The 57,671-nt window shown below is 67.2% G+C and carries 42 protein-coding genes (2 of these 42 cut by a window edge); 18 read left to right on the top strand and 24 right to left on the bottom strand.

Annotation, left to right across the window (positions count from 1 at the left end):
- The 9 genes from AC3ARF_RS11345 to AC3ARF_RS11305 all read right to left on the bottom strand — a co-directional run.
- A protein-coding gene (locus tag AC3ARF_RS11345) for a GNAT family N-acetyltransferase (RefSeq protein WP_498927990.1) crosses the window boundary here: on the bottom strand, positions 1-375 show its 5' portion. It extends 249 nt beyond the left edge of the window; 375 of the gene's 624 nt are visible here — the first part of the coding sequence; it begins with the start codon at positions 373-375; the stop codon falls past the left edge of the window.
- Between the two features lie 58 nt (positions 376-433).
- A complete protein-coding gene (locus AC3ARF_RS11340) occupies positions 434-1,723 on the bottom strand; it encodes a cysteine desulfurase (RefSeq protein ID WP_498927988.1) in 1,290 nt (429 codons plus the stop codon).
- Positions 1,724-1,725: 2 nt separating this feature from the next.
- Positions 1,726-3,090: a Fe-S cluster assembly protein SufD gene (sufD, locus tag AC3ARF_RS11335; protein ID WP_498927987.1), complete on the bottom strand. Its 1,365-nt coding sequence runs from the start codon at positions 3,088-3,090 to the stop codon at positions 1,726-1,728.
- Between the two features lies 1 nt (position 3,091).
- Positions 3,092-3,856, bottom strand: a complete 765-nt coding sequence (sufC, locus tag AC3ARF_RS11330) for a Fe-S cluster assembly ATPase SufC (RefSeq protein WP_498927985.1) — start codon at positions 3,854-3,856, stop codon at positions 3,092-3,094.
- An 8-nt stretch (positions 3,857-3,864) separates the two neighbouring features.
- Positions 3,865-4,059: a tautomerase family protein gene (locus AC3ARF_RS11325; RefSeq protein WP_036136879.1), complete on the bottom strand. Its 195-nt coding sequence runs from the start codon at positions 4,057-4,059 to the stop codon at positions 3,865-3,867.
- 2 nt (positions 4,060-4,061) lie between these two features.
- Entirely contained in the window at positions 4,062-5,528 is a 1,467-nt protein-coding gene (gene sufB / locus AC3ARF_RS11320; RefSeq protein ID WP_498927983.1) for a Fe-S cluster assembly protein SufB, read from the bottom strand.
- Positions 5,529-5,544: 16 nt separating this feature from the next.
- The gene (locus AC3ARF_RS11315) at positions 5,545-6,003 is read right to left on the bottom strand and encodes an SUF system Fe-S cluster assembly regulator (protein WP_498927981.1); all 459 of its coding nucleotides are present in this window, start codon (positions 6,001-6,003) and stop codon (positions 5,545-5,547) included.
- 121 nt (positions 6,004-6,124) lie between these two features.
- Positions 6,125-6,739: a cytochrome C gene (locus tag AC3ARF_RS11310; RefSeq protein WP_498927980.1), complete on the bottom strand. Its 615-nt coding sequence runs from the start codon at positions 6,737-6,739 to the stop codon at positions 6,125-6,127.
- Positions 6,740-6,816: 77 nt separating this feature from the next.
- Positions 6,817-7,833, bottom strand: a complete 1,017-nt coding sequence (locus AC3ARF_RS11305; protein ID WP_498927978.1) for a VIT1/CCC1 transporter family protein — start codon at positions 7,831-7,833, stop codon at positions 6,817-6,819.
- 88 nt (positions 7,834-7,921) lie between these two features.
- Here AC3ARF_RS11305 and AC3ARF_RS11300 point away from each other — a divergent pair, with 88 nt between their 5' ends.
- From AC3ARF_RS11300 to AC3ARF_RS11285, 4 genes are all read left to right on the top strand, one after another.
- Complete coding sequence (locus tag AC3ARF_RS11300) at positions 7,922-8,458, top strand: SET domain-containing protein (RefSeq protein ID WP_498927976.1); 537 nt, start codon at positions 7,922-7,924, stop codon at positions 8,456-8,458.
- Between the two features lie 219 nt (positions 8,459-8,677).
- On the top strand, positions 8,678-9,478 hold the full coding sequence (locus tag AC3ARF_RS11295; RefSeq protein ID WP_498931849.1) for a 3-hydroxybutyrate dehydrogenase: 801 nt from the start codon (positions 8,678-8,680) through the stop codon (positions 9,476-9,478).
- A gap of 202 nt (positions 9,479-9,680) precedes the next feature.
- Positions 9,681-11,951, top strand: a complete 2,271-nt coding sequence (locus AC3ARF_RS11290; RefSeq protein ID WP_498927974.1) for a DUF5916 domain-containing protein — start codon at positions 9,681-9,683, stop codon at positions 11,949-11,951.
- A 126-nt stretch (positions 11,952-12,077) separates the two neighbouring features.
- Positions 12,078-14,339, top strand: a complete 2,262-nt coding sequence (locus AC3ARF_RS11285) for a DUF5916 domain-containing protein (protein ID WP_498927972.1) — start codon at positions 12,078-12,080, stop codon at positions 14,337-14,339.
- On the opposite strand, the gene AC3ARF_RS11280 is transcribed toward AC3ARF_RS11285, so the two are convergent.
- From AC3ARF_RS11280 to AC3ARF_RS11265, 4 genes are all read right to left on the bottom strand, one after another.
- The gene (locus tag AC3ARF_RS11280) at positions 14,340-14,861 is read right to left on the bottom strand and encodes a PIN domain-containing protein (RefSeq protein ID WP_498927971.1); all 522 of its coding nucleotides are present in this window, start codon (positions 14,859-14,861) and stop codon (positions 14,340-14,342) included.
- Positions 14,862-14,871: 10 nt separating this feature from the next.
- On the bottom strand, positions 14,872-15,570 hold the full coding sequence (locus tag AC3ARF_RS11275) for a hypothetical protein (RefSeq protein WP_498927970.1): 699 nt from the start codon (positions 15,568-15,570) through the stop codon (positions 14,872-14,874).
- A 1-nt stretch (position 15,571) separates the two neighbouring features.
- A complete protein-coding gene (locus AC3ARF_RS11270; protein WP_498927968.1) occupies positions 15,572-16,138 on the bottom strand; it encodes a DUF1439 domain-containing protein in 567 nt (188 codons plus the stop codon).
- A 259-nt stretch (positions 16,139-16,397) separates the two neighbouring features.
- Entirely contained in the window at positions 16,398-16,721 is a 324-nt protein-coding gene (locus AC3ARF_RS11265) for a helix-hairpin-helix domain-containing protein (protein WP_498927966.1), read from the bottom strand.
- 84 nt (positions 16,722-16,805) lie between these two features.
- On the opposite strand from AC3ARF_RS11265, the gene AC3ARF_RS11260 reads away from it, so the two are divergent.
- Positions 16,806-17,765, top strand: a complete 960-nt coding sequence (locus AC3ARF_RS11260; RefSeq protein ID WP_498927965.1) for a hypothetical protein — start codon at positions 16,806-16,808, stop codon at positions 17,763-17,765.
- Between the two features lie 136 nt (positions 17,766-17,901).
- On the opposite strand, the gene AC3ARF_RS11255 is transcribed toward AC3ARF_RS11260, so the two are convergent.
- From AC3ARF_RS11255 to fusA, 6 genes are all read right to left on the bottom strand, one after another.
- The gene (locus AC3ARF_RS11255; protein ID WP_498927963.1) at positions 17,902-19,140 is read right to left on the bottom strand and encodes an ATP-grasp domain-containing protein; all 1,239 of its coding nucleotides are present in this window, start codon (positions 19,138-19,140) and stop codon (positions 17,902-17,904) included.
- A gap of 46 nt (positions 19,141-19,186) precedes the next feature.
- The gene (locus tag AC3ARF_RS11250; protein ID WP_498927961.1) at positions 19,187-20,626 is read right to left on the bottom strand and encodes an FAD/NAD(P)-binding protein; all 1,440 of its coding nucleotides are present in this window, start codon (positions 20,624-20,626) and stop codon (positions 19,187-19,189) included.
- A gap of 47 nt (positions 20,627-20,673) precedes the next feature.
- A complete protein-coding gene (locus AC3ARF_RS11245; RefSeq protein ID WP_498927959.1) occupies positions 20,674-22,287 on the bottom strand; it encodes a DHA2 family efflux MFS transporter permease subunit in 1,614 nt (537 codons plus the stop codon).
- Positions 22,284-23,288, bottom strand: a complete 1,005-nt coding sequence (locus AC3ARF_RS11240; RefSeq protein WP_498927957.1) for an HlyD family secretion protein — start codon at positions 23,286-23,288, stop codon at positions 22,284-22,286. Before AC3ARF_RS11240 ends, AC3ARF_RS11245 begins: the two co-directional genes overlap by 4 nt.
- Positions 23,289-23,416: 128 nt before the next feature.
- Positions 23,417-24,676, bottom strand: a complete 1,260-nt coding sequence (locus AC3ARF_RS11235) for an ATP-grasp domain-containing protein (RefSeq protein WP_498927955.1) — start codon at positions 24,674-24,676, stop codon at positions 23,417-23,419.
- 246 nt (positions 24,677-24,922) lie between these two features.
- Positions 24,923-26,986 (bottom strand): elongation factor G, encoded by a 2,064-nt coding sequence (gene fusA / locus AC3ARF_RS11230; protein ID WP_498927954.1) that lies wholly within the window; start codon positions 26,984-26,986, stop codon positions 24,923-24,925.
- Between the two features lie 335 nt (positions 26,987-27,321).
- Here fusA and AC3ARF_RS11225 point away from each other — a divergent pair, with 335 nt between their 5' ends.
- The 3 genes from AC3ARF_RS11225 (at position 27,322) to AC3ARF_RS11215 (ending at position 29,206) form a co-directional block, all read left to right on the top strand.
- Complete coding sequence (locus AC3ARF_RS11225) at positions 27,322-27,759, top strand: OsmC family protein (RefSeq protein WP_498927952.1); 438 nt, start codon at positions 27,322-27,324, stop codon at positions 27,757-27,759.
- Positions 27,760-27,774: 15 nt separating this feature from the next.
- A complete protein-coding gene (locus AC3ARF_RS11220) occupies positions 27,775-28,449 on the top strand; it encodes an alpha/beta fold hydrolase (RefSeq protein WP_498927950.1) in 675 nt (224 codons plus the stop codon).
- 91 nt (positions 28,450-28,540) lie between these two features.
- Positions 28,541-29,206: a glycine zipper 2TM domain-containing protein gene (locus tag AC3ARF_RS11215; RefSeq protein ID WP_498927948.1), complete on the top strand. Its 666-nt coding sequence runs from the start codon at positions 28,541-28,543 to the stop codon at positions 29,204-29,206.
- Between the two features lie 86 nt (positions 29,207-29,292).
- Here the strand turns inward: AC3ARF_RS11215 and AC3ARF_RS11210 are convergent, their stop codons facing one another.
- Complete coding sequence (locus AC3ARF_RS11210) at positions 29,293-30,174, bottom strand: PhzF family phenazine biosynthesis protein (RefSeq protein ID WP_498927946.1); 882 nt, start codon at positions 30,172-30,174, stop codon at positions 29,293-29,295.
- 171 nt (positions 30,175-30,345) lie between these two features.
- On the opposite strand from AC3ARF_RS11210, the gene AC3ARF_RS11205 reads away from it, so the two are divergent.
- From AC3ARF_RS11205 to AC3ARF_RS11190, 4 genes are all read left to right on the top strand, one after another.
- Positions 30,346-32,940: a bifunctional aspartate kinase/diaminopimelate decarboxylase gene (locus AC3ARF_RS11205; protein WP_498927944.1), complete on the top strand. Its 2,595-nt coding sequence runs from the start codon at positions 30,346-30,348 to the stop codon at positions 32,938-32,940.
- 11 nt (positions 32,941-32,951) lie between these two features.
- On the top strand, positions 32,952-34,313 hold the full coding sequence (murL, locus tag AC3ARF_RS11200; RefSeq protein ID WP_498931847.1) for a UDP-N-acetyl-alpha-D-muramoyl-L-alanyl-L-glutamate epimerase: 1,362 nt from the start codon (positions 32,952-32,954) through the stop codon (positions 34,311-34,313).
- A complete protein-coding gene (murD, locus tag AC3ARF_RS11195) occupies positions 34,294-35,694 on the top strand; it encodes a UDP-N-acetylmuramoyl-L-alanine--D-glutamate ligase (RefSeq protein ID WP_498927942.1) in 1,401 nt (466 codons plus the stop codon). Before murL ends, murD begins: the two co-directional genes overlap by 20 nt.
- A gap of 72 nt (positions 35,695-35,766) precedes the next feature.
- Positions 35,767-36,549 (top strand): dienelactone hydrolase family protein, encoded by a 783-nt coding sequence (locus tag AC3ARF_RS11190; RefSeq protein ID WP_498927940.1) that lies wholly within the window; start codon positions 35,767-35,769, stop codon positions 36,547-36,549.
- 11 nt (positions 36,550-36,560) lie between these two features.
- Here AC3ARF_RS11190 and AC3ARF_RS11185 read toward each other — a convergent pair whose 3' ends face one another.
- Entirely contained in the window at positions 36,561-37,556 is a 996-nt protein-coding gene (locus AC3ARF_RS11185) for a polyprenyl synthetase family protein (RefSeq protein WP_498927938.1), read from the bottom strand.
- Between the two features lie 420 nt (positions 37,557-37,976).
- Between AC3ARF_RS11185 and AC3ARF_RS11180 the strand changes: the two genes are divergently transcribed.
- The 4 genes from AC3ARF_RS11180 to AC3ARF_RS11165 all read left to right on the top strand — a co-directional run bounded on the left by AC3ARF_RS11180 (position 37,977) and on the right by AC3ARF_RS11165 (position 51,601).
- A complete protein-coding gene (locus AC3ARF_RS11180) occupies positions 37,977-44,897 on the top strand; it encodes a CLIPPER-2 domain-containing protein (protein WP_498927937.1) in 6,921 nt (2,306 codons plus the stop codon).
- Positions 44,898-44,907: 10 nt separating this feature from the next.
- A complete protein-coding gene (locus AC3ARF_RS11175; protein ID WP_498927935.1) occupies positions 44,908-48,621 on the top strand; it encodes a TonB-dependent receptor in 3,714 nt (1,237 codons plus the stop codon).
- Between the two features lie 183 nt (positions 48,622-48,804).
- Entirely contained in the window at positions 48,805-49,287 is a 483-nt protein-coding gene (ssb, locus tag AC3ARF_RS11170; RefSeq protein WP_036139205.1) for a single-stranded DNA-binding protein, read from the top strand.
- A gap of 331 nt (positions 49,288-49,618) precedes the next feature.
- A complete protein-coding gene (locus AC3ARF_RS11165; protein WP_498931845.1) occupies positions 49,619-51,601 on the top strand; it encodes an alpha/beta hydrolase family protein in 1,983 nt (660 codons plus the stop codon).
- A gap of 76 nt (positions 51,602-51,677) precedes the next feature.
- Here AC3ARF_RS11165 and AC3ARF_RS11160 read toward each other — a convergent pair whose 3' ends face one another.
- On the bottom strand, positions 51,678-53,210 hold the full coding sequence (locus tag AC3ARF_RS11160) for a peptide MFS transporter (protein WP_498927933.1): 1,533 nt from the start codon (positions 53,208-53,210) through the stop codon (positions 51,678-51,680).
- A 221-nt stretch (positions 53,211-53,431) separates the two neighbouring features.
- Between AC3ARF_RS11160 and AC3ARF_RS11155 the strand changes: the two genes are divergently transcribed.
- Both AC3ARF_RS11155 and AC3ARF_RS11150 read left to right on the top strand, forming a co-directional pair.
- On the top strand, positions 53,432-55,498 hold the full coding sequence (locus AC3ARF_RS11155) for a S9 family peptidase (RefSeq protein ID WP_498927932.1): 2,067 nt from the start codon (positions 53,432-53,434) through the stop codon (positions 55,496-55,498).
- Positions 55,499-55,582: 84 nt separating this feature from the next.
- Positions 55,583-56,839: a DUF819 family protein gene (locus AC3ARF_RS11150; protein ID WP_498927930.1), complete on the top strand. Its 1,257-nt coding sequence runs from the start codon at positions 55,583-55,585 to the stop codon at positions 56,837-56,839.
- Positions 56,840-56,931: 92 nt separating this feature from the next.
- Here the strand turns inward: AC3ARF_RS11150 and AC3ARF_RS11145 are convergent, their stop codons facing one another.
- Together AC3ARF_RS11145 and AC3ARF_RS11140 are read right to left on the bottom strand one after the other, a co-directional pair.
- The gene (locus tag AC3ARF_RS11145; protein WP_498927928.1) at positions 56,932-57,393 is read right to left on the bottom strand and encodes a hypothetical protein; all 462 of its coding nucleotides are present in this window, start codon (positions 57,391-57,393) and stop codon (positions 56,932-56,934) included.
- A 176-nt stretch (positions 57,394-57,569) separates the two neighbouring features.
- On the bottom strand, positions 57,570-57,671 hold the 3' end of the coding sequence (locus AC3ARF_RS11140; protein ID WP_498927926.1) for a YbdD/YjiX family protein. Its footprint extends 120 nt past the window's final position; only the last 102 of its 222 coding nucleotides appear in the window; its start codon lies beyond the right edge, outside the window; the stop codon is at positions 57,570-57,572.

The raw sequence follows: 57,671 nt of genomic DNA, 5'->3' as shown, positions 1-57,671 counted from the left end.
CGAGACCGAGAACATGCCGAAGTAGCCGGCGCCGTCTTCGATGGCGATATGCGCGCAGCCCAGCAACTCGCCATCGCGCTCGGCGATGAGGACGCGGCTGTCGGCGCGTTCGATGCAGGCGCTGACGTCATCGGCGCCGGTGCGGCGCCCGCCCAGCATGTCGGCCTCGGTGGTCCAGCCCTGCTTGCTGCTGTCGCCGCGGTAGGCCGATTCGACCAGGGCGACCAGCGCCTCGACGTCGGCCAGCGTGGCCGCGCGAAACGTCAGTGCACCGGGTACGTCGGCCGCGGTGTGCGCCGCAGGGGAAGTACTTTCGCCCGCAGTATTGGGACCGGAGGGGATGACGTCGATCTGGGCCGGGGAGGGCTCTGGCATTGAACTGGCGGTCATCGTGAGCGTGGCGACAGAGTCGAGGTGAGGGCAGGGGCGTGCGTCAGCCTAGCAGCCGGCGCGACTTGTGGATGGCGGCCACCAGCGCATCCACTTCCTCGTGCGTGTTGTAGAACGCGAACGAGGCGCGGCAGGTCGCGGCAACGCCGAAGAACTGCAGCAGCGGGTGGGCGCAATGCTGGCCGGAGCGCACCGCCACCCCTTCCAGGTCGAGCAGGGTGGCCAGGTCGTGGGAATGCGCCCCGGCGATCTGGAAGCTGATCACCGCTGCCTTCTCCCGCGCCGCGCCGAAGATGCGCAGCCCCTCGATCTTCGACAATTCCTCCGTGGCGTGGGCAAGCAGGGTCTGCTCGCGCGCCTCGATGTTGGCCATGCCGATCGAGGACAGGTAATCCACCGCCGCGCCCAGGCCGATGAAGCCGGCGATGTTGGGCGTGCCCGCCTCGAACTTGTGCGGCGCGTCGTTGAACACGGTGCCGTCGAAGCGCACTTCCTTGATCATCTCGCCGCCGCCGATGAAGGGCGGCATGGCATCCAGGGTTTCCTTGCGCGCCCATAACGCCCCCGTACCCGTGGGGCCGGCCATCTTGTGGCCGGTGAGGGCGTAGAAGTCGCAGCCGATGGCGGCGATGTCCAGCGGGCGGTGCGGCGCGGCCTGCGAACCGTCGACCACGGTGGTGATGCCGCGCTTTCTGGCCTCACGGCAGATCTCGCGCACCGGGTTGACGGTGCCGAGCACGTTGGAGACGTGGGTGATCGCCAGCAGCTTCACCTCCGGGGTGAGCTGGGCATACAGCGCGTCGAGGTCCAGCTCGCCGTTGTCGCGGATCTCGGCGACCTTGATCGTGGCGCCCGTGCGCTGCGCGACGAGCTGCCAGGGCACGATGTTGGCATGGTGCTCCATGCGGCTGACCACGATGGCGTCGCCCGCCTTGAGCCGCGGCAGCGCACACGAATAGGCGACCAGGTTGATCGCGAATGTGGTGCCGCTGCACAGCACCAGCTCGTCGGGCCGCACGTTGAGGAACCTCGCCAGCTTGCGGCGCGAGCCCTCGTAGGCCTCGGTGGCCTCCGAGCCCAGTGCGTGCACGGCGCGGCTGACGTTGGCGTTGTGGCGACGGTAGAAGTCATCGACCGCATCGATCACCGCGGCAGGCTTCTGTCCGGTGTTGGCCGAGTCCAGGTACACCAGCGGCTTGCCATGCACCTCGCGCTGCAATACGGGGAAGTCAGCGCGGATGCGCGCCCAGTCGATGTTGCTGCCGGACACGGCTGGATGCACGGTGGGAATCGCGGCGGGAATTGCCGTGGCGGGGGCAGTTGGCGTGCCCATGCTCAGGCGGCCTCCATCCGGGCCAGCGCGGCGTCGAGCCGGGCGGCAAGAGCGTCGCGCAGTGCGCGATCATCGAACACGGCCAGCGTTTCGCGGCAGAACGCTGCGGTCAGCAGCGCGCGGGCCTGTTCGGCCGGGACGCCGCGCGAACGCAGGTAGAAGAGTGCGTTCTGGTCGAGCTGGCCGACAGTGGCACCGTGCGCGGCCTGCACCTCGTCGGCGTGGATCTCCAGCACGGGCTGGGTGTCTATCTCGGCGCCTTCGTTGAGCAGCAGGTTCTTGTTGGACAGCATGGCCGCGGTGCCGTCCGCGCCTTCGCGGATCAGGATGCCGCCATGGAACACCGCGCGCGAACGGCCCGCGCCCAAGCCGCGCCAGGTCAACTCACAACTGCTGTCGCGGCCGACGTGGTCGATGCCCAGGCGGGTGTCGAGGTGGCGCTTGCCATTGGCCAGCAGCACGCCATTGGCCTGCAGCTTCGCCGATTCGCCCTGGAGGGCAACGTTGAGTTCGTGGCGCGACAGGCCGGCACCCAGTTCGAGATCGAGGCGCTGGTAGTCCGCATCGCGGGCAAGTACCGCGTCGGTGCGGGCCAGCAGGGTGGCCCCGGTGGCCTCGTCTTGCACGCGGGCGTGGCGCAGCGTGGCGCCCCTGGCCAGATGCACGTGGCTCAGGCTGTTGGCGAGGTGGGCGTGGGCGCCGTCACCAAGCACATGCTCGACGACGGTCATCGACGCGCCTTCGCGCAGTTCGATCAGGTGGCGCAGGTGCCAGGCCTGGTCGGCGTGTGCCACCGCCGAGCCAGAGGCTGCGCTGATCGCGGCTGACGCCGCATTGTTCTTGTCGGCAGCGTTGCCGTGGGCGGTGCCGATGAAGACCAGATGGATCGCCGCATCGCTGCGCGCACCGGTCCCGGCGCGCAGCACCACGCCTTCATCGGCGAGCGCGGCGTTGAGGCGGGCGAACACCTCATCCCCCCGCTCGAAGCGGCGGGCGAGGAAACTGGACTCACGCGCTTCGCCACCTGCCAGCACAGCCGAGAGCGGCTGCAAGGTCACCCCGTCGGGCAGGCCGGTGGTGTCACTGTGCGCCGCATCGAAGCGGCCGTTGACGAAGACCACGCGCGGGGCGGGAATGCCGTCCAGCAGGGCCGGGTCGAACGAAGCGACGGCGGCCTCCGGTGCGGCGAACGCACGGCGTTCCAGCGAGCGCAGCGGGGTGTACTTCCACGCTTCCACCCGCGCGTGCGGCAGGCCGTCACGCAGCGCGGCATCGAGCGCGGCCCGGCGGCTGTCGCCGAGGCCGGCGACGTCGCGCGCGGGGAGCGCGTCGAACGCGGTGGCGAAGGAATCGAGCAGGGCGCTCATGTCAGACACTCGCCTCCGGGGCCACGCGGTCCTTGATCCACGCATACCCGTGCGCTTCCAGCTCCAGCGCCAGCTCCGGACCACCGGTCTCGACGATGCGGCCGTCGGCCAGCACGTGCACCACGTCGGGCTTGATGTAGTCCAGCAGGCGCTGGTAGTGGGTGATGACCAGGAACGCGCGGTTGGCGGCGCGCAGCGCGTTGACGCCATCGGCCACCGCCTTCAGCGCGTCGATGTCCAGGCCCGAGTCGGTTTCGTCGAGGATCGCGAGCTTCGGTTCCAGCAATGCGAGCTGGAAGATCTCGTTGCGCTTCTTCTCGCCGCCGCTGAAGCCTTCGTTGACGCCGCGGTGCAGCAGTTCGTCCTTCAGGTGCAGCACGGCCAGCTTCTGCCGCACCAGCTTGAGGAACTGCATCGAGTCCAGTTCGTCCTCGCCGCGCGCCTTGCGCTGGGCGTTGAGCGCCGCGCGCAGGAAGTAGGTGTTGTTAACGCCCGGGATCTCGACGGGGTACTGGAAGGCGAGGAACACGCCAGCCGCGGCGCGCTCCTCCGGCTCCAGCGCCAGCAGGTCGCGGCCCTCGAAGCTCACCGAGCCAGCGGTCACTTCATAGCCGTCACGGCCGGCGAGGATGTTGCCCAGCGTGGACTTGCCCGCGCCGTTGGGGCCCATGATGGCGTGCACCTGGCCGGGCTGAACGTCCAGCGTCAGACCCTTGAGGATCTCCTTGCCGGCAACGGAGACGTGGAGGTTTTCGATCTTGAGCATGGCGTTGTTCAACCCTGGGCCTTGTCGTGGAGCAGCTGGCCGCCGATGGCCCAGTCCTGCTTCTTGATGTCGTCGAATACGATGTGGATGGCGGACTCACTGCAGCCGCAGATGCGCGCCATCTCGCGGGTGAAGACCTCGGCCAGCTCGCGCTTCTGCGCGGTGTCGCGGCCTTCGACCATTTCGATGCGGATGATCGGCATGGTCAGCCCACCGAGCCTTCCAGCGAGACTTCCAGCAGCTTCTTGGCCTCCACCGCGAACTCCATCGGCAGCTCGCGGAACACGCTCTTGCAGAAGCCGTCGACGATCATCGACACCGCGTCTTCCTGGCTGATGCCTCGCGAACGACAATAGAACATCTGGTCGTCGCTGATCTTGGAGGTGGTCGCCTCGTGCTCCACCGTGGCGGTGGGGTGCTTGACCTCGATGTACGGGAAGGTGTGCGCGCCGCACTTCTTGCCGATCAGCAGGCTGTCGCACTGGGTGTGGTTGCGCGCGCCTTCGGCATGCGCCCCGACCTTGACCAGTCCGCGGTAGGTGTTCTGCCCGCGCCCGGCGCTGATGCCCTTGCTGATGATCTTGCTCTTGGTGCGCTTGCCCAGGTGGATCATCTTGGTGCCGGTGTCGGCCTGCTGGCGGTGGTGGGTCAGCGCAACCGAGTAGAACTCGCCGACCGAGTCGTCGCCGACCAGCACGCACGACGGGTACTTCCAGGTGATGGCCGAGCCGGTCTCCACCTGGGTCCAGCTGACCTTGCTGCGCGCGCCACGACACTCGGCGCGCTTGGTCACGAAGTTGTAGATGCCGCCGACGCCATTCTCGTCACCGGGGTACCAGTTCTGCACCGTCGAGTACTTGATCTCGGCGTCTTCAAGCGCGACCAGCTCCACCACCGCCGCGTGCAACTGGTTCTCGTCGCGCTGCGGCGCGGTGCAGCCTTCGAGGTAGGAAACGTAGGCCTTCTCCTCGCAGATGATCAGGGTGCGCTCGAACTGGCCGGTGTGGCCGGCGTTGATGCGGAAGTAGGTGCTCAGCTCCATCGGGCAGCGCACGCCCTTGGGGATGAACACGAACGAGCCGTCGGAGAACACCGCCGAGTTGAGCGCGGCGAAGTAGTTGTCACCCGTGGGCACGACGGTGCCGAGGTACTGCTTCACCAGCTCCGGGTGCTCCTTGATCGCCTCGGACATGGAGCAGAAGATCACGCCCTTCTCGGCCAGCTCTTTACGGAAGGTAGTGCCGACGGACACCGAGTCGAACACCGCGTCCACCGCCACTCCCGCCAGCTTGGCGCGCTCGTGCAGCGGCACGCCCAGCTTGTCGTAGGTGTCGAGCAGTTCCTGCGGCACTTCGTCCAGCGACTTGTACTTCGGGCCCTTGGGCGCGCTGTAGTAGCTCAGCGCCTGCAAGTCGATCGGGGCGATGTTGAGCTTGGCCCAGTGCGGCATCGGCATGGTGAGGAAGTGCCGGTAGGCGGCCAGGCGCCATTCGGTCATCCACTCCGGCTCCTCCTTCTTGGCGGAGAGGGCGCGGATGATGTCCTCGCTCAGGCCGGGCGGCAGCGAATCGGATTCGATGTCGGTGATGAAACCGGCAGCGTATTTGCGGCCCAGCTGCTCGTGGATCTCACGATTCTCGAGCGGGGCGGTGTCGGTGACTTCGGTGGCCATGGGGCTGCCTACTGTTTCAAGCCGAGGCGAGGCGCAGGTCGATGCGCTTCGCAACGTGGGGGTCGGGGGGCGGGGGCGGCTGCAGCATCTGCGCCAGGGTCACGGCACGCAGGGCGTCGGCCACGACATCGTTGATCCGCCGCCAGTTGGCGCGGATGCCGCAGTGCTCTTCGATGCCGCAGTTGCCATCGTGAACGCTGCACTCGGTCATGCCGAGCGGTCCTTCCATGGCTTCGACGATGGCGAACAGGGTAATGGTGTCGGCGGGGTGGGCCAGGCGATATCCGCCGTTGGCGCCGCGGAAGCCCTCCACCAGCCCGGCCTGCGCCAGCGGCTTGAGCAGCTTGCTGACGGTGGGTGGTTCCAGGCCCGCGCGCTCGGCCAACTCCGACGCGCTGAGCACGGCATCGGACTGGGCGGCGAGGACGGTCAGGACGACCGTCGCATAGTCGGTGAGCTTGGTGACGCGAAGCATGGCCGGTAGGGGGAGGAGTAATCCGTACTGGAATTGTACGGATTATCCGGCCCGGGGCCAAGGCCGGGACAGCCCCCGCCGGCAAAGGCCCGGCGTCCCTGCCGGGCGGGGTTCAGCCGGATCAGCCGTGACCCGGGGTACTGGGCGCCGTCGCCGCCGCCGCTGGCCCGGGAGTCGGTACAGCGTCCGCGGCCGGCACGCCCGCTGGCGCGGACGGCATCACCAGCTCGAAATACGGCGCTGGCGCCGTCTGGCCCGGCGGCACGTAGGCGGGGGCCGGTTGGCCGCCAGCGCCCAGCGACCGGACGAAACGGTAGATGGCGCGGCGGTCCTCCGCGGTCATCGCGCGCAACGCGAAGTCCGGCATGATCGGTCGCGTCTTCAGCTTGGCGCTGTAATCCAGCCACTGGGTTTCGTCCATCCTCGCCAGGCTCAGGCGCAGGTTGGTCGGGTAGGTGGTGCCCCACGGTCCCTTGAAGCCCAGTCCCGAACCCACCAGCCATTCCGTCTTGGGAACCTCGCCCTGGCGCGGGCCGTAATCAGGGGTGTGGCAGTCGTTACAGCCCGTAGTGCGGACCAGGTACTCACCGCGCGCCAGCAACTCCGCGTCCGTGGGCGCGTGGGATGGGGCTGGCGACGGGCTGGCGGGACTGGCATTGGCGACGGAGGGCGCCTGCTGGCAGCCACAGAGCGTCAGGGCGGCGGCGAGGCCGCTGAGGAGGGCGTACTTGTTCATGTGCAGCTTGGTTGAGGTGGAGAACCACGGCCAACGCTCCGACCCGCGTAAACCGGCCACACCGGTTGGCCCTTCGTTCAGCCCGACAATCCGCCCACCAGCGAGCCGATGAAATACGTCAGCAGTCCGGCGCCACCGCCGATGGCGAGCATGCGCAGTCCGCCCATAAACGCGCCGCGCCCCGACAGCAGGCTCATCGCCGCGCCCGTCGCGAACAGGCTGACGCCCGCGAGGGCGGCGCCGCTAAAGGCAGCCGACGGCAGTTGCATGCCAAAAAAGAACGGGACCAGTGGCACCAGCGCGCCGCCCGTGAACGCGCCGAACGAGAACAGGGCAGCGCCAACCGGCGACCCCAGCTCATCCGGATTGAGCCCGAGTTCCTCGCGGGCGAGGACGTCGAGCGCGTGCTTGGGATCGGCAACCAGCCGCTTGGCAAAGGCGCGGGCCTCATCCAGCGCCACTCCGCGCGCCTGGTAGATCAGCGCCAGTTCTTCGGCTTCGGCGTCGGGGTACTTCTCCAGTTCGTCGCGTTCCACCGCGATCTGGTGCTCGAACAGCTCGCGCTGCGAGCGTACCGACACGAACTCGCCCGCGGCCATCGACATCGCGCCCGCCAGCAGGCCGGCGATGCCGGTGGTCAGCACGGTGCTGGTGCTGGCCGACGCGCCGACCATGCCCATGATCAGGCTCGCGTTGGAGACAAGGCCGTCGTTCACGCCGAATACCGCCGCGCGCAGGTTGCCGCCGCCGAACTGTCGATGGCCGCGGCCCACGTCGTCCAGGCTCTGCGGCATCGCGTGGCCGGGCGGCGCCATGCCGTAGGCGGACAACCCGCGCACCTTCAGCGATACCAGCAGCGGCTTGATCCGGCGCGGACCGACGCGCCGGGCCAGTGCGGCCGCCAGGCGTGCACGCGCCTCAGGTCGCAGGCTGGAGGGGTCGCCCTCGGGCAGCCATTGCCGTGCCTGGGCTTCGGCCTCGCCCGCCAGTTCGGTGAACAGGGCGGCGACCCGCGCCTCCGGCTCCGCCTTCGCCAGTTGCCGGTACAGCCAGGCCGACTGCATCTCATCGTGCCAGTGCGCGCGTGCGTCCATGGAGCCTCCTTGTGCTGGCTGCAGTGTATGGCTTGGGCAAACGCCGCGGGTAAGCGAGAATCAACCCAACCACCGACCGGACCCGCCCATGCCGAGCAAGATCGCCGCCCGCCGTTCCGCCATCCATGGCAACGGGGTTTTCGCCACCGCCGCCATCAAGAAGGGCGAGCGCGTCGTCGAGTACAAGGGCCGCCGCCGCACCCACGAGGAAGTGGATGCGGGTGACACCGGCGACGTGGACTCCGGGCACACCTTCCTGTTCACGCTCAATGATGAGTACGTGATCGACGCCAACTTCCAGGGCAGCGTGGCCAAGTGGATCAACCACAGCTGCGACCCCAACTGCGAGGCGGTGCTGGAAGAGGCCGAAGGCGACGACCGGCGCAAGGACCGGGTGTTCATCGAAGCGGTCCGCGACATCGCCAAGGGCGAGGAGTTGTCCTACAACTACGGCATCACCCTGGCCGAGAAGCACACCAAACGGCTGAAGGAGATCTGGGCCTGCCGCTGCGGTTCGCCCGCGTGCACGGGCACCATGCTGCAGCCCAAGTCGAAGAAGAAGAAAGAACGCCAGGAAGCCGAGAAGGCCGAGAAGCTACGCCAGCACGCGCAGAACGCTGGCTGAGCCGCGGCTGCGGGTGCGCGGTGCGGGCTGGACGCGCGTCTCGCCCGCCCTTGGACTAAGCCGTGCGTGACCGGGACGCCACGTACGAAAGGGCGATGGCCGGTCCCGTGCGGGGCCACGACAATGACGTAACACGCGCCCGTCAGCATGGGCGCACGGCCATCACCCGGCCCGCCGCGCAGCGGGTCGCACGAGGAGTCCCCCATGGGTTCGGTTGGAATGGGTTCGATTGAAGGCAAGGTCGCGGTCGTCACCGGCGCGGCCAGCGGCATCGGCAAGGCGATTGCGCAGGAGCTGGCGCGCGGCGGGGCCATCGTCGCCATCGCCGACCTCAACCAGGCGGGCGCCGATGCCGTCGCCGCGGAGATCAACGCCGCCGGCGGGCGCGCCATCGGCGTGGCGATGGACGTGACCGACGAGGATGCGGTCAACGCCGGCATCAACGGTGTCGCTGCTCGGTACGGCGGCATCGATATCCTGGTGTCCAATGCCGGCATCCAGATCGTCAACCCGGTCGAGCAGTTCGCCTACGCGGACTGGAAGAAGATGCTGGCGATCCACCTGGACGGCGCGTTCCTGACCACCAAGGCCGCGCTGCCGTACATGTATGCCGAGGGCGCGGACGGCAAGCCGCGCGGCGGTACGGTCATCTACATGGGCTCGGTGCACTCGCACCTGGCCTCGCCGCTGAAGTCGGCTTACGTCACCGCCAAGCATGGCTTGCTGGGCCTGTCGCGCACCCTGGCCAAGGAAGGCGGTAAGCGCGGCGTACGCACCCACGTGGTGTGCCCGGGCTTCGTGCGCACGCCACTGGTGGACAAGCAGATCCCCGAACAGGCGCGCGAGCTGGGCATCAGCGAGGAGGAGGTGGTCAGCCGGGTGATGCTGGGCGGCACGGTGGATGGCATCTTCACCACGGTCGAGGACGTGGCGCAGACCGTGCGCTTCCTGAGCGAATTCCCGAGCGCGGCATTGACCGGGCAGAGCTTCGTGATCAGCCACGGCTGGCACATGCAGTAGTCGGGGTGCGTGGGGCACCGGCTCCGCGCTGAATCAGCGCGGTCGGCGAGCGCGGCCCGAGGGCCCAGAGGCGCCGCGGGGCGCGGGCAACCGGCCGGATGCAGATGAACGGCAAAGGGTTGCCGTGACTTGTGCCAGTCGGCGGGCCGGACGGGGGTGGGTAGGATGCGCGCCACCCCTGCCATTGACGGCCCCCGATTCCATGCGCTCAATCCTTGCCCTCGCCATCCTCTCCGCCCTCGCGTCGCCCGCCCATGCGCTGGAAATCGACGGTCGGATCGACCCGGATGAATGGGCCGATGCCCGCCACGTCAGCGAATTCCGCCTGACCCAGCCGCTGTCGTGGGGCCCGGCCCCTCAGCCGACCGAGGCGTGGGTGAAGTCCACGCCCGAAGGCCTGGCCATCGCCTTCCGCAACCTGCAGTCGGCCGACGTGCCGCGCACCCGCCACCGCACCCGCCGCGACGAGGACGCGCCGATGGACCGCGTCAACGTGGTCGTGGACTTCGATGGCGACGGCAAGACCGGCTACAACTTCATGGTCACCCTTGCCAACGGCATCGCCGACGAGATCGTCACCAACGAGTCCAGCTTCCGCGACGACTGGGACGGCAACTGGCAGCACGCGGTCACCGAGGATGAGGCCGGCTGGTCCGTGGAGATGCTGATCCCGTGGTACATCGCGCCGATGCGCAAGGCCGGGGGCGACACCCGCACCATCGGCCTGTACCTGGACCGGGTGATCGGCGCCACCGGCGAGCGCGTGGCCTCGGTCAACGCCAACTGGGCGCGCCCGCGCTACCTGTCGGACTTCGAGAAGGTCGAGGTGGCCGCGCACACGCAGTCGCTGCTGGCGGTGACCCCGTACGTGGTGGGCGTGCATGACCAGGTCGGCGGCCACCAGCATTTCGATGCCGGCGCCGACATCTTCTGGAAGCCCAATGGCCAGACGCAGCTGACCGCCACCATCAACCCCGATTTCGGCCAGGTGGAGAGCGACGACCTGGTGGTCAACTTCGGCGCCGAGGAGACCTTCTTCAGCGACAAGCGGCCGTTCTTCACCGAGAACCAGGGCGTGTTCGATTTCGGCCTGCTGCTGGACAACAGCCAGCTGATCTACACCCGCCGCGTGGGCGGGCAGGCCGACGACGGTCGCGGCCCCGCGGAGATTGCCGCCGCGGTCAAGCTCAACGGCAGCCTGGGCGCGACCAACTACGGCCTGATGATGGCCGAGGAAAAGGGCGACGCCGGGCGCTCGTTCAGCGCGCTGCGCCTGCAGCGCGAGCTGGGCGCGCACTCGCTGGGCCTGATGGCCACGCACGTGGACCGGCCGTGGCTGCAGCGCGAGGCCAACGTGGTCGGCGTGGACCACCGCTGGAAGGCCGGCGACAAGGTCACGGTGATGGCCAGCGTGGTCGGCAGCGACATCCGCGACGACAACACGGTGGACGTGGGCGGCGTGCCCACCCGCGTGGCCGATGACAGCCATGACACCGGCGCCACGCTGCTGGTCAATTACGAGATGAATCCGCGCTGGCGCCACCAGTGGCTGGCCATGCATTTTGGCGGGGCATTCGAGATCAACGATTTCGGCTACCTCTCGCGCAACGACCTCAACTACGGCCACTGGCAGGTCAGTCGGCGCTTCACCGACCTGCCGGCGGACAGCGTGTATTCCGGCATCGACCTGCGCCTGCGCGCGATCGGCATCGACAACGACGACGGCCTGCGCCTGCAGCGCCAGTTCCGCGCCAACGCGCAGAACCAGCGCCGCGACGGCGGCGAGGAGTTCGCCCAGCTCAACGTCAACAGCGCCTCGTACGACGACCTGCTGACCCGCGGCGGCCACGCGCTGTACCGCCCGCCGAACGCCAGCCTGAGCTGGGAGCGCTTCCGCCCGCGCAAGGGCGACTGGTCGTGGAAGGCCGAAGGCTGGGTGGGCGGCGGCGGCCTGTCGGGCAACCGGCAGGTGGGCGTGGACCTGTACTTCGAGCCCACCTACTACCTCAGCGATGCGCTCAACGTGTTTGCCGGCGTGTCGGCGGAGTTGACGCCGGACTGGCTGGTATGGCGCTACGACAACATCGTCGGCCGCTACGACGAAACCGCGCTGTCATTGTCGGCTGGCCTGAACTGGGCGATGGGCGAGCGCCAGGAGCTGCGCGTGAAGCTGCAGGCGATCGGCCTGGACGCGGAACTGAAGGAGGCGGTGGAAGTGCGGCCCGATGGCCGCGCCCGGACCGTGGTGCCTAGCGGCGAGCCTGTCACCGACTTCAGCCTGCGCAACCTCGGCTTCCAGGTGCGCTACCGCTACGAACTCGCCCCGTTGTCGCACCTGTACGTGGTGTACGGCCGTGGCGGCTACATGCTGGACGAGTTCTCCACCGGGGCCGGCGAGCAGTGGCGCGACAGCTTCAGCCTGCGCGACAGCGAACAGCTGCTGGTCAAGCTGGCGTACCGCTTCGAGCTGTGACCGCCCCGCGATGCGCGGCATAGGCCATTGGTTGGCATGACTGATGCCAGTCGGTGGCTGCCGCGGCGCTGGCTAGGCTGCCGGCATTGATCAACCGCAGGGACGCGGACATTTTCCGGAAGCCCCATGCGTACGCGCCTGCCCCTTGCCATCCTTGCCGCGTTGGCGGCCCCGGCCGCCCATGCCATCACCGTCGACGGCCGCATTGATCCGCTGGAGTGGGAAGGGGCGCGTCATGTCAGTGATTTCCGCCTGACCCAGCCACTGTCGCGCGGGCCGGCGCCGCAACCGACCGAGGCCTGGATCAAGGCCACCGCCGACGGGCTGGCGGTGGCCTTCCGCAACACCCAGCCGGCGCACGTGCCGCGCACCCGCCAGGTGGCGCAGCGCGACGAGGGCGGCGCCGCCGACCGGGTCAACCTGTTCGTGGATTTCGACGGCGATGGGCGGGTGGGCTACAACTTCACCGTGCTGCTTTCGGGCAGCATCGTCGACAACACCATCACCAACGAGAACCAGTTCAACCAGGACTGGGATGGCGACTGGCGGAGCGCCACCGCCGAGGAGGGCGACGTCTGGTCGGCGGAGCTCCTCATTCCGTGGCACATCGCGCCCATGCGCTCGGCCGAGAAGGGGCAGCGCACGATCGCGGTGCAGCTGGACCGGGTGATCGGCGGCACCGGTGAACGCATGTCGTGGCCAGCGGTGAGCTTCACCGAACAGCGCTTCCTCAGCGCGCTGGAGAAGATCCAGGTGCCGGTGTACAGCCAGGCCTTGCTGGCGGTGACGCCGTACGTGGTGGGCGTGCACGACGCCGTGGCCAGCAAGGCCGATTTCGATGCCGGCGCCGACCTGTTCTGGAAGCCCAGCGGCCAGTTCCAGCTCAGCGCCACGCTCAACCCGGATTTTGGCCAGGTGGAGAGCGACCAGCTGGTGGTCAACTTCAGTGCGATCGAGTCGTTCTTCAGCGACAAGCGCCCGTTCTTCACCGAGAACCAGAGCTTCTTCGACGTGCCGTTCGGCTCGCTCGGCAACGCCAACCGGCTGATCTACACCCGCCGCGTGGGCGGCCCGGCCGACGACGGCCGTGGCGCGGGCGACGTGACCGCCGCGGTCAAGCTCAACGGCAGCGGCGCCGGCATCAACTACGGCGTGTTCGCGGCCACGGAGGGTGACGACGCCGGTCGCGATTTCTACGCCGCGCGCGCCACGCGTGACTTCGAGGCGCAGGGCGTGGGCGCCATGGTCACCCGCGTGGAGCGGCCGTTCCGCGATCGCGTCGCCACCGTGTACGAGGCCGACCACCGCTGGGCGCCCAACGACCAGTGGAACATCCGCACCACCGTGGTCGGCTCCGACGTGGAGCAGGGCAGCGTGCAGACGCTCGACACCGGCGCGCAGGTGCGCTTTGACTGGGACATGGGGCAGGGCTGGCGCCAGCAGCTGTTCCTGCTGCACCTGGGGCGGGGCCTGCAACTCAACGATTTCGGTTTCCTGGATCGCAACAACTTCAACTACGGGCGTTACGAGCTGGGTCGTCGGGTCACCGGGCTGCCCGCGGACTCGGCATACGCTTCGCATGACTGGCGCTATGCGGTCTCGCGCCGCACCAACGATCAGGGCGTGCACATCGCCGATGCGTGGGCGATCAACCGCCGCAGCGACCGGCGCGATGGCGGCAACGAGCTGGTGGAGCTGGCCGGCTGGACCGACGGCCACGACGACCTGATCCTGCGCGGCAACGGCATCGTGAAAATGCCGTCGAAGTTGTTCCTGTACGCCGAGCGGTTCCGTCCGCGCAAAGGCCACTGGGCCCTTTTCGGCAGCTTCCGTTATGCCTCCGATGGGCTGGGCGGGCCGGATGACGGCGCAGTCGAGCTGTATGTGGAACCGACGTATCACGTCGACGACCGGCTCAGCTTTGCCGCGGGCCTGGTGCTCAACCACAACCCCGACTGGCTGCTGTGGCGGCCGGATGCGGACCCCACCACGGTGGACAATCGCCTGGGCAGCTTCAGCGCGGACCTGCTGCGGCTCAACGCCGGCGCGACCTGGCTGATCGACACCAGGCAGGAACTGCGCGTGCGGCTGGAGGCGATCGGGCTGGACGCCACGCCACAACAGGCCTGGCGCGTCGCCGCCGACGGCACCCCGCAGCCGGTGGACGAATCGCTGGACGCCTTCGCCCTGCGCAACCTCGGCTTCCAGGTGCGCTACCGCTATGAGCTTGCGCCGCTTTCGCACCTGTACGTGGCCTATGTGCGCGGCGGGGCCATGCTGGATTCGGGCATGGGACCCTATGACGCCAGCCAGCAGCTGGGCGATGCCTTCGCGCTGCGCGACAGTGAGCAGTTGCTGGTGAAGTTGTCCTACCGCTTCGAAATCTGATCAGCGCCCGAGCCGCGACGCCGACCACGCCTGTGGCGGCAGGATCGCGAACCGGTGGTCGCGCGCGCATCGGCGAGCCAGCGCGAGGAGGGCAGCGTCGCGGCTGAGCAGCCAGCGCGCGCCGCTGGCCAGCGCCAGTTGCAGGAATTTCTGGTCATCGGGGTCCGCGCAGCGGGGCAGGCGCGGCGATGAGGCCGTGAAGCCGTCCGGCACGTCGTCGCCGCGCGCCGGCGCTGCCAGATCCACGGCGAGCAACTGCACGGTGGCATCGAACGCCAGCCGCGCGGCCTCGCGGCGGGCCGCGTCGAGCCCGAGCTGGGGGTACTCCAGCACCCGCAGCCATTCGTCGCGACAGTCGGCATGGGTCACGGCAACGACCGAGCCCTGTCGCAGCGCCGCGCGGAGCGGCGCGACCTCCACGTCATCGAACACGAACAGGTCCAGGCAGACATTCGTATCCAGCACCAGGCGCGGCAGGCCATGTGCGGCGTGCGGCGCCTGCACCGAATTCCGCCCGCTCATCGCAATGGGCTTACTGGACTTCGCGCAGGTCGGCGGTGGCAATGCGCCACGCGCGCTGCTCGGCGGTGGCGCCATCGACCACCGCACGACGCAGGGTGAAGGCGCCGGTGAGGCGGCGTTCGCCACCATCGCGCAGGCTGGCGCGCAAGTTGACCGGCACCTCCACGTAGCGCGAGCCGGCGGCGGCGTCCACCCGCCCGGGCGGCAGCAGTTCCACCGAAATGCCGATGGTGTCGGCAAAGCCGTCGGCGAAGCCCTGCGGCGACTGCCCACTGGCGCGGCCGCCGTCGGACCACAGCGCATAGGCGCGGGCGAAGTTGCCGCTGTTGATGGCGGCGAAGTATTCGCGCAGCACCGCGACGGCGTCGTTCGCGGTGGGCTCGTCTGCGCCGGCCCCCTCTTGGGCGATGTCGGCGACCGCGCCGTCGGCCGGCACCCCCTCCACCGGCAGGCCGTCCGGCGGCAGCGGATTGCCATCGGCATCCAGCGCGACTTCAGCCGGCGGCAGTTCCACGCCCTGCGCGCCGACCGGGCCGGGGCCCGGCCGATCCGGCATGCCGGTCACGCTGCCGGACGCGCCGGCTGGAACCGGCAGCGTGCCGTCCACCTCGCCATTGGGCCCGCGGGTGGCCGACGTTCCCCCGTCCTTGCCGCATGCGGCGAGCAGCAACACGGTCAGGAACAGCGAGGCGGGGCGGAACAGGGGCATGTCAGTTGTCCAGGTTGACCACGACCAGGCCGTTCTGGATCTCGGTGCTGCCAATGCGGCGCGAGCCCAGGCGGTCAAGCAGGGTGTTGTCGAAGCGGTAGACCGGCTCGGTCCGCGAGTAATCGGCCAGCCAGGTGTTGAGCAGTTGGCGGGTGCTGGTGTTCATCACCCCGCCCAGTGCGGGCACGTCCACGTTCTCCAGCGTCGGCTGTTCCAGGTGCAGGCCGCGCGTGGACGGGTTGAAGCGCAGGGCGCTGGACAGGCCGAACCGCCCACTGGGGCGCGAGCTGTCGCTGCCCAGCGTGCCAATGCCCACGTCGAAGTCCACGCGCAGGCGGCCGCTGCCCTGCGGGATCGACAGGCGCGGGTTCATCAGCGTCATCGACACCAGCCCGCCCAGGCGCTCGTACTTCTTGGGGAAGTTGCGGTCCATCGAGCCCTGCAACTGCAGTGGGGTGAACGTCAGCTGGTTGCCCAGCAAGGCGCCGACCGCGTTGAGCGTGGAGCAGCCGGCAATGACCACGGTGGTGAGCAGGGCGAACAGGGCGAGAAGGAGCGGGCGGCGCATGGCGGGGTCCCTTGAGGTCGGTGGAATCTCCACCTTAGGCGGCGGGAGTGAATGGTGGGTTAGTGCGCGGGTGGCGGCAAGTCGGTTGCGTCCTGGCGGGTGACGGCGCAAGGGAATTCCATGCCCGGGGAGGGCGGGAGGGTGCGCCGGCATCGCAATTCAATGCTGGAACACGGCGCGGCGCGAGCACGGCCAGAGGATGGCCGGGCATCGCAATGCCCTGCACTAACACGTTTGGGGGGGCGGGGCTGGACCGCCGCTACCCCGGCCGCCGCAACGTGGCCGGCAGGGCCGCCTCGACCGCCGCCCATTCGCGCTTGCGCTGCTCGGTGAACGCCCACCACGGCCGCGCATCGTCGCGCTCGATGAAGGCCACCGCCGCCATCAGCGTGTCCAGCACGCACGGATCGTGGCGCGCTTTGGTCAGCCGGCACAGGCGCAGGTACAGCGCAGTTGGGTCCTGGCCGTCAAGTTGCAGCGGCGTTTCGATGCCGAGCAGCCGCAGATCGCCGGCCATCGCCGGGCCGATGTTGGGGATGTCGGTGAGGCGGCGAGCCTCGGCGGCGCGGGTGGCTTTGGGCATGGCGGCGTTTCGGGGTGGCCAGAGTGCCAAGGTAGTACGAAACTGATGGCGAGCGACCCACCTGGTCACCTTGCAAGGATTCGCATGACCCGCGCCGATCGAAGCCCCTACGCCCTGCCGCTGTTCGCGGCCCTTGCCCTGCTGGTCTACGTGGGCAACTACGCCATCGCCAGCGCCTACTCCGCCCACGCCCAGGCGCGGGTGCCGGAGTGGGTGGTGGCCTTCGACGTATTCCTGCTGGTTCCGGCGCTGTACCTGGCCATCATGCGGCCGCCGTTGAAGAAGGCATTGCTGGGCACCGTGGCGCTGCTGTCGTTGGGCATCCTGGCCGGTTCCCTGATCATCCCGGCTTCCGACAGGCAGGTCTGGCGCGGGCTGGAGCAGGTCCGCTGGCTTTACCTGGGCGCGCTGCTGCTGGCCCAGGTGGTGCTGATCAGCACGGTCGTGCGGGACATCCTCCGCCACCGCGACGCGCCCAACCTGGAGACGGCGGTGCATCGCGCGATCGCCGCGCGGATTCCGGAGCCCGGCGTCGCGAGGTTGCTGCAGGCGGATGCCCGGGTGTGGCTGTATGCCTTCGTCCGCAACAAGGCACGGTTCGTGCAGCCCGCGCCGGCCTTCCACTGCTGGAGGCACGGCGCCAATGCCTCCAACCAGATCGCGTTCCTGGTGCTGGTGGGGGTGGAGATCCCCATCGCGCACGTGCTGCTGTCGTTGTACAGCCCGGCGGTGGCGCTGGTGGCCAGTGTGTTGAGCACGTACGGGTGGTTGTTACGCGGAGTACCGCGCGACGCTGCTGCGGGCCACCACGCTGGACGACGATGCGGTGCACATCCGCCACGGCGTGTTGGGGGACCAGCGCGTGCCGTACGCGACCATCGCAGCGGTCGAACGGGTGGACGTGCGGCCGCGGCGCGCGCGTGGGCAACTGAGATTCGTCGGCACCGTGAATGCCAACCTCCGGCTTGTCCTGCATCCGCAGGCGCAGCTGGACACGTTGCTGGGACGCAGGCCCATTCGCCACATTTACCTCTCGCTGGATGAGCCTGCAGCCTTCACTGCGGGACTGCAGCAACGGCTGCCGCACTGAGGCAGGATTTAACCGCCCCGGGCGTCCACCCGCGCACCGCGAGTGGATGCGGGACCGGCGCGGGTGTGACGCGCGCCGGTCCCTTCGCGACTACTGCACCGTCACGAACGAAAATTCGCGGATCAGCTCGAAGTCGCGCCGCAGCAAGGCGTACGGGTGCGGTGCACTGCCCAGCTTTCCGACCACGTCGAAGTAGGAGAAGCCCTCGACGAGCGTGTCGCCAATGCTGCGGTTGAAGGTCACTTCGACTCTGCCCTCGGTGGCCGGCATCCGCAGGTCGCGGATCGTTCCGCCCTTGGCCGGTATCTGCCCCCAGACGATGGACTGCGCGTAGTCGTCCACCACCTTAACCGCCATGCCCAGGTGGGCGCGCAGCAGCAGCGTGGGCATGCTGACGTCGGTCAGGCTGAGATACCCCTTGCTGGCGTCCAGTCCGGGCGGGCGCGCACCCACTTCCAGGAACACCAGCTCCCGGGTGCGCGCGGTGCGGAACACCTCCATGTGGTACGCCCCAAACTCGACCTCGAACGCTTCCAGGCAGGCCTCGGCAAAGCCCATGACCCGTTCGAACTCCGGGTCGTGCGCGGGCAGCAGGATGCTGCCCACGATCTTGCCCTTGCTGGCCTCGAAGCACGGGAAGAAGTACTCACCGCAGCCGCGGAATACGACCTTGCCTTCGTGGACGACGAAGTCGCAATGGAACAACGTGCCATCGATGAACTCCTCGGCCTCGTACACCGAGCGGCGGCAATCCCCGCTGGCCTGGAACGCCAGGAACTGTTCCAGCGAGGCCACCTTGTGCACGCCCACGCTGCCCGCGGCGTCGATCGGTTTGCAGATGAACGGCAAGCCCAGCGACTGTTCCAGTTCGGCGAAGTAGGCCGCCGTGCGCGACTCCACGGCGGCGTTATCGATGCACTGGAACCGTGGCGCGCGCAGGCCGGCGGCCGCAACGCGCTGCTTCATGATCGTCTTGTCGCGGAAGCGCCGGTAGTCGGCGATCCGAAACGCATGCAGCCCCAGTTCTGTCGCCAGCCGCGCGGCCAGTTCCACGTTGAACTCGAAGAACGAGAGCACGTGCACCTCGCCGTTCGCGACCGCGACTTCCTTGAGCACCGCCTCCCGGGCTGAGGCGTAGTCGGTGCCCGACAGCGGATCCGCCGGGTCCACGGGGTCGCACAGGTGGATCGCGGCCAGTTCGCATTCCACCTGCACGGGCAGCCGCGGCCGGCGCTGCGGCGTGTCGAGCAACACCAGCCGGCAACCGCGCAGCACCTCGAAATCCACAAACTCGAGCAGGAAGCTCGAGACGAACACAATCGTCTTCACAATGTAAATCCGCAATGGAGGACGGGCCCACCGGCCCGCCGTGGAGTCAGTTGGAGGCCTGCCGGAACTCGCCAGGCGGCACTGTCGCGTAGCCGTCGCGCGCCAGTTCCTCGCACAGCGAACGGGCATGCGAGGCGATCATGCGGATGTAGTTGACCACCGGCAGCGAGTTGACCATCGAGCCCAGGCAATGCACGCCCGGCAGGTCCCGGCACGTGAACGAGCCACTGGCGAACGCCAGCGGAGCGTCGCTGCGCACCAGCGACACCGAGCCGTCGGCCTGGGTATACAGCAGCTTCTTGTGCAGGCCCGAGGCATCGATGATGAAGGGCACGCGCTCGCTGGCCGGGGTGTCGCTCGCCGCGCCGGCGTAATGCAGGCGGAAGTCGCCTTCGGGCATCGGCTCAACCTGGCGGATGTCGCGGGTCTGCAGGACGAAGTCCCCGGCCTCGATCCGGGCGCGGAGGAAGTCAGCGGTGCGTTCGGGCATCGAATACAGGTAGCGCTTCATCAGCGGCTCGCTGTCGCGCAGGAACGCGCGCTGCTCGGCGGGCGCCATCAGGTGCCAGACGCTGTTGATCAGGAACATGATGTTGTCCAGCGCGTACTGCCAGCTGATCACTTCTGGCGTTTTGCTGTTTTGCGCATCGACCACGAACTGGGCGTTGGCATCGGCGTCGATGCTGCACAGGTCGCGCGTGGTGTGGCGCGCCACTTCGTCCTTGATCGCCAGCGTCAGTGCGGCCCGCACGCTGAGCCCGCGCTTCCCGACGTAGCCGGTGACGGTGGACGCGTCGACCACCTCCAGTGCCCCCGGCGGCAGGCCATTGCGCACCGCGGGGAAATAGCCGGTGCGCGACAGGAAGCGCACCTTGAACCCGGGTCGGTCCTTGAGCAGCAAGGCGGCATCGATCGCACTCAGCCGCGTGCCGAGCACCACCACTTCCCGCACGTCGGGGTCGATGGCCGCGATCTCGGCCTGCTGCTCGGGATAGCAGAGGTAGCGCTCGCCGCGGGCGGCGCGGTATTCGTGGCCCAGGCAGAACACCACGCGGCGACACGACAGCAGGCGACCGCCAGCGGTGGCGATGATCTTGGTGCCACCGTGGTCCACCATCGACGCGAACTCGTCCTGGACGATCGTGCACTTGATGCCCATGAAGCGCATGCGCGCGATCATGTAGTCGGCCACGTCGGCCAGGTACTGGCCGAACAAGGCGCGCGGCACGCAGTCCATGTCGCCGACGGTGTGGTCTCGAAGCTCCAGCCAGCGCCTGAAATGCTCCGGCTCGTCATGGATGAGCGAGTTGACGCCGACTGAGGTGTTGCACAGCGACGACTCGGGCTGGTCGTGGAAGTTGGGTGAGTAGCCCAGTCCCCGAGGCGCCACGACCGTGATGCTCCTGGGTCGAGCCGACTGCCGCACCAGGGTCGATATGAACGAAACAGCGGCGATGCCGCCGCCCACTACTACTACATCCTCCACGGGTCACACTCCATTGCAGGTTGATCGGGTTGGCCGCCGCCGGCGCCTCACGCGCGCGGCGGGGCCCGGCGGAACGAAAGGCCCCACGCGTAGGTCCCCGCGCGTGCCGATTGCTGGACGAACAAAAGCGCGAACAGCGACCCCGCGACCAGCAGGGCGATGCTCATGAGGTGGAAAGCGTCGTTGAACGCGTTCACGAAGGCGTCGGCGGAAAGCCGCTCCATGCTTGCCGACAGCGCGCCCGCGGCTTGCGACTCCAGCGGGTCGTGGGGCACCTGCGCGAACCGCGGCGTGTCGGGCGCCGCCTGCACCATCGCGTGGTAATCGCTCACCTTGGCGGCGTCCAGCTGAGCAAGCGACTCCTGTAGGAACGCCGACTGCTTGAGGTTGACCCAGGTGGTCATGAATGCCACGCCCAGCGCGCCACCGATGCTCCGCGAGATATTCAGCAACACCGAGGCACTGGCCGAATCGTGCTTGTCGATGCCGGCCATCGCATACAGCCCCAGCGCGATCATCACCATCGGCAATCCCATGGCGCGCAGCAGGAGGGGCGTGGAGAACTGCGGGCCGGCAAAGTCGCTCGACAGCGACGCGCACCACACGCAACTCGCGGCAAATACAAGAAAACCGGTGGCAATGACGACGTGGATGTCCATCCGCCTGAGCACGTGCGGGATGGTCAGCGAGATGAAGATCTGTGGGATTGCCATCCACAGGATCACGCGGCTGACTTCGAGTGCGCTGTAGCCGTGGATGACCGTGAGGAAGTACGGAATGAGGAACAGGCAGCCAAACAAGGTGAAGCCCCCGAGGAAGCTGGTGGCACATGCCAGGCCGAAGCGGCGCCGGGCCAGCAGGCGGATGTCGACCAGCGGGTTCGGGTGGGTGAGCGCGCGGGCCACGAACACCGTGAGCGAGGCGCTGGATATGAAGGCGAGCGCCCGAATCAACCCGGATTCGAACCAATCCTTGCGATGCCCTTCCTCGATGATGAACACCAGGCATGCCAAGCCCACCACCGCGCTGGCAAGACCCAGGTAATCGGTTGAGGAGGCGCTCGGGGAAGTCGTTCGAGCGGGCGCCGCGGCCGCCCGTTGGGAGGCGTGTCCCGCGTACAGCACGCACGAGGCGGCCAGCACCGCGATCGGGATGCCGGCGTAGAAGATCATCTGCCAGCCGAAGCGGTCGACCAGCAATCCCGCCAGCCCCGGGCCGATCGCCGGCGCCGAGGAGGAGGCCACCCCGAACAGCGACATCGCCCTGACGTGGTCCTTCGCGTCGAGCCGGGTCATGATCATCACGTAGGCCAGCGGCATCAGCATGCCGCCGCTGAGTCCCTGCAGCGCGCGGAAGGCAATCAGGCTGTTGAGGTCCCACGCCTGCGCGCACAGCACGGAGGCGACCGTGAACGCCGCGCAGCAGGCCACCACCATGTTGGATGCGCCGAAGCGGCCGGTGAAGATCCGGGTGAGCGGAATCACCGAGATCTCCGCGATCAGGTACGAGGACGTGATCCACGAGCCCTCCTCCAGCGTGGCCGACATCGCTGACTGGATCTGCTGGATGGCCACATTGGTGATCTGGATGTCCATCACCGACATGAAGGCGGCCAGGATCGCCCCGACCACCGCTAACCAGGCCGTGGCATCCCGGTTCATCGGGCGACGACGACTCTTGCCGAGAGGCCGGGCAGGATCCGCGTAGCCGGGTTCTGTGGCGGGTCAAGGCGGATGCGCACGGGTACGCGCTGGACCAGCCGGGTGAAGTTGCCGTAGGCATAGTTGGGTGGCAGTACACTGCGCTTCGCGCCCGCTATGGGCGAGATTCCGATGACCCGACCACTGAATGTCTGTCCCGGGTAGGCATCGAGGCGGACCTCCACCCGGTCGGCGCCGGTGATGGCCTCGATCTCCGTTTCCTTGAAGTTGGCCTCCACCCACGTCTCGTCCAGCGGCAGCAAGGTCGCCAGTGCGTCCCCCTTGGCCATGTGCTCGCCCACCTGACTCGACAGGTTGACCACGTAACCGTCCGTGGGCGCGCGCACCGTGGTGTAGCCCAGCTCCAGCCGTGCCAGCGCGATCTGCTCGAGCAGCTTGCGCCGTTCGGCTGCCAGTGCGTGCTGCTCCAGCGACACCAGTCGACCGCGCGCGGCAATCGCGCGCAGTTCGTTGTCCTTGGTGACCACCCGCGATTGTGCGGCGAGTCCTTCGAGTCGGGCGCGGTCGAGGCTGGATTGGGACACCAGTTTCTGCCCGGCCAGCGCGCCCGCACGCTCGGCGTCGAGCAGTGTCGCTTTCAGTTCCGACCGAAGGGCGCCGCGCTGCGCAATGGCGGTTTCGCGCTCGGCCGCGGTCACCGATCCCTGCTGCAGGGTTTTTTCCCGGCTTATGCTGTTCGACTCCAGGTCCGCCAGCAGTTTCGCCAACTCGGCTTTCAGCCGGCGGTCGTCGAGTTGGACGAGCACTTGGCCTTTGCTCACGCGTTGGTTGTCGCGCGCGTGTACCTCCACGATGTCGGCATCGACCTTCGCCGCCAGCGCCAACAGGTTGCCGTCCACGTGCGCGTTGTCGGTCTCGACGGTCCTGGCCTTGGAGACCTCGACCGCGCCAAACACTGCAGCCAAGGCAACGACAACGCCGCCGGCGGTGACCAGTTTCATGTTCAACGGGATTACCTCGGATCACCCCCGACGGGTGCGGTCAGGGGAAGCAGGTCTGCGGGGAGATGTCGCGGTGCGCGGGCGCGGTAGCGTGGGCGAGCGGATCGGGGACGCGGCCGGGGACTGGCTCAGCCGAACAGGCCTTCGCGTTCCATCCGGTCGATGTTGTCGATGTCGCGTTGCAGCTGATTTGGGTCGTCGTGGCACATGACGATGTGGCCCGGCGAGCTGAGCACATCGGTGGTGATGGGTACCGCGTCGCCGGGACGCACCTTCACCCGGATCGTGCGGACGGAGGGCAGCGCTTCAATCCGCGCGATCGCCTCCAAGTGCCGCACGGTGGTTGCCTCGTGGGCGCGCAGGAACAGCAACTTGCCATGCCCTTGCTTGCGGTACAGGCGGTCGTTGGCCGCCGTCGGCATGGGGACGCTAGCGCAGGACGCCGAGGTCCAGCCCACCTGGGATTGCCCAGTGCACAGTTCGCTGATCACGTCCAGCACGCCATTGAGGCCGGCAACCCGGGGATTGAGCTCCACCAGGCGCGGGCCCTTGTCCGTCAGGATGAGTTCGACGTAGGCCTGGCCCTGCTCGTATCCGATTGCGTCGAGAATCGCCGTGGCGTACTCGATCGCGGCCGCGGCGGGGGCGCTCTCCGGCGCCACCAGTTCGACCGAACGCGCGAACTTCACGCCTTCGATCATGTATTCCTCGTAGGTGAATACCGCCGAGACCACGTGCTGCCCCTGGCTGGTGATCGTGCAGACCGAGTACTCGGGGCCGCGCAGCAACTCCTCCGCCACGACTTCGGATACCACGTTGCCGTAGACATCCGCCTTGTCGAGCAGGGTGGCAATGGCCGTTTCGGCTTCGCGTCGGTCATGGCACACGTGCACGCCGAACGAACCCGCGCTCTCGGTGGGCTTGATGACGAGCGGATATTCGATGCACGACTCGATCTGCTCAATGCAGTGGCTGGCGTTGGCCGAGGTGACCAGCACACTTTTCGCAACCACGATCCCCTTCCCGCGGATGTGATTTCCAGTCCGGTACTTGTTTCCCAGCACGTGGGACAGCTCGGCTGCGGGGCGATGCGGAAAGCCGAGCGCGTTGCACAGCTTGACCCACAGCGAGCAACCCGTGTCGAATCCATTCACTACCGTGCTGATGGGCCGCTGCGCCAGCTCCTTCACCACGCCGTCAAGCGAAGTGTCGCTGTCGACGTGGTACACGGCCTCGAACTGGCCGGCGTCCACCGAGTAGATGCCGCTGGCGGCACCGGCCAGCGCGTAGTCCGAGAACACGGCAATGAGCTTGCGTCCGTCGGCCTTCAATCGGGCGACGAGGTGCGAAAAATAGGGATCGACGACGACAACGAAGGACTCGGACATGTTGGATGCAACTTCCTTGTGGGTGCGACTTCCAGGTTGACGTCGCGGTCCGGGCAGGGCCTGCCGCGAAGGCGCGGAATGCTAGCACGTGCGCGCCAGATTTGTAATAAGCATGGTGTCGATTTGTGTCGCGTAGATGGCGGCGGTGTTGCTGCCGCCCACATGCACCCGGCGGCGCCCCCAGTACCACAGGGTCGCCACCGGTGCGCAGCGCGTCGAAGTCACTCCGCCGCGCTTGCGGCGCGCTCAGTCTTCCTCGACCCGCGGCTTGTACGCCTCCGTCAACTTCTGCTGCACCTGCGCCGGTACCGGCTCGTAGTGGCTGAAGTCCATCGCGTAGCGCCCACGTCCGGCCGTCACTGACTTCAACTCCGCCGCGTAGCCTTCCAGTTCCGACAAGGGCACCTGCGCCTTGACCACGATCTCGCCACCGCGTACCGCGTCGGTGCCGTTGATGCGCGCGCGCTTGCCCGCCAGGCCGCCGCTGATGTCGCCCATGTGCTGTTCGGGAGCACTGACTTCCAGATCGACGATCGGTTCCAGCACCTGGGCCCGCGCCTTGGCGATGGCGTCGAGGAAGGCCTTCTTGCCGGCGGCCACGAAGGCCACTTCCTTGCTGTCCACCGGATGGTGCTTGCCGTCGTACACCACCACGCGCACGTCCTGCATCGGGTAACCGGCCACCGCGCCGTGCTGCAGCACCTGGCGCACGCCTTTCTCCACCGCCGGCAGGAACTGTCCGGGAATGGTGCCACCTTTCACTTCATCCACGAATTCGAAACCGGTACCACGCGGCAGCGGTTCGATGCGCAGGAACACCTCGCCGAACTGGCCCGCGCCGCCGGTCTGCTTCTTGTGGCGGTGGTGCCCTTCGGCCTTGCCGCTGACGGTCTCGCGGTAGGCGATGCGCGGCGGGCGTGACTTCACTTCCACGCCGTACCGCTCCTTCAAGCGGTCGAGGTTGATGCGCAGGTGCAGGTCGGACAGGCCGCGCACCACGGTCTCGTTGGTCTCGGTCTCGTGCTCAACGTGGAAGCAGGGGTCTTCCTCGGCCAGCTTGTGCAGCGCATTGGCCAGCTTCTGCTCCTGGCCCTTGCTCGCCGCCTCGATGGCGAGGCCGAACATTGGCTTGGGGAAGTCCAGCGGCGCGAGGTGGATCTGGTCTTCGTCGTGGCTGTCGTGCAGCACCGCATCGAAGTGCAGCTCATCGACCTTGGCCACCGCGGCGATGTCGCCAGGCACCGCTTGGTCGATCTCCACGTGTTCCTTGCCCTTGAGCTTGAACAGGTGGCCGACCTTGAACGGCTTCTTGCCGTCATCGACGAACAACTGCGTGTCCTTCTTCACCGTGCCCTGGTACACGCGGAACACGCCGAGCTTGCCGACGAAGGGGTCGTTGACGATCTTGAACACATCGGCGATGACATGCGCCGACGGGTCAGGCTTGGCTTCGATCGGCTCAGGACCGTGGCCGTTGAGCTTGTGGAAGGGCGGGGCGTTGGCCTCGGTGGGGTTGGGGAACAGGCGTTCGGCCACGTCCAGCAACTCCTTCACGCCCACCCCCGTACGCGCCGAGCAGAACAGCACCGGCACCAGGTGGCCCTCGCGCAGGCACTGCTCGAAGGCGTCGTGCAGCTCCTGGCCGGACAGGCCGCCTTCGCCCAGGTCCAGGTAGTGTTCCATCACCGTCTCGTTGATCTCCACCACCTGGTCGATGATCTTCTGGTGCCAGTCGGCAACGGCACCGAGGTCGCTCTCGCCGTTGTCGCTGCCGAAGCAGTCGACCACCTGTTTGCCGCCATCGGCCGGCAGGTTTAGGGGCAGGCACTCGGGACCGACGCTTTCGCGCAACGCCTGCAGCACGCCGGCGGCGTCGGCATCGGCGTGGTCGATCTTGTTGATGACGATGGCGCGGCAAAGGTTGCGCGCCTTGGCGTACTCGAGCATGCGCCGCGTGCCGTATTCCACGCCGCGGTCGGCGTCGACCACCACCAGCACCGTCTCCACCGCCGCCAGCGCCGAGAGCGCGGGGCCGCGGAAGTCGGGGTAGCCGGGGGTGTCGATCAGGTTGAGGTGGACCTGCTGTCCGGATGCAGCGCCGTGGTCGACGCTGGCGATGGCGGCATCCATGGAGTGGCCGCGCTGTTTCTCCATCGGGTCGAAGTCGGAGACGGTGCTGCCGCGCTCGACCGTGCCTGCCGTCTGGAGGGTGCCGCCGGCCTGCAGCAGGGCTTCGAACAGGGTGGTTTTGCCGGCGGCGGGGTGGCCTGCGAGGGCCACGTTGCGGATGGATGTTGTGCTGTAGGACATGAGCGGACTTCTCCCTGTGACAAGGGTGGGAAGGCCGTCATGGCTGTCCGCGCTTCGCGCCGGAGCGGGTGGCGCTCGGCGGGCGGTCATGGCGGGATGCCCGGCGCGGGGGCCGGGGGGTTAGGGTCACGCGGTTGGGGTTGCGGGTCAAGTCGCGGGCGGGGTCGGCGGCGAGGGTACGAGCGCGCTTGCCGATGGGGTGGTCCGGCACGTCGCGGCCCGATACCCGGCTTTGGTGCCGAACCACCCCATCGGCAACCGCCGACACGTAGCCCGGCATCCGCTTAACGCTCTGCGGAGTAGGCTGTGGCTCCCTCACGAAACGGAGCGGTGACATGGCCTTCAAGCGTTACGCGGACGCGGTGTGGCATGGCGGGCTGCAGGCGGGCAAGGGCACGATGAGCACGCCCCAGAGCGGACTGTTCGCCAACCAGAACTATTCGTTCAAGACCCGCTTCGGCGACGAGAAGGGCACCAATCCGGAAGAGTTGCTGGCCGCGGCGCACGCGGGGTGTTTCAGCATGGCGCTGTCGTCCGTGCTGGAGAAAGCCGGGTTCACGCCGGAAAGCATCCAGACCCGCGCCGAGGTGACGATGGAGCCGGGCATGGAACCGGGGCCGACCGTTACCGGCGTCAACCTGGTGGTCAATGCCAAGGTGCCGGGCATCAGTCCGGAGGAGTTCGAGGAGATCGCCGAATCGGCGAAGGCCGGCTGCGTGATCTCGCGTGCGCTGGCGGTGCCGGTGTCGATGACGGCAATGCTGGTCAGCTGACGTCGCGTGCAGGTCATGGGAATCGGACACGCCGTGCTGGTGCACGGTGCGGGGGGCGGTGCGTGGGAATGGAACCTGTGGCGCGGCGTGCTCCAGGCGCGCGACATGGCTGTCTCCACGCCCGATTTGGCGGCGGGTCCGGCCGGCCTGGCAGCCACCGGACTTGAGGATTACGCAATGCAGGTTGTGGCGGCGCTGGGTGCGCTGCCGCGACCGCGCGCGCTGGTCGGGGCCAGCCTCGGCGGGCTGCTGGCGCTTCGCTGTGCCGGACTCGCCGATGCGCTGGTGCTGGTGAATCCACTCCCGCCGATGCCGTGGAGCGACACGCTGCCGCCGGGCGAAGAAGCCGACGTCGTGCCGTGGCGCCAGACTGCAAGACTGGCCGGCACCCGCCGCGCGCTGCCGGACAGCGACGACGCCACCGCGCTGTTTGCGTTCCGCCACTGGCGCGACGAGTCGGGTCGCGTGCTGCGCGAGGCACGTGGTGCCCGCGTCGAGCGTCCGGCCTGCCCGATGCTGGGCATTGCGTCCGCCAATGACGAGGACGTGCCGGCGGAACTAACCGGGGCGCTTGCTGCCGCCTGGGGCGCCGAGTGTTGGCTAGTAGCGGGCGGTCACGTCTCGCCGCTCTTGGGCCGTCAGGCGCCAGCGCTGGCAGCACGCGTGGTGGATTGGCTGTCGCGGGCCTGAACGCTTCACACGACCTTTACGTAGGTTCAGCCCGGTTTAACTGCCTGCGCCCGAGCATCGCCCCACGCCATCCCGGCGTGTGGGAGCCCTGATGAACCGCCTTCTTTCCTCGTCCCTCGCGTTTGCGCTTGCGGTCGCCGTCGGCTCCGCGTCGGCCCAGTCCTACGACTCGGGCCGTGATGCGTACCCGTCCAACTACTCCGGCACCACGTCGCAGTCGGATTATGCGCGCGTCATCCGCGTCGACCCGGTGTTCGACTCCGGTTACACGCCTGCACGCGGCCAGCGCTGCTATGACAGCCCGGCGCAGGCCGGCGGCAGCTACGACCCTTACCGCAACAACCGCAGCTACGACGGCTACCGCGATGAGCGCCGCAACGGCTACTACGACCAGAACGGCAACTACCGTACGGGCAGCCAGACCGGCAGCACCGTGGCCACCGTGATCGGCGGCGTCGTGGGTGCGGTGGTCGGCAGCCAGGTCGGTGGCGGTTCCGCCCGCTACGCCACCTCGGCGATTGGATCGATGGTCGGCGGCATGGCCGGCAAGCAGATCTACGAGCAGAACCAGCGCCAGCGCAACGCCACCACGCGCGTGTGCGATCCGGAGCCGGTCGATGGCCGCTACGGCGGCAGCGACCGCGCGGTGAGCGCCTATGACGTCACCTATGAGTACGCGGGCCGTCGGTACACCACCCGCACCAACCACCACCCGGGCGAGCGCATCCGCGTACGCGTGGACGTTCGGCCGGAGTAACGCCGCAAGGCAGTTGCCGCACCAGCACCCGTTGTTTCACAGGGGGAGGCGCCGCCCGGGGTTACCCGGTCGGCGTCTTTTTTGTTTCAGTCGTTCCATTCGATGTGGCCGCTGACCACGTCGCACACCCGCCCCCCGGACCAGACTTCGCCTTCGGCGTCCACGTGCAGGTCGATGATGGCGTCGTGGCCCACCTCGCGGCCTTGGCTGACGCGGTAACGGCCCTCCGCGTTGGGCAGGGCATCGCGTGAGGCCAGCCACGCGGCCAAGGTGGCATTGGCCGCTCCCGAGGCGGCGTCTTCGAACCGGGCGGGTGCACCGACGAAGGCGCGCACGGCGTAGTAATAGACCGGGTCGTCGCTGCGGGCATATACGAACAGGCCCATCGACCCGGTGGCGTGTGCCAGGGCGGTGATGGCCTCCCAGTCGGGCGTGGCCGCGCGCAATGCGGTTTCGTTGGTCAGTTCGGCCAGCCACCAGCGGCGGCCGCCGTCCATCAATGCGGGTGGCAACGGGCCCAACGGCAAGCCACGCAGGGCCGGCGCCAGGCGCGGGTCGGCCGCGGACGCAACTTCCACCACGCGGGCCCGCGGGGTGCGTACGGCAATGCTGCGGCTGGGGCCTTCGCCCACCACGCGCAGCGGCAGTACGCCGGCGATGCCTTCCTGCCACAGCAAGCCGTCTTTTGGGGTGGCCAGGCCGGCCTGCATCACGGCATGCGCGGTGCCGACGCTGGGGTGGCCGGCAAACGGCACCTCGCGCCGAGGACTGAACATGCGCACGCGGTAGCTGGCGCCCGGCTGGGTGGGCGGGAGTACGAAGGTGGTTTCCGGCAGGCGGGTCCAGCGGGCGATGGCCTGCATGGTGGCGTCGTCCAGGCCTTCGGCATCCAGCACCACGGCCAGGGGGTTGCCGGCACCGGGCCGGTCGGCGAACACGTCCAGCTGGACATAGCGGCGGAGCGTCATCGGGGGATTCCATGGGGGAGGGCGCCCGCCGGCGGGGCCGGGGGCAAGCGGGGCATTCTAGGCCTTGGCGGTCGGGGCTGCCGGCGCGGTTGCCGGTGCAAACGCCCAACATCGGCAGCCGGTTTCAGGGGACAATGTGCGGCCCTTTTCCCCTTTGGAGATCGAAAGACCGTGTCGCCGCAATCGCAGCGTTGGGTTGTACTCAAGTTCGGTGGTACCTCCGTATCCCGCCGCAACCGTTGGGACACCATCGGCCGCATTGCCGCCAAACGCATGGTCGGGGACGAGGCGAGGGTACTGGTGGTCGTGTCCGCGCTGTCGGGCGTGACCAATGAGCTCCAGGCCATTGCCAACGGCGACGGGATAGACGGCCGCATCGCCGGGCTGGTGGAGCGCCACCGCGCGTTCTGCGCCGAGCTGGACCTGGATGCCGATGCTGTGCTGGGTGACCGCCTGGCGGCGCTGCAGGCGCTGGCCCACGATCCGCGCGCGGCCACGCGTGCGCTGGACTGGCAGGCCGAGGTGCTGGGGCAGGGGGAACTGTTGTCGTCGACCATCGGTTCGGCCTACCTGCGCTCGCAGGGCCATGACTTCGGCTGGTGCGATGCCCGCCAGTGGCTGGACGCCATCGCCCTGCCCAACCAGAGCGAGTGGGCGGGCCGGCTGTCGGTCAATTGCCACACGCAAGCCGATGCGGGTTTTGCCGAGCGCTTTGCCGCGCAACCCACGGCGATGCTGATCACGCAGGGCTTCATCGCGCGGCATGGCGACGGCGGCACCGCGATCCTCGGCCGTGGCGGCTCGGATACCTCGGCGGCGTACTTCGGCGCTCTGCTCAAGGCCAAGCGCGTGGAGATCTGGACCGACGTGCCGGGCATGTTCAGCGCCAACCCGCGCGACGTGCCCGATGCACGCTTGCTCGCGCGCCTGCATTACGCAGAGGCACAGGAAATCGCCACCACCGGCGCCAAGGTGCTGCACCCGCGTTCCATCGGCCCGTGCCGCGAGGCCGGCGTGCCGATGGCCATCCTCGACACCGAGCGTCCTGACGAACTGGGTACCCGCATCGACGCGCTGGCCGCCACCGTTCCCGGCGTCAAGGCGATCAGTCGCCGCAACGGCATCGTGCTGGTGTCGATGGAAAGCATCGGCATGTGGCAGCAGGTCGGCTTCCTGGCCGACGTATTCGAGCGCTTCAAGCGGCATGGCCTGTCCATCGACCTGATCGGCTCGTCGGAGACCAACGTCACCGTCTCGCTGGACCCCAGCGAGAACCTGGTCAGCAGCAACGTGCTGGCCTCGCTGTCGGAGGACCTGGCCGAGGTGTGCCGGGTCAAGGTGATCGCCCCGTGCGCGGCCATTACCCTGGTGGGCCGCGGGATGCGCTCGCTGCTGCACAAGCTCTCGGACATCTGGGCCACGTTCGGCCGCGAGCGCGTGCACCTGATCTCGCAGTCGTCCAACGACCTCAACCTGACCTTTGTCATCGACGAGGCGGACGCCGACGGGCTGTTGCCGCAGTTGCACGCCGAGTTGGTCCGCTGCGGCGCGATGCCGGTGCAGGACGCCAATGTGTTCGGCCCCAGCTGGAAGGAGATCGCGCACGGCAAGCCGCAACGCGAGACGCCGTGGTGGTCGCGCGAGCGCGGGGCGCTGCTGCAGGCCGCGGAGGCCGGCACCCCACGCTACGTCTACGACCTCGACACCGTGCGCGCGCGTGCGCGGGCGCTAGCGGCCATCGGCGCCATCGACCGCTGCTTCTACGCGATCAAGGCCAATCCGAATCCGGCAATTCTGAAGAGCGTGGTGGCCGAAGGCTTTGGCCTGGAGTGCGTGTCGCAGGCAGAACTGGACCACGTGTTCTCCGTGTTGCCGAACATGGCGCCGCAGCGCGTGCTGTTCACCCCCAGCTTCGCGCCGCGACGCGAGTTCGAGGCCGCCTTCACCCGTGGGGTCAACGTCACCCTGGACAACATCGAGGCGCTGCAGCGGTGGCCCGAGGTGTTCCGCGGCCGCACACTGTGGCTGCGCCTGGACCTGGGCCATGGCGAAGGCCATCACGAGAAGGTGCGCACCGGTGGCGTGGCGGCCAAGTTCGGCCTGCCGGTGGCGCGCTTCGATGCCTTCGTCAGCGAGGCGAACAAGCTGGGCGTGCGCATCAGTGGCCTCCACGCGCATCTGGGCAGCGGCATCGACGACCCGCGGCATTGGCGTGACGTCTACGCCAACCTCGCGGGTCTGGCCGACAGCGTGGGAACCATCGAGTTCATCGACATCGGTGGCGGCTTGCCGATCCCGTACACGCCCGATGCCCAGGCCTTCGACCTGGCCGCCTGGCGCGCGGGTCTGGACGAGATCAAGGCCGAATACCCGCGTTTCGGTCTGGTCATCGAGCCGGGCCGCTACCTGGTGGCCGAGTCGGGCGTGCTGCTGCTGAGCGTGACCCAGGTGGTGGAAAAGGATGGGGTGCGCCGGGTGGGTGCCGATGGCGGCATGAACGCGCTGGTGCGTCCGGCCATGTACGAGGCCTACCACGGGATCCACAACCTCAGCCGACTGGATGACGGTGCGACGCAGGCGTTCGACGTGGTCGGGCCGATCTGCGAGACCGGCGACGTGCTGGGCCGCGGCCGCCTGCTGCCCAGCGCGACGGCCGAAGGCGACGTGTTGCTGGTCGCCGACGCGGGCGCCTACGGCATGGCGATGGCGAACACTTACAATCTGCGGGCCCTGCCGGCCGAGCAGGTGTTGGGAAAAACCGAGTGATGGGTGTGGACATGGGCGAGTGGCGGTTCCAGCGTGACGGCATCAAGGCGTTCCGGTTCGTGCGGTGCGAACTGGATCCGCAGACGGGCGTCGCGCGGTTGGTGTACGCCTTCGACGACGGCCCGGAACTGGTGGAAACCATCACCATCCCGGGCGCGCCATTCATCCTCGACGCGGCGCGCGCCGGAGCGGTGCAGCGCGCGTTGCAGCTGCTGCACCTGATCACCGGCGTGAGCTACTACAAGGCGGCGGTGCCGGAAGAGATCCGTATCGAGTCGTACGCGATCGATGCCGAGACGGCGGAGTTGCTGGAGTCGGTGTACGTGAACGGCCTGGGGGAATTCGCCTACCGCAATGGGTTGAACCTGCACGGCAAGATCCGCTTCCCGCATGCGGCCGACGCACATGCGTCGGCCCCGGCGCTCGGCCTGCGCGAGCACGCGCTGGTCGCCATTGGCGGCGGCAAGGATTCGCTGGTCAGCATCGAGGCGCTGCGTGCGCTCGGCGTCGACCAGACCGTGACCTGGATCGGCGGCTCGCAGTTGATCAAGGCCTGCGCGGAACGCACGGGCCTGCCCACGCTCAATCTGGGCCGTGCGCTGGCGCCGCAGCTGTTCGACTACAACCGCGAGGGCGCGTGGAACGGCCACATCCCGGTGACCGCGGTGAACTCCGCGATCCTGGTGCTGGCCGCGCTGCTGCATGGTGTGGACCAGGTGGTGTTTTCCAACGAGCGCTCGGCCAGCTACGGCAGCCTGATCGAAGGCACCGGCGAGGTGAACCACCAGTGGTCAAAGGGGTGGGCCTTCGAGTCCGCCTTTGGCGACTACGTGGAGAAGCACGTCGCGGCCGACCTGCATTACTACTCGCTGCTGCGCCCGCTCAGCGAGCTGGCGGTGGCGAGGCAGTTCACCCGCACCGACCGCTACGACGCGCACTTCAGCAGCTGCAACCGCAACTTCCACATCCTTGGCGAGCGCCCGGCCAACCGCTGGTGCGGCGTGTGTCCCAAGTGCCACTTCGTGTTCCTGGCGCTGGCACCCTTCATGTCCAAGCCGCGCCTGGTCGGGATCTTCGGTCGCAACCTGCTGGACGATGAGGCGCAGACCGCCGGCTACGACGCCCTGCTGGAATTCGAGGACCACAAGCCGTTCGAGTGCGTGGGCGAGGGCAAGGAGTCCCGCGCGGCGATGGCTGCGCTGGCCGCGCGCCCCGAATGGCGCGAAGACGCGCTGGTCAAGCGTTTCGCGCGCATGATCCTGCCGCAGTTGGACGTTGCGGATCTCGGCATCGAGCCGCTGCTGGTGATTGATGACGAACAGCGCATCCCCGCCAAGCTGTGGGACCGCCTGCGTGCGCATCTCGCAGCTTGAGGGACAACGGGTTGCGCTTTGGGGCTGGGGGCGCGAAGGCCGCGCCGCCTACCGGGCGATCCGTGCAAACCTGCCCCGGCTGTCGCTGACCCTGTTCTGCACTCCTGAAGAGACTGCCGATGCGGCGGCCTTGGCCGACCCGCTGCTGGTGGTGGAAACCGACGCCGCCGCCGATCGCCTGTCGGCCTTCGATATTGTGGTGAAGTCGCCCGGCATCAGTCCGTACAAGCCGGATGCGATGGCCGCAGTTGCGCAGGGCACCCGCTTCGTCGGTGGCACCGGATTGTGGTTTGCGGAACATGCGGGCGCTGATGGCCTCGTGGCCAACACCGTCTGCGTGACTGGCACCAAGGGCAAGAGCACGACGACTTCGCTGCTGGCACACCTGTTGCGCGCGGGCGGTCACGTCACCGCGCTGGCGGGCAACATCGGACTGCCGCTGCTGGAACTGGCGGAGTCGCCGGTGCCCGCGTTTCGCGCCATCGAGTTGTCCAGCTACCAGACCGGCGACGTCGCCGAGAGTGGCGTGCGACCGGAAGTGGCAGTGGTGCTCAACCTCTTCCCGGAGCATCTGGACTGGCACGGCAGCGAAGCGCGCTACGTTGAAGACAAACTTCGCCTGCTGACGGGCGCGCGCCCCAAGATCGCGGTCATCAACGCCAACGATCCACATCTGGCAGGCTTGTCGCTGCCCGACAGCGAGGTGCGCCGCTTCGGCCACGCGCAGGGTTGGCACCTGCGCGAAGACCTGCTGTACCGCGGTGACATTCTGGTCATGGATACCTCGTCATTACCGCTGCCGGGCCGCCACAACCGCGGCAACCTGTGCGCGGTGCTCACCGCCATCGAGGCGCTCGGGCTGGACGCGGTCGCGCTCGCGCCACACGCAGCCGGCTTCAATCCGCTGCCACACCGCCTGCAGACGTTGGGTGTGCGCGATGGACTCACCTGGGTAAACGATTCGATCAGCACGACGCCGTTTGCCAGCCTGGCGGCGTTGGACTGCTTCCGCGGACGTCGCGTCGCCATCCTGGTCGGCGGCCACGACCGGGGCGTGGACTGGCATGCGTTTGCCGGGGCGATGCAGCACGATGCGCCGCTGGCGATCGTGACCATGGGGCAGAACGGTCCGCGCATCCATGCCTTGCTGGAACCCCTGGCAGGGGAGGGGCGCTTCACCCTGTCCGCGGCGGAGGATCTGCCTGCGGCGATCAGGCAGGCCCAAGCGGTGCTGGGTCACGATGGGGTGGTGCTGCTATCGCCTGGCGCGCCGAGCTTTGGCCCGTACCGGGACTACGTCGCGCGGGGGCGTCATTTCGCCGCGCTGGGTGGATTCGATCCGGACAGCATCAGCACGATCCCCGGGCTGGGCATCGCCTGATCGGGGCATCGTCGACGGCACCCAAAGGCCTGCAGGCGTAAGCTCCCCGGACTGCCCTGCCGGAGTGCTGCCATGTCCCGCGTCTTCGCTCCCCTCCTTGCGCTGCTGCTCACGCCCGCCGCCCATGCCGCCATGGTGGAAAAGCCGGTGGAATGGACCGTGGGCGAGCAACACTTCAGCGGTGTGCTGGTCTTTGACGACGCGGTGGCGGCCAAGCGTCCTGGTCTGCTGATGGTCCCCGACTGGCGCGGAATCAATGCGCCGAACATTGCCAAGGCCCGTGAGATTGCCGGGCGTGACTACGTGGTGCTGGTCGCCGACATGTACGGCAAGGGCGTGCGCCCCAAGGATGATGCCGAGGCCCGCGCGCAGGTCACCAAGCTCTATTCCGACCGCCCGGGGCTGCGGGCTCGGGCCGACAAGGCGTTGTCGGTCCTGCGCGCCCAGGTCGGCAAGGCGCCGGTCGACCCGTCGCGCATCGCCGCGTTGGGTTACTGCTTCGGTGGGGCGACGGTGCTCGAACTGGCGCGCAGCGGCGCCGACCTTGCCGGGGTCGTGAGCTTCCATGGCGGCCTGTCCACCGCGATGCCGGCCGCCCCCGGAGCGGTGAAGGCGAGCGTGCTCGTGCTCAACGGCGCCGACGACAAGAGCACTGCGGGTGACATCGCAGGCTTCGAGAAGGAGATGAATGCCGCCGGTGTCGACTGGCAGTTCGTCAATTTCAGCGGTGCCGTGCACTGCTTCGCGCTGCCGCACGCCAACCAGCCGGGTTGCGCCTACAACGAGCGGGCGGCCAAGCGTTCAGAGCGGATTATGCGGGGCTTCCTTGCGGAGCGGTTTGCCGCGGGCAGATAACCCCCACCCACTCAGTGATCGCGGCTGACCGCGTAGCGGGCCAGGCCGCGAAGTGCGGCGACGTAATCGTTGTCCTCAAGGGCCTCCAGTGACTGCTCGGCCAGAGCCGCGTAGTCGCGCGCGCGCTGGCGGCTGTACCCCAGGCCATCGGTGGCATGGATGGCGGCCATCACGGCGGGCATGGCCGCCGTGTCGCCGTGCTCGATCGCGGCGCGCAGCACTTCGCGGGTCGCGGCGTCGCTGTGGCGGATGGCGTGGATCAGCGGCAAGGTGGCCTTGCCCTCGGCGAGGTCGTCGCCCAGGTTCTTGCCCAGCGTCTCGGCGTCGGACGCATAGTCGAGCACGTCGTCGGCGATCTGGAAGGCGTAGCCGAGGTTGAGGCCGTAGTCGAACAATTGCTGCTGGACAGCCGGGCTGGCGCCGGCGAGCAGCGCACCCAGCCGGGTGGCGGCAGCGAACAGCACCGCGGTCTTGCGCTCGATCACCCGCAGGTAGGCCGGCTCATCGGTGTCGGGGTTGCGCACGTGCAGCAACTGCAAGACCTCGCCTTCGGCGATGCGGTTGGTGGTGTCGGCCAGGATGCGCTGCACCTGCATGCTGTCCAGTTCCACCATCAGCTGGAAGCTGCGGGAGTACAGGAAATCCCCGACCAGCACGCTGGCGGCATTGCCCCACACGGCATTGGCGGTCTTACGGCCACGGCGCAGGTCCGACTCGTCCACCACGTCGTCGTGCAGCAGGGTGGAGGTGTGGATGAACTCCACCACCGCGGCCAGCTGGTGCGCGTCCGCGCCCCGATGGCCAAGCGCACCTGCCGCCAGCAGCAGTAGCATCGGCCGCAGGCGTTTGCCGCCGGCACTGACGATGTAATCGGCAATCTGGTTGATCAGCACCACGTCCGAGGCCAACCGGCGCCGGATCAACGCGTCCACCGCCGCCATGTCCTCCTGGGCCAGGGCCTGGATCGTCTTCAGGTCGAGGGCGGAGGCGGTGTCTTGGGCGTGCATGGAGTGTCGGGTGGGCGAGGGGCCACAAGTATAGGTGTTGGGGCGGTTTTGCCCGTCGGCGTCGCGCGGACGCCCGAGCTGCGTGAAGCAAATATTAACCATTGATTAACATATTTAGGGTCAAAACGAGACTTATGTCTCATTTCTGGCCGGTCCTGTTCAGTCCGCACGTAATGGCGGGGTGAGAGGGGATTGTTGGGGGACCGGCGGGAGCCGGGTTCTGTCACAGGGGCACTACCGAGGTTGTCCGAAGCGTGTCGGCGAGTCCGACCGCGCGCGGCCTCATACCCACAGGTCCTTCTTGTCGCTTGGCCAAGCGCGCGTGCGCCGGCTGGGCGTCCGCATTTCCCGACGATGACGCAGTGAAGTGGGAGCGCCGAGATGGCCACAGGATCTGGATACCAAAATACCAATGCGGCAATGTCCGGAACCCGCTCCGGTGCGTTTCGCTTGCGGCAGCTCGCGCCGATGGCATTGGCCTGCCTGCTCCCGATGGTGGGCATCGCGCCCGCGGCGCAGGCCCAGACGGTCAGCGCCACCAATGGCCTGTCCTGCCTGGCTGATCGAATGGACAACCCGACGAACCTCGGGTGCACGGCCAACGACTTTTCGCACATCGTGACCGCGGAGGCGATCAGCGCCCCAGCCACGTGCGCGGCGGGGTCGGAGATCACGGTCAGCGTGCAACTCACGCTGCAGTCCAACTCCACGGACCGCTACGACCTCGGTCTGTTCATGGGAGAGGACGGCAACAATCCCGCGCAACTGGGCGGCATGTGTTCCGTGGCGACGTTCCCGGAATCCCCAGCGCCATTTGCCGATCTGGATGCGGGTACCCAGCCAGCCGATACCTGCGGCGACTTCAACGCCAACGGGTCTACGACCGTCACCATCCAGAACGTGAAGCTGACCTGTTCCGCAGGGGCTGACGGCAAGCTGGTCATGCCGTACACGCTCACTTACAGCCAGAACACTGGCGGTGTCTGCACCGGCCCCGGCGTCGTTCGCGCCGGAACCACTTCCAAGTGCACGGGTGGCATCGCATCGGTTAGCAACGTCGAAGTGGTCGGTCATGTGGACGTCACCAAGCAGACCCTGCCCGACGCCGCCCCCGACTCCTTTGCGTTTACCGCCGTCGACGGTCCAAACACCTCTCCGAGCAGCTTCAGTCTGGTCGACGGAGGCACGCAGCGTGTCACCACGACCTTTGGTGCGACAGGCTCCAGCGTCACCATCGACGAGAACGTGCCGCTGCATTGGCGTTCCAGTGTTGCCTGCACCAGTGGCAACGTGGATACCACCGGCCAGGCCAACGGCACTTTCATCGCCAACCTGACCTCCGCAGCGCCCGCCGCGAACTGCACGGTGACCAACACCAAACGTTCGAGGATCACCTTGGTCAAGAACGTCGTGGGCGGTCGCAACAACGCGGCGGACCAATTCACCGTTTCCGGCACCGGCGGCGGGACGCTCACCAACAGCGGCGACGTCACGATCCCGGCGCCCGTCTCCGCCACCACGAGTGGCACGGGTACGACCGCGTCGGTGACGTTCTATTCATCGCCGGGCAGCGGGCTGACCCTGACCGACGCAATGGCCGCCGGCAGCGTGTCCACCTTGGCCGACTACACGCCCACCTATACGTGCACCAACGCAACCGCAGGCAGTCCGACCTCCATGCCATCGGGCAACGGCGCAACCTTCGGCTTGACCCCAGCGCCGGGTGACGACATCACCTGCACGTTCACCAACACTTTGATCACCAGGGCGTCCCTGACCCTGGACAAGCGTCTGGTCTCGGGCGGCGGTTTCGACAGTGCTGGCGACGTGCTCCAGTACGCCTACGACGTGACCAACTCGGGCAACGTCACCATCAGCGGTCCGATCACGGTCAGCGACGACAAAATCGCCAGCGTGACTTGTCCGGCGGGCGACTTGGCGCCGGGCGCGATGATCACCTGCACCGCCAGCTACACCGTGAGCCAGGCCGACCTCAACAACGGCTCGGTGACCAACATCGCGACGGCGGCCGGCAGCTTCAACAGCCAGCCGGTGACCTCGAACCCGGACACCGTAACGGTGGAGGCACTGCAGGAGCCGGCGCTCACACTGGTGAAGAACGCCATCTCGGGTGATGCGTACGCCGCCGCCGGCGACGTGGTGCAGTACGAGTACCTGGTGACCAACTCGGGCAACGTTGCGATCACGGATCCGATCACGGTGGCCGACGACAAGACCTCGGTCACCTGTCCGGCACTGCCGGGTGGCGCGCTGGCACCGGGTGGTTCGATCACCTGCACGGCCAGCTACACCGTCACTCAGGCTGACGTGGATGCCGGCGCGGTGACCAACGTCGCCACCGCGACCAGTGGCACCGTGAATTCGAACCAGGCCACGGAAACCGTGAGTGCGACCCGCACCCCAACCCTTGGACTGGAGAAGACCGCCTCGCCGCTGGTGTATGCCGCCGCAGGCGACGTGATCAGCTACAGCTACCTGCTGACCAACACCGGCAATGTCACGCTGTCGGCGCCGTACACGGTGGCCGATGACAAGACCACGGTGACCTGTCCGGCGACGCCGGGCACGCTGGCCCCCGGCGGCACGGTGACGTGCACGGCGACCTACACCATCACCCAGGCCGATGTGAACGCCGGCTCGGTGACCAACATCGCAACCGCCAGCGCCACCTTCAATAGTGCGGCGGTGAATTCGGCGCAGGACAGCGCCACGGTCACTGCCACCCAGACGCCTGCCTTGAGTCTGGACAAGCGCCTCGTCTCCGGCGGTGGCTTCGCTGCCGCGGGTGACGTGATCCAGTACGCCTACGACGTGACCAACTCGGGCAACGTGACCATCAGCGGTCCGATCACGGTCAGCGACGACAAGATCGCGACAGTGAGCTGCCCGGCGGGTGACCTGGCGCCGGGCGCGGTGATCACCTGCGCCGCCAGCTACACGGTGACGCAGGCTGACCTCAACAACGGCTCGGTGACCAACATCGCGACCGCGGCCGGCAGCTTCAACAGCCAGCCGGTGACCTCCAACCCGGACACCGTAACGGTGGAGGCACTGCAGGAGCCGGCACTCACACTGGTGAAGAACGCCATCTCGGGTGATCCGTACGCCGCCGCCGGCGACGTGGTGCAGTACGAGTACCTGGTGACCAACTCGGGCAACGTTGCGATCACGGATCCGATCACGGTGGCCGACGACAAGACCTCGGTCACCTGTCCGGCACTGCCGGGTGGCGCGCTGGCACCGGGGGGGTCGATCACCTGCGCGGCCAGCTACACCGTCACCCAGGCTGACGTGGATGCCGGTGCGGTGACCAACGTCGCCACCGCGACCAGTGGCACCGTGAACTCGAACCAGGCCACGGAAACCGTGAGTGCGACCCGCACCCCAACCCTTGGGCTGGAGAAGACCGCCTCGCCGCTGGTGTATGCGGCCGCAGGCGACGTGATCAGCTACAGCTACCTGCTGACCAACACCGGCAATGTCACGCTGTCGGCGCCGTACACGGTGGCTGATGACAAGACCACGGTGACCTGTCCGGCGACGCCGGGCACGCTGGCCCCCGGCGGCACGGTGACGTGCACGGCGATCTACACCATCACCCAGGCCGATGTGAACGCCGGCTCGGTGACCAACATCGCAACCGCCAGCGCCACCTTCAACAGTGCGGCGGTGAATTCGGCGCAGGACAGCGCGACGGTGACCGCGACGCAGACGGCGTCGATGAGTCTGGTGAAGACGGCCTCGCCGCTGGTGTATGCCACCGCAGGCGACGTGATCAGCTACAGCTACCTGCTGACCAACACCGGCAATGTCACGCTGTCGGCGCCGTACACGGTGGCCGATGACAAGACCACGGTGACCTGCCCGGCGACGCCGAGCACGCTCGCCCCGGGTGGCACCGCAACGTGCACCGCGACTTACACCATCACCCAGGCCGACGTGAACGCCGGTTCGGTGACCAACGTCGCGACCGCGAGGAGCAGTTTCAACGGAGCGCCGGTGGCGTCCAACCAGGACGATGCGACGGTGACCGCGACGCAGACGCCGGCCCTGACCCTGGATAAGCGCCTCGTTTCCGGCGGTGGCTTCGCTGCCGTCGGTGACGTGATCCAGTACGCCTACGACGTGACCAACTCGGGCAACGTCACCATCAGCGGTCCGATCACGGTCAGCGACGACAAAATCGCCAGCGTGACCTGTCCGACGGGCGACCTGGCGCCGGGCGCGCTGATCACCTGCACCGCCAGCTACACGGTGACGCAGGCCGACCTCAACAACGGCTCGGTGACCAACATCGCGACCGCGGCCGGCACCTTCAACAGCCAGCCGGTGACCTCAAACCCGGACACCGTGACTGTTGAGGCACTGCAGGAGCCGGCGCTCACACTGGTGAAGAACGCCATCTCGGGTGATCCGTACTCCGCCGCCGGCGACGTGGTGCAGTACGAGTACCTGGTGACCAACTCGGGCAACGTTGCGATCACGGATCCGATCACGGTGGCCGACGACAAGACCTCGGTCACCTGTCCGGCACTGCCGGGTGGCGCGCTGGCACCGGGTGGTTCGATCACCTGCACGGCCAGCTACACCGTCACCCAGGCTGACGTGGATGCCGGTTCGGTGACCAACCTGGCGACCGCAACGAGCGGTACCGTGAGCTCCAACCAGGCGACCGAGACCGTGAACGCAACCCGTTCGCCGTCCCTGGGTCTGGAGAAGACCGCCTCGCCGCTGGTGTATGCCGCCGCAGGCGACGTGATCAGCTACAGCTACCTGCTGACCAACACCGGCAATGTCACGCTGTCGGCGCCGTACACGGTGGCCGATGACAAGACCACGGTGACCTGTCCGGCGACGCCGGGCACGCTGGCCCCCGGCGGCACGGTGACGTGCACGGCGATCTACACCATCACCCAGGCCGATGTGAACGCCGGCTCGGTGACCAACATCGCAATCGCCAGCGCCACCTTCAACAATGCGGCGGTGAATTCGGCGCAGGACAGCGCCACGGTCACTGCCACCCAGACGCCTGCCTTGAGTCTGGACAAGCGCCTCGTCTCCGGCGCGGGCTTCGCTGCCGCGGGTGACGTGATCCAGTACGCCTACGACGTGACCAACTCGGGCAACGTGACCATCAGCGGTCCGATCACGGTCAGCGACGACAAGATCGCGACAGTGAGCTGCCCGGCGGGCGACCTGGCGCCGGGCGCGGTGATCACCTGCGCCGCCAGCTACACGGTGACGCAGGCTGACCTCAACAACGGCTCGGTGACCAACATCGCGACCGCGGCCGGCAGCTTCAACAGCCAGCCGGTGACTTCCAACCCGGACACGGTGACCGTGGAGGCGCTGCAGGAACCCGCTCTGGCCCTCGACAAGCGCGTGGTCTCCGGAAACCCGTACGACAGCGTGAGCGACGTCGTTCAGTACGCCTATGACGTCACCAACACGGGCAACGTGATCATCACCGATCCGATCACGGTCAGCGATGACAAGATCGCAGCCGTCAACTGCCCGGCACTGCCGTCGGGTGGCCTGGCCCCGGGCGCGACGCTCACGTGCACGGCCAGCTACACGATCACGCAGGCCGACATCAACAACGGCTCCGTGACCAACGTCGCAACGGCCTCCAGTGGCACCACCCAGTCGCCGCCCGATACGGTGACCGTGACCGCCACCCAGCGCCCGGCCCTGTCGCTCGACAAGCGCCTGCTGTCCGGCACCACGGTCACCGCGGTTGGCGACGTGATCCAGTACGCCTACGACGTGCGCAACACGGGCAACGTCACCATCACCGGCCCCATTACGGTCAGCGACGACAAGATCGCCACCGTGGCATGCCCGGCCGGTGACCTGGCGCCGGGAGCGATGCTGACCTGTACGGCAAGCTACACCGTCACGCAGGCCGACCTCGATGCGGGCTCCATCACCAACATTGCCACTGCGAGCGGCACCTTCAACGAACAGACGGTTACCTCCAACCAGGATTCCGTCACCGTGGAGGCGCTGCACGAAATGGCGGTGGTGCTGAGCAAGGTCGCCGCCAAGCGTGAGGTCCGCGTGGGCGACCTGGTGCGGTTCACCGTGGTGGCACGCAACGTGGGCCCCGGGCCGGTGGTCGATGCCACCCTGGTCGATACACCTCCGCGCGGCTTCACCTTCGTGGAAGACTCGCTGACCGCTGACGACGAGAATGACAACGTGGTGGTGAGCGGCGTCGACCCGATCCGAATCTCCGGTGTCGACATCGCCACCAACGGGACTGCCACCTTCGTGTACTTCCTGCGAGTGGGCGCCGGCGTGGGCCATGGCACGCACATCAACCGCGTCATCGCCGTGGACCCGACCGAGCACACCATCAGCAACGAGGCTACGGCCGAAGTGGTGATCATTGGCGACCCGATGCTGGACGAAAGCCTCATCGTCGGTACGGTCTTCGACGACCGCAACAGCGACGGCATCCAGCAGCCGGGCGAGCGTGGCATCCCGGGCGTGCGCATCGGCTCCGTGGAAGGTCTGATCATGGAAACCGACGCCTTCGGTCGCTACCACCTGGTGGGCATCGATGGGGGTGACTTCAGCCGCGGCCGCAACTTCATCCTGAAGGTGGATGCGAGCACCCTGCCGGTCGGCACCGTGTTCACCACCGAAAACCCGCGCGTGCGTCGCATCACCCCGGGGGTCCCGGCGCGGTTCGACTTCGGCGTGAAGTTGCCCAAGGGCGAGATGAAGGGCGGGCGACAGGAGCTGGATGCCGAGTTGGGCGAAGTCATGTTTGATTCGCGCTCGTCGGCCCTCAAGGCCCAGTACCTGCCGGTCATCGACAAGGTCGCCGACAAAGTTCGTGAGTACAACGGCGGACGCATCGTGATCACCGCCAAGGCCGAGGAAGAGTCGCTGGCCTATGCCCGAGCCCGCGCGGTGCAGGATGCGTTGAAAGCAAGGCTCGACCCGGCGCTTGCGGATCTCGTGGTGGTGGATGTGGTGGCGGATACATCCGGGACGATGGTGCGCCTGGATCGCGGCATCAACCTTGGCACCTTCCTGTTCGACACCGACAAGTCCGTGATCAAGCCGCAGTACCGCGGGCTGATCAAGGAAATCGCTGACGACCTCAATCGAAGGGGGCGCGGCGCGATAGGGCTGGTGGGCCACGCCGACATGCGCGCTTCAAATGAATACAACCGATATCTGGGCCTGCGCCGATCCAAAGCGGTGTTCGACGCGATTCTGGCCCAGTTGAATCCGGAAGTCAGGCAGCGCGTCCGTGTCGACATCTCCGACGAGATCGATGCCGAGACAGGCGTGGGCGACCGCTGAGGATATGACCATGAAGATCAAGATGAAGCTTCTGGACATGACCCTGATCGGTCTGTTGTCCGCAGGTGTGGCCTGGCCGGCCGTGGCCCAGGACGCCTCGAACGGGGCGTCCACCACGGGCGGTGCCGGCGCCCAAGGCGCGCAGTGTCCCGACGGAGTCTGCGACGAAGAGGACGTGCTGGTCTTCCGGGTGCGAACCCGCGGCGAAGAGCGCCCAGTGGCACAGGGTGAGGATTCTGGCGCCCTCCAGCAGAACCGCCGCGTTGACGTCATCCGCGAGGACGCATTGCCCGGTTCGGCGCGGATTGTCGGCAAGTTCCAGATCGACCTGCCTGGCGGCGGTTTGATCTGGGCCACCGAAGACCCGACCCTGGGCCAGCCCATCCTCAACGTGCAGGCGGGCTCGACCGTGCCGTTCGAAGGTGGCCGCATCGTCGAGCCGCTGCGCTTCCACGGGTACACCAACTACGCCTCCTTCATCGATCGAGTGGAGGTCACCCTTTACCGCGGCGATGACGTGGACCGCGTCACGCCCCTGGCGACGATCACGTTGCCAGTGGCCAACGTCTCCGAGAAGGACTGGGACGGTGCATTGCCCGCTGGCCTGAACCTGCGCGCGGGTGACGACCTGCTGTACGTCGCCCGCGCCTACGGCAAGGACGGCAACTTCGACGAGACCGTTGGCCAACGGATCCAGCTCGTCACGCCGGAGCAGCACAAGCGCGGCCTGCAGCAGATCCGCGACACGGTGCAGCGCACGCTGGGCATGTCGATGGAAGAGAGCGCGGCCCGCAACCGCCAGGTACAGGATGCGATCTACGGGCGCAGCAACCTGCGTATCCAGAACATCCCGATCCATGGATCGCGGGTGCGCATCTTCGGCCGTGACGTGCCGGCCAACATGCTGCTGACCATCGACGGGCAAAACTTCCCCGTCGACCAGGAGCGCAAGTTCGTCGCCGAGTTCCTCGAGCCCGTCGGGCAGCACCGCTACAACGTGGAGCTGCGCGAAGGCGCCACCGCGACCCAGCATTCGCTGGACGTCAACGTGACCGGCGAGTACCTGTTCCTGGTCGCACTGGCCGACGTTACCTTGTCGGACAATGACGTCAGCGGCAGTGTTGAGCCACTCGCTGCGGGTGACCGCTACGACGACAGCTTCATCACCGATGGGCGCCTGGCCTTCTACCTGAAGGGCAAGGTCAAGGGTAAGTACCTGATCACCGCGCAGGCGGATACCCGCGAGCGCGAGCTCCGCGACCTGTTCGACGACTTCCACGAAGCCGACCCGCAGGACGTGTTCCGTCGCCTTGACCCGGACATGTACTACCCGGTCTATGGCGATGACTCGACCACGTACCGCGATGTCGACACGCAGGGCAAGTTGTATGTTCGCGTGGATTGGAACCAGAACCAGGTGCTGTGGGGCAACTACCACACCGGTATCACCGGCACCGAGTTCGGCCAGTACAACCGCTCGCTGTACGGCGCTGCGCTGAACCTGCGCAGCAACGGCACCACCATGCTCGGCGACCCGAAGAGCGAGCTGCGCGTCTTCGGCTCCGAGGCGGAAACCGCGCCGGGCCACAGCGAGTTCCTTGGTACTGGCGGCAGCCTGTACTACCTGCGGCACACGGATGTGCTGCCAGGTTCGGACAAGCTGGTGCTGGAAGTGCGTGATCGCACCACCGGCCGGGTGGAGGCCCGCGTCGACCTGCTGCGCGGCGCGGACTACGAGATCGACGAGCTGCAAGGTCGCGTCATCCTCACCCGTCCGCTGGCGCAGGTGACGCGCGAGAACGTGCGTACCTTGACCCGCGATGCGCCGCTGGATGGCTTCCAGCAGGTCCTGCTGGCCGACTACGAGTATGTCCCCGCCGGTTTCAACAGTGATGACGTGACCGCGGGCGTCCGCGGCCGCCAGTGGCTGGGCGACAATTTCGCGGTCGGCGGCACCTACGTGGAGGAGAGCCGCGGCGGCGAGGACTACAGCTTGAAGGGGGTCGACATGATCCTTCAGGCTGGTCGCGGCACGTACCTCAAGCTGGAACAGGCCCGCACTGAGGCCACTGCGGCGCCGATCTTCTATTCGGACAACGGTGGCCTCAGCTTCGTGGAGCGCAACCCGACTGTCGGTGCCCGCGAGGGTGACGCGAAGTCGGTCGAGGCCCGCGCCAACTTCAAGGAACTGGGCTGGACCGAGCACGATTGGAGCGTGGGCGCCTGGTGGCGCGACATCGACGCCGGCTTCTCCGTGGCGCGCTTCGATTCCGGCGTGGACATCCAAGAGCACGGTGCGGAGATCCTGGGCTACTTCACCGAGGCGATGAGCATGTATGCCCGTTACAGTCGGGCGGAGCGTGGATTCGAGGCCTTGGAACAGGCCCAGGCCACCCTTGACTGGCGCGTGACCGAAGACGGCCGGTTCGGTGCCGAACTGCGCAGGCTCAAGGAGGAACGCCTCTCCGGCGACGTGGACGCGATGCTTGCGGCCATCAGCTACCGGCACCGCTTCAACGCCGCGCTGGAGGTCTACGGCATCGGCCAATACACGGTCGATGACGACGACGGCGCCTATGACCGCAACAACCTGCTGACCCTGGGCGCGCGCTACCTGTTTGGTGACCGCTCCAGTGTCGGTGCGGAAGTCAGCAGCGGCAGCCGCGGCCATGGTGGCAAGATCGACGCCGAATACCGGATGAGCGCGGACCACACCCTCTACGGTGCGTACAACTACAGCACCGACAGCACCGAGCGCGATCCGCTGTTCAACAGCGGTCTGCAGAACGGCTGGACCCTTGGCCAGCGCTGGCGCCTGTCCAACCAGGCGACCATGTTCAACGAGAGCCAGTTCCTGAAGGACCGCTACACCGGCGCGTCGGGCATCGCCCATACCTTCGGCATGGATTTCTACCCCGCGGTTGGTTGGAACATGGGCTTCACGTTGATGGACGGCGAACTGGAGGCGGTATCCGGCGGCCAGGTGGACCGTCGCGCCTACAGCGTCAGCGGCGGCCGCACCGATGCCCGCACCCAGTGGGCCAGCAAGCTGGAATACCGGCGTGACACCGGCGCGGAGGAGCGCAAGCAGTGGGTGACCACCAACCGCCTGTTCCACAAGATCAACGAGGACTGGCGCATCGCCCTCCGCGCCAACTATGCCGATACGCAGGACGACCAGAGCCCGCTGGCGGACGCCAAGCTGGCCGAGGTCAATGCGGGCTTTGCATGGCGCCCGCATGACAACACCCGCTGGGCGCTGTTCGGCCGCTACACCTACCTGTACGACCTGGTCAGCCTGGGCCAGGACGAGGCGCCGGACGCATCGTATGACGACGATTACGACCAGAAGAGCCAGGTCCTGTCGTTCGAAGGCATTTACCAGCTCGACGACAAGTGGGAACTGGCGGGCAAGCTGGCCAGTCGTTGGGGTGACTACCGCATGGGCCGCAACACCGGCACGTGGCTGGACAGTCGCGCCAACTTCGCGGCCGTCCAGGTCCGTTACCACCTGATCCACAAGTGGGAAGGCATCGGCGAGTACCGCTGGCTGGACGTCAAGGACGGTGGTCGCCGGCAGGGTGCCCTGCTGGGGCTGGACCGCCACATCGGCGAGAACTTCAAGGTTGGGCTTGGCTACAACTTCACCGATTTCAGCGACGACCTGACGGACCTGGAGTACGACAACAAGGGCTGGTTCCTGAACCTGACCGGTTACTACTGACCGGCAGGCAGGGCTTGGAAGCACGGGCAGGGCCGCGGGAAACCGCGGCCCTGCTGGTTTCTGGCCCCCGGCGAGGCCAATTCCTACGCCCCCAAGCGGTCCCCCCTGATAGTGGCGAGCGGCCCGGTATACTGCAATGGCGATCACCGGGCATGCCGGTGACAACTATAGGAAACAACACTCATGGCACGTGGCATCAACAAGGTCATCCTGGTCGGCAACCTCGGCGACGACCCCGAGACCAAGTACACCCAGGGCGGCATGGCCGTGACCAAGGCCCGCGTGGCCACCACCAGCGTCCGCAAGGACCGCGACGGCAACCAGCAGGAGCGCACCGAGTGGCACCGGGTGACGTTCTTCGGCAAGCTGGGCGAGATCGCCGGCGAGTACCTGCGCAAAGGCTCGCAGGTGTACGTGGAAGGCAGCATCCGCTACGACAAGTACACCGGCCAGGACGGCGTGGAGCGCTACTCCACCGACATCATCGCCGACGAGATGCAGATGCTGGGTGGTCGTGGCGAAGGCCGTGGCGAGCCGCGCGCGGAGCGCAGCGAGCGCCCGTCGCGCCCGCCCATGCGCCAGGAGTCGGCGCCCCGGCGCGAGGCGCCGCCGGCCCGTGAGACCAACTTCGCCGACGACTTTGCGGATGACGATATCCCGTTCTGAAGCCTGTCGGACAAGGCCCGTGCGTTATGCCTCGAAAGCCCGCTCTTCAGCGGGCTTTCGCTTTTGGCGCCTTTGAGTAGCACTGCCGCGACGGTCGATTCCACTTTCCGCGCACCCAATCAGACCCGTCGTCGGATCTGTGCACCAAGTCACGCCCAGCTCGCGGCACAGGGCTTCGCAGGGGTCGTTCGAAATTTTCCCACCGCCACAAGGCGGCTGCACCTGCGATCTGCGGTAGCCTGAGCGCGCTCACGCCATGGCCTGGGACCTGGGGCGGCGGTCCGCCTGGCGCATGGGAGCACCAATCACAATTGGGGAAAAGGGAGTTGGAATGAGGAAAATTGCAGGGGCGGCGGCACTTGCCGCCATGGTGTGGTCTGCGGTCGCAATCGCCGATGGGGTGGATGTCTCGGCGTATGTAAAGAGGGATCAGTTCAAGACGATCGAAATCTCGCCCAAGGGGGATTACTTCGCGGCGACGGTTCCCTTGGATGATCGGACCATCCTCGTCGTGATGCGACGCAGCGACAACAAGGTCACCACCAGTTTCGCCCTTGGGCGGAACACGCATGTGGAGGACTTTACCTGGGTCAACCACGAGCGCCTGCTCATTTCCGTTTCGGAGAAGATGGGCGCTCTCGCTGAGCCACGTGGCACCGGGGAAATCTACGCCATCAATGCGCAGGGTGGCGGAGCTGAAATACTGGTTGGCCAGCGCGTCCAAGGCAACGGTCTGGGAACAAAGATCCAGCCTCGGAAAGTGGAGATGGTCGCAGCACGCCTGGTCGACGATCTTCCTGCCGATGACAAGAACGTCATCATCGCCGTCTTTCCGTTCAGCGATGATCCGTTTACCCGTGCCGAGCGGATGGACGTCTATACCGGCCGGCGTACGCCGGTGGCGAACGCACCGGTCCGCAATGCGCACTTCGTGACCGACAACGCGGGCGAGGTACGGTTCGCGCATGGGTTTGGCGTGGACAACCGCTGGAAGCTCCATTACCGCGACGCCCGGGGCGACGATTGGCGACTGGTCAATGACGAGGCGGTTTCCGGCACCGCGTGGCAACCCATTGGATTCTCCGCCGACAACGCCATCGCCTACTTCGATGCCGTCCAGGAGAGTGGGCCCAATGCCGTGCTGGCCTACGACACCGCCACGGGCAAGACCACGCAGGTCTTGCGCGATGCCGTTGCGGATCCCGCACGACACCTTTACGCCCAAGGGAGGCCTGTTGGCGCCGTTTTCATGGATGGCAAGCCCAAGCTTGCGTTCTATGATGAGAAGGAACCGCGCGCACGCCTCTACCGGGCCCTCGAGGCCGCCCTCGCGCCCGACCCTGTGAGGATCACTTCCGAGACCGACGACGGCCGATTCGCGCTGGTCGAGACCTGGAGTGACCGCAGCCCAGGCGACTTCTATCTGTTTGATACCCAAGCCAAGAAGATGTCGCACCTGCTGAGTCGACGCAGCTGGTTTGATCCGGCCAAAATGTCGGAGATGCGGCCGTTTTCGCTCGCGGCACGGGACGGCCTGAAGCTGCATGGTTATCTCACGTTGCCGGCGGGTCGGGGCGAGCGGAACCTGCCGCTGGTGGTCATGCCGCACGGCGGACCCTACGGCATCCAGGACCACTGGGGGTTTGACGACCAAGTGCAGATGCTTGCCGACGCAGGCTATGCGGTCCTTCAGCTCAATTTCCGCGGTTCGGGCGGGTACGGCAAAGCATTCCAGGAAGCAGGCGCCCACGAGTGGGGCGGGAAGATGCAGAACGACCTCACCGATGCCACGCATTGGGCAGTCGCCCAGGGGTACGCCGACTCCAAGCGCATCTGCATCTACGGCGGCAGCTACGGCGGCTACGCTGCGTTGATGGGGGCGGCCAAGGAGCCGGACCTGTACCGTTGCGCAGTGGGGTACGTGGGCGTTTACGACCTGCCGGCCATGCAGAAGGAGGATGCGCGCAACAGCAGTCGCGCCGGTAGGTGGTCCGCTGAGTGGGTAGGTGACCTGGCGAGCCTGGCCGCCGTGTCACCCAACCGAATGGCGGAACGCATCAAAGTGCCGGTGTTCCTTGCCGCGGGTGGCGAGGACGAAGTCGCCCCCATATCGCACTCGAAGATGATGGAGGCGGCGCTGGTCAAGGCGGGAGCATCGGTGGAGACGTTGTACTACCCCAACGAAGGGCATGGCTTCTATCTGGAGACCAACCGCGCGGAGTATGCCCGCAAGCTCCTGGCTTTCCTCTCGCGTCACCTGGGCGGTGGCGTGGCGACGGCACCGACGGAAGGCGCGAAGGGCAAAGCTCCCTGACCCTTGGCGCATGGGCAATGCAAAAAAGAAACGGCGCCTTGGGCGCCGTTTCTCTTGACTCGGTAAGAAAAGCCGATCAATCCTTCACGAGTCGCTTCAACATCGGCGTCGCCAGGAACAACAACACAGCCGCGCCCAGCCCGATCCACATCATCTTGGTGAACACCCCGCCATACACCGCCAACGCCTCCGCACGACTGGCTTCGGGGGCGATCTCCGCCCAGGTGCCCATGCGGCCGGCGATGATTTCGCCGAAGGCCGAGAACAGGAACCAAGCGCCCATCATCATGCCCACCGCGCGCGGGATCGATAGCGAGGTCACCGCCGCCAATCCGACCGGCGACAGCACCATCTCGCCCAGCACCAACACGAAGTAAGCAAGGATCATCCACCACAGGCTGACCGTGGCTTCGTCACCGGCATTGGCCGAGGCGAACGCAAGCACGCCGAAGGCCAAGCCACAGAACAGCAGGCCCCAGGCGAACTTCGCCGGGTAACTGGGGTTAAGTCCGGCCTTGTCCAGCCGCGGCCAGATCCACGCAAACACCGGGCTCAACGCGATCACGAACAGCGCACCGATCGCCGTGGTCTGGCCTGCCGTCCACTCGATCCCGAACGTGGTGCGGTCCATCACGCGGTCGGCCATCGCCACCCACGGGCCGTAGGTCTGCTCGTACAGGCCCCAGAACAGGGCGCTGACCGTGATCAGCGTCATCAGCATGATCATGCGACCCTTCTCGGCGTGGCTGATGCCCGAGAACAGCAGTCGGATGAACCAGATGTACAGGCCCGCGCCGAGCAGCACCGCGACGACTTCGGTCAGCGTCACCTCATGGCCGCCGAACAGCGCGGACAGGGGGCCGAAGTTGATACGGGTCTGCAGGACCTGCCACACCACCACGGTGAGCAGCAGACCGCCCAGGTAGATGGCCCATTCGCGCGACAGGCCCGCCAACACGGGCGCCCTCAGCAGTGCCGGATCCGCGGGTTCCGCATGCCCGAGCAGGTGCTTCCGGCCCCACAGGAACTGCACGAGGCCCAATGCCATCATGATGCCGGCCAACGCGAAGCCATAGCCCCAGCCGATCTTTTCGCCAATCCACGCCACGATCAGCGAGGAGAGGAAGGCGCCCACGTTGATGCCCATGTAGAAGATGGTGAAGCCCGAATCGCGGCGCGGGTCATTGGCGGGATACAACCGGCCGACGATGGTGGAGATGTTGGGCTTGAGGAAGCCCACGCCGACGCCAATCAGCGCCAGGGAGAAATACATCACCTGCACCGCGAAGGCGTCCTGCTGCCCGGCACCCTGCGAGCCCGCGGCCGCGTGGCCCGTGTACGCCATGCCCAGCTGGCCCAGCACCAGCAGCGCGCCACCGAACACCACTGCCTTGCGCATGCCCAGGTACTTGTCAGCCAGCAGGCCGCCCAGCAGCGGCAGCGCATAGGCCAGACCGGCGTACGTGCCCAGCAGCAGGTATCCGTCGGTATCGCTGAACAGATGGTGCTTGGTGAGGTAGAGGAACAGCAGGGCCTTCATGCCATAGAAGGCGAAGCGCTCCCACATTTCAGTCAGGAAGCAGACGTAGAGGCCCTTTGGGTGGCCCATGAACTCGCCCGTAGAGGGCAGGGGTGAGGCAGTGGTGGCAGTCACAAGGGGCTCCGGGCCAGACAGTCGGGCGAGTATAGCCGCGGTGCGTCGGGCGTCCGCGAGGCGGTAATCGTCTACCCGACGCCAGAATGCTGCACCTGCAGCATGACTTTGGAGCTTTGCGAATCGCTATCGCGACGGCCTACCATCGCGTTTTCGCCTGCCCGGGACCCAACCCCATGACGCTTCGCCATGCCCTGCTGCCGTTGCTGGTCGCAACCGCGCTGTCCGCCCACGCTGCCCCCCGCGGCCTCGATGTCCGCGACCTGGCGGCCATGGATCGGGTGTCCTCGCCCACGCTGTCGCCCAACGGCCGGATGGTCGTGTTTGCCAAGCGGGTGGTCGACCTGCCGGCCAACAAGTCGTCCACCTCGCTATGGGTCGAAGACCTGTTCGCGCGTGATGCCGCCCCGCCCAAGCGCCTGACGCCCGAGGGTTGGAACGTGAATTCGCCGGCGTTCGCGCCGGATGGCAAGACCGTGTACTTCCTGAGCGGCAAGTCGGGGTCGTCGCAGCTGTACGCCATTCCCGCGACGGGTGGCACCCCGCGGCAACTCACCGACGTGCCTGCCGACGTGGGCGGGTTCCAGATCTCGCCGGATGGGAAGCGCGTGGCCTTCAATACCGAGGCCTTCGTCGATTGCGGCACGGACCTCGCGTGCACGAAGCAGCGACTGGACAAGGCGGGGGAGCGCAAGAGCACTGGGCAGGTGTTCGATCGCATGTTCATCCGCCACTGGGATGCGTGGAACGACGGCCGTCTGAACCGCGTGTTCGTGGCCGCGTTGCCGCCATCGGGCAAGCCGGCGGTAGCCCGTGCCACGCTCGTCGGCGGCGATGTCGTCGGTGACGTGCCCTCGCGTCCGTTCGGCGACAGCACCGAGTACACCTGGGCACCCAACGGCAAGACGCTGGTGCTGAGCGCGCGCAAGGCCGACCGCGCCGAGCCGTGGTCCACCAACTTCGACCTCTACCAGGTCAACGCCGACGGTAGCGGCAAGGCGCGCAACCTCACCGCGGACAACCCGGCGTGGGACACCGGCGCCGTTTTCGCGCGCAACGGCCAGAAGCTGTTTTACCGCGCGATGAAGCGCCCGGGCTTCGAGGCCGATCGCTTCGCGCTGATGGAGATGGATCTCGCGACCGGCAAGCGCCGCGAAATCGCGCCGAAGTGGGATCGCTCGGCCGACAGCATCACCCTGTCCGCGGACGGCCAGACCATCTACACGCCGGCCGGCGACATGGGCCAGCACCCGCTGTTCGCGGTCCATGTCGCCAGCGGTGGTGTCACCCAGTTGGTCGGTGATGGCTCCATCGGCTCGGTGCAGTTGGCCGGTCCGACCCTCGCCTTTACCCGCAACAGCCTGAAGAGTGGCGACCAGATCATGACCGGCGGCATCAGCGGTGCTCCGCTGCGCGCGATCACGCCCAGCGCCGGCGAGATGCTCAAGGACGTGACGTTCGGCGACGTCGAACAGTTCAGCTTCAAGGGCTGGAATGGCGACACCGTGTACGGCTACGTGGTCAAGCCGTGGAATTACGAGGAAGGCAAGAAGTATCCGGTCGCGTTCCTGATCCACGGTGGTCCGCAGGGCAGCTTCGGCAACGGGTGGAGTTATCGCTGGAATCCGCAGACCTATGCGGGCCAGGGCTACGTGGCGGTGATGATCGACTTCCACGGTTCCACCGGCTACGGCCAGGCCTTCACGGATTCGATCAGCCAGCATTGGGGCGACCGTCCGCTGGAGGACCTGCAGAAGGGCTGGGCCGCCGCGCAGAAGCAGTACGACTTCATCGACGGCGACAAGGCCTGCGCGTTGGGCGCAAGCTACGGCGGCTTCATGGTCAACTGGATCGCCGGCAACTGGAACGGGCCGTGGAAGTGCCTGGTCAACCATGACGGGGTGTTCGACCAGCGCATGATGGGCTACGCCACCGAAGAACTGTGGTTCACCGAGTGGGAACAGGGTGGCACCCCGTACGACGTGCCGAAGAACTACGAGCAGTTCAACCCGGTCAACCACGTCAAGAACTGGAAGACGCCGATGCTGGTGATCCACGGCCAGCAGGACTTCCGTATCCCGGTGGAGCAGGGCATCGCCGCCTTCACCGCGCTGCAGCGCCAGGGCATCGATTCACAGTTCCTCTACTTCCCGGATGAGAACCATTGGGTTCTGAAGCCGCAGAACAGCATCCAGTGGCATGACACGGTCAACGGCTGGCTGAAGAAGCACATCGGCCAGTAGCGCACCCCGCTGCCGCGTCCGGCTCACGCCGGCGCGGCAGCTCCTCTAGACGAAATACGCGCGCACCGCGCAGGAGTAACGCCCTTGGCCGAGCCCGCCGCCCCAAACACTGCCTTGATCACCAATGATGCCGTCGTGCTCGGCTTGCTGGCCGTCACCTTGGGCGCCGTGTTCTGGACATCGTCCCGGGAAAGTGGCTTCTGGAAGAAGTTCTATGGGTACGTGCCGGCCCTGTTGATGTGTTACCTGCTGCCGGCCATCTACAACAGCATCGGCCTGATCGACGGCAACGCATCGGGCCTTTACCCGATGGCGCGCGACTACCTGCTGCCCAGCGCCCTCGTCCTGCTGTGCATCGCCATCGACCTGGGAGCGGTGCTTCGACTGGGACCCAAGGCCGTGATCATGTTCCTCACCGGCACGTTGGGCGTGATGGTTGGTGCACTGGTTTCGTTCGTCGCGATGGGGGTCATCCATCCCGATACCGTGAGCGGCGATACCTGGCGGGGCATGACGACGGTCGCCGGCAGCTGGATCGGTGGCGGCGCCAACCAGGCCGCGATGAAGGAGGTGTTCGCCGTCGATGCCACCCTCTTCGGCCAATTCGTGGCCGTGGACGTGCTGGTCGCCAACGTATGGATGGCAATCCTGCTGTTCCTGGCTGCCCGCGCCCCGGCGTTTGACCGCTGGACCGGGGCGGATACGAGTGCCATCGAGGACCTCAAGCGGCGGATGGAGGATTACCAGGCCCAGCATTCGCGCATTCCCACGCTGACCGACCTGATGGTCATCCTCGCCGTGGGCCTGGGGGCCACGGGCCTGTCGCATTTCCTGGCTGATCCGTTGGTCGCGTGGGTCAAGTCTCTGCCGGCGGAATGGCGCCTCCAGGATTACAGCCTGACGTCGGGCTTCTTCTGGCTGGTCGTCTTCGCCACCACCGTGGGGTTGCTGCTCAGTTTCACGCGAGCGCGCCTGTTGGAGGCGGTCGGCGCGTCGAAAGTGGGCTCGGCAATGCTCTACGTGCTGGTGGCCACCATCGGCATGCACATGGACCTGGGCGCATTGCTCGACCGCCCGTGGCTGTTCCTGCTCGGCCTGATCTGGATAGGCGTCCATGCATGCCTGATGCTGGGCATGGCAAAGTTGATCCGCGCTCCGCTGTTCTTCATGGCCGTGGGCTCGCAGGCCAACATCGGCGGCGCGGCTTCAGCCCCCGTGGTGGCTTCTGCATTCCACCCGGCGCTCGCGCCCGTGGGTGTGCTCCTGGCAGTACTGGGTTACGCGCTGGGTACCTATTGCGCCTACCTGACCGGTATCGCGCTACGCGTCCTCGCCGCCTGACCAGGCGCACAGGGCCCGGTTTGCCGGGCCCTGATGCTAGTCCGCGTGCGCTGCTCGTGGATGGCCGCGACGGCCGCGCGCTTGGACGGCGCTCAATTGAGCGGGCAGCCATCCGGGCCGTTGTTGATGCTGTCAAAGTACGTGGCGCGCGTCAGGATGGTGGGGCGCCATTGCGATTCCAGGCGATCGACCGTGGTGTCGATGATCTGCGCAGGCTCATCCTCGAAAGCCGTGCCCAAGGCTTCGGCATTGAGCAGCGCCGCGACGGCCGCGCGCAAGAGGATCTCCGTGGCGCCTTCCACGCCCGGCCCACCACCATAGTTGAGGGCTTCCAGGAAGGTGTCATCCGGTACGTACGTCACCGGGTTGGTGACGAAGACATCACGCAGCAACGTATTCGGCTCATACGGGAACGGCCATGAGTCGAAGTGCTGATCCTGCTTCCAGTAGCCGGGGGTACAACCGTTGTCGCCGTCCCAGGCCATCGCGCTGCTGGAGGCAAACGACAATGCGAGGGTGGCGACGACGCCAAGAATCGCGGAACGGGTGTTCATGGGAGAGGCTCCTTGTCTGGTCGAAGATGCGCCTCCCCCGCCTTCTGCCGTAGCGTGGCCGTATCGCCTGGCGTGAAGGAAGTCGCATATAGGCAAACGAAAGGCTTCCTCTCGTTCGGTCGACTTTATGGGGCCTCACCCATGCGGGGGAGCACGCTCCCCCGCATGTCGGAGCTTCAGCAGCAGCGGAATCCGCCGCCCCCGTAACGCGCGTCCTGCCGTTGCCGGAAGAATGTCGCGTAGTCGGGGATGGGCCGCTCGGGGTGCTTCTCCATCAG

It is taken from the genome of Lysobacter sp. KACC 24251, assembly GCF_057747755.1.
The sequence above is the reverse complement of the archived record's forward strand: the minus strand, read 5'-3'. Positions and strand labels throughout refer to the sequence as shown.

What these genes read in the sequence shown, in the direction of transcription:
- AC3ARF_RS11340 (WP_498927988.1), bottom strand. Translation starts at nt 1,723, where the DNA reads ATGGGCACGCCAACTGCCCCCGCCACGGCAATTCCCGCCGCGATTCCC.
- sufD (WP_498927987.1), bottom strand. Translation starts at nt 3,090, where the DNA reads ATGAGCGCCCTGCTCGATTCCTTCGCCACCGCGTTCGACGCGCTCCCC.
- sufC (WP_498927985.1), bottom strand. Translation starts at nt 3,856, where the DNA reads ATGCTCAAGATCGAAAACCTCCACGTCTCCGTTGCCGGCAAGGAGATC.
- AC3ARF_RS11325 (WP_036136879.1), bottom strand. Translation starts at nt 4,059, where the DNA reads ATGCCGATCATCCGCATCGAAATGGTCGAAGGCCGCGACACCGCGCAG.
- sufB (WP_498927983.1), bottom strand. Translation starts at nt 5,528, where the DNA reads ATGGCCACCGAAGTCACCGACACCGCCCCGCTCGAGAATCGTGAGATC.
- AC3ARF_RS11315 (WP_498927981.1), bottom strand. Translation starts at nt 6,003, where the DNA reads ATGCTTCGCGTCACCAAGCTCACCGACTATGCGACGGTCGTCCTGACC.
- AC3ARF_RS11310 (WP_498927980.1), bottom strand. Translation starts at nt 6,739, where the DNA reads ATGAACAAGTACGCCCTCCTCAGCGGCCTCGCCGCCGCCCTGACGCTC.
- AC3ARF_RS11305 (WP_498927978.1), bottom strand. Translation starts at nt 7,833, where the DNA reads ATGGACGCACGCGCGCACTGGCACGATGAGATGCAGTCGGCCTGGCTG.
- AC3ARF_RS11300 (WP_498927976.1), top strand. Translation starts at nt 7,922, where the DNA reads ATGCCGAGCAAGATCGCCGCCCGCCGTTCCGCCATCCATGGCAACGGG.
- AC3ARF_RS11295 (WP_498931849.1), top strand. Translation starts at nt 8,678, where the DNA reads ATGGGTTCGATTGAAGGCAAGGTCGCGGTCGTCACCGGCGCGGCCAGC.
- AC3ARF_RS11290 (WP_498927974.1), top strand. Translation starts at nt 9,681, where the DNA reads ATGCGCTCAATCCTTGCCCTCGCCATCCTCTCCGCCCTCGCGTCGCCC.
- AC3ARF_RS11285 (WP_498927972.1), top strand. Translation starts at nt 12,078, where the DNA reads ATGCGTACGCGCCTGCCCCTTGCCATCCTTGCCGCGTTGGCGGCCCCG.
- AC3ARF_RS11280 (WP_498927971.1), bottom strand. Translation starts at nt 14,861, where the DNA reads ATGAGCGGGCGGAATTCGGTGCAGGCGCCGCACGCCGCACATGGCCTG.
- AC3ARF_RS11275 (WP_498927970.1), bottom strand. Translation starts at nt 15,570, where the DNA reads ATGCCCCTGTTCCGCCCCGCCTCGCTGTTCCTGACCGTGTTGCTGCTC.
- AC3ARF_RS11270 (WP_498927968.1), bottom strand. Translation starts at nt 16,138, where the DNA reads ATGCGCCGCCCGCTCCTTCTCGCCCTGTTCGCCCTGCTCACCACCGTG.
- AC3ARF_RS11265 (WP_498927966.1), bottom strand. Translation starts at nt 16,721, where the DNA reads ATGCCCAAAGCCACCCGCGCCGCCGAGGCTCGCCGCCTCACCGACATC.
- AC3ARF_RS11260 (WP_498927965.1), top strand. Translation starts at nt 16,806, where the DNA reads ATGACCCGCGCCGATCGAAGCCCCTACGCCCTGCCGCTGTTCGCGGCC.
- AC3ARF_RS11245 (WP_498927959.1), bottom strand. Translation starts at nt 22,287, where the DNA reads ATGAACCGGGATGCCACGGCCTGGTTAGCGGTGGTCGGGGCGATCCTG.
- AC3ARF_RS11240 (WP_498927957.1), bottom strand. Translation starts at nt 23,288, where the DNA reads ATGAAACTGGTCACCGCCGGCGGCGTTGTCGTTGCCTTGGCTGCAGTG.
- AC3ARF_RS11235 (WP_498927955.1), bottom strand. Translation starts at nt 24,676, where the DNA reads ATGTCCGAGTCCTTCGTTGTCGTCGTCGATCCCTATTTTTCGCACCTC.
- fusA (WP_498927954.1), bottom strand. Translation starts at nt 26,986, where the DNA reads ATGTCCTACAGCACAACATCCATCCGCAACGTGGCCCTCGCAGGCCAC.
- AC3ARF_RS11225 (WP_498927952.1), top strand. Translation starts at nt 27,322, where the DNA reads ATGGCCTTCAAGCGTTACGCGGACGCGGTGTGGCATGGCGGGCTGCAG.
- AC3ARF_RS11220 (WP_498927950.1), top strand. Translation starts at nt 27,775, where the DNA reads ATGGGAATCGGACACGCCGTGCTGGTGCACGGTGCGGGGGGCGGTGCG.
- AC3ARF_RS11215 (WP_498927948.1), top strand. Translation starts at nt 28,541, where the DNA reads ATGAACCGCCTTCTTTCCTCGTCCCTCGCGTTTGCGCTTGCGGTCGCC.
- AC3ARF_RS11210 (WP_498927946.1), bottom strand. Translation starts at nt 30,174, where the DNA reads ATGACGCTCCGCCGCTATGTCCAGCTGGACGTGTTCGCCGACCGGCCC.
- murL (WP_498931847.1), top strand. Translation starts at nt 32,952, where the DNA reads ATGGGCGAGTGGCGGTTCCAGCGTGACGGCATCAAGGCGTTCCGGTTC.
- AC3ARF_RS11190 (WP_498927940.1), top strand. Translation starts at nt 35,767, where the DNA reads ATGTCCCGCGTCTTCGCTCCCCTCCTTGCGCTGCTGCTCACGCCCGCC.
- AC3ARF_RS11185 (WP_498927938.1), bottom strand. Translation starts at nt 37,556, where the DNA reads ATGCACGCCCAAGACACCGCCTCCGCCCTCGACCTGAAGACGATCCAG.
- AC3ARF_RS11180 (WP_498927937.1), top strand. Translation starts at nt 37,977, where the DNA reads ATGTCCGGAACCCGCTCCGGTGCGTTTCGCTTGCGGCAGCTCGCGCCG.
- AC3ARF_RS11175 (WP_498927935.1), top strand. Translation starts at nt 44,908, where the DNA reads ATGAAGATCAAGATGAAGCTTCTGGACATGACCCTGATCGGTCTGTTG.
- ssb (WP_036139205.1), top strand. Translation starts at nt 48,805, where the DNA reads ATGGCACGTGGCATCAACAAGGTCATCCTGGTCGGCAACCTCGGCGAC.
- AC3ARF_RS11165 (WP_498931845.1), top strand. Translation starts at nt 49,619, where the DNA reads ATGAGGAAAATTGCAGGGGCGGCGGCACTTGCCGCCATGGTGTGGTCT.
- AC3ARF_RS11160 (WP_498927933.1), bottom strand. Translation starts at nt 53,210, where the DNA reads ATGGGCCACCCAAAGGGCCTCTACGTCTGCTTCCTGACTGAAATGTGG.
- AC3ARF_RS11155 (WP_498927932.1), top strand. Translation starts at nt 53,432, where the DNA reads ATGACGCTTCGCCATGCCCTGCTGCCGTTGCTGGTCGCAACCGCGCTG.
- AC3ARF_RS11145 (WP_498927928.1), bottom strand. Translation starts at nt 57,393, where the DNA reads ATGAACACCCGTTCCGCGATTCTTGGCGTCGTCGCCACCCTCGCATTG.